The organism is Aporhodopirellula sallentina SM41 (genome assembly GCF_000346505.1).
GTDB classification, from domain to species: domain Bacteria; phylum Planctomycetota; class Planctomycetia; order Pirellulales; family Pirellulaceae; genus Rhodopirellula; species Rhodopirellula sallentina.
In genome coordinates this window covers 1-57,671 of sequence record NZ_ANOH01000263.1, presented here as the reverse complement: position 1 = coordinate 57,671, position 57,671 = coordinate 1, and the positions used below count along the sequence as shown (strand labels likewise).

The 57,671-nt window shown below is 55.5% G+C and carries 43 protein-coding genes, 1 tRNA gene and 1 pseudogene (1 of these 45 running past the window's edge); 15 read left to right on the top strand and 30 right to left on the bottom strand.

Features of this window, described 5'->3' with window-relative positions; genetic code table 11:
• The 6 genes from RSSM_RS17545 to RSSM_RS17515 all read right to left on the bottom strand — a co-directional run.
• Window positions 1–584, bottom strand: partial view of a type II secretion system F family protein gene (locus RSSM_RS17545; RefSeq protein ID WP_008681609.1) — the 5' end (the start) only. Its footprint begins 628 nt before the window's first position; the window shows 584 of its 1,212 coding nt (coding positions 1–584); its start codon is at window positions 582–584; the stop codon falls past the left edge of the window.
• A complete protein-coding gene (locus RSSM_RS17540) occupies window positions 581–1,561 on the bottom strand; it encodes a hypothetical protein (protein WP_008681607.1) in 981 nt (326 codons plus the stop codon). Before RSSM_RS17540 ends, RSSM_RS17545 begins: the two co-directional genes overlap by 4 nt.
• Complete coding sequence (locus RSSM_RS17535; protein ID WP_008681604.1) at window positions 1,558–2,130, bottom strand: hypothetical protein; 573 nt, start codon at window positions 2,128–2,130, stop codon at window positions 1,558–1,560. Before RSSM_RS17535 ends, RSSM_RS17540 begins: the two co-directional genes overlap by 4 nt.
• Window positions 2,123–2,722 carry an RNA polymerase sigma factor gene (locus RSSM_RS17530; protein WP_081613822.1) on the bottom strand — a complete coding sequence of 200 codons (600 nt, stop codon included), beginning with the start codon at window positions 2,720–2,722 and terminating at the stop codon, window positions 2,123–2,125. Before RSSM_RS17530 ends, RSSM_RS17535 begins: the two co-directional genes overlap by 8 nt.
• A 180-nt stretch (window positions 2,723–2,902) precedes the next feature.
• A complete protein-coding gene (locus tag RSSM_RS17525; protein WP_044302875.1) occupies window positions 2,903–3,271 on the bottom strand; it encodes a DUF3127 domain-containing protein in 369 nt (122 codons plus the stop codon).
• Window positions 3,272–3,718: 447 nt separating this feature from the next.
• On the bottom strand, window positions 3,719–4,792 hold the full coding sequence (locus tag RSSM_RS17515) for a D-2-hydroxyacid dehydrogenase (protein WP_008681596.1): 1,074 nt from the start codon (window positions 4,790–4,792) through the stop codon (window positions 3,719–3,721).
• A gap of 304 nt (window positions 4,793–5,096) precedes the next feature.
• Here RSSM_RS17515 and RSSM_RS17505 point away from each other — a divergent pair, with 304 nt between their 5' ends.
• Entirely contained in the window at window positions 5,097–6,485 is a 1,389-nt protein-coding gene (locus tag RSSM_RS17505) for a hypothetical protein (RefSeq protein WP_008681592.1), read from the top strand.
• On the opposite strand, the gene RSSM_RS17500 is transcribed toward RSSM_RS17505, so the two are convergent.
• The 3 genes from RSSM_RS17500 to RSSM_RS17490 form a co-directional block, all read right to left on the bottom strand.
• Complete coding sequence (locus RSSM_RS17500; protein ID WP_236621215.1) at window positions 6,457–7,521, bottom strand: sugar phosphate isomerase/epimerase family protein; 1,065 nt, start codon at window positions 7,519–7,521, stop codon at window positions 6,457–6,459. The genes RSSM_RS17505 and RSSM_RS17500 overlap by 29 nt on opposite strands.
• The gene (locus tag RSSM_RS17495) at window positions 7,508–9,037 is read right to left on the bottom strand and encodes a 3-keto-disaccharide hydrolase (protein ID WP_008681587.1); all 1,530 of its coding nucleotides are present in this window, start codon (window positions 9,035–9,037) and stop codon (window positions 7,508–7,510) included. The genes RSSM_RS17500 and RSSM_RS17495 overlap by 14 nt, the downstream gene beginning before the upstream one ends.
• Before the next feature lie 157 nt (window positions 9,038–9,194).
• Window positions 9,195–10,316 (bottom strand): sulfotransferase family protein, encoded by a 1,122-nt coding sequence (locus RSSM_RS17490; protein ID WP_044302868.1) that lies wholly within the window; start codon window positions 10,314–10,316, stop codon window positions 9,195–9,197.
• A gap of 266 nt (window positions 10,317–10,582) precedes the next feature.
• Here RSSM_RS17490 and RSSM_RS17485 point away from each other — a divergent pair, with 266 nt between their 5' ends.
• The 3 genes from RSSM_RS17485 (at window position 10,583) to RSSM_RS17475 (ending at window position 14,285) form a co-directional block, all read left to right on the top strand.
• A complete protein-coding gene (locus tag RSSM_RS17485) occupies window positions 10,583–10,903 on the top strand; it encodes a MazG nucleotide pyrophosphohydrolase domain-containing protein (protein ID WP_008681584.1) in 321 nt (106 codons plus the stop codon).
• Entirely contained in the window at window positions 10,900–13,233 is a 2,334-nt protein-coding gene (locus RSSM_RS17480; protein ID WP_236621214.1) for a hypothetical protein, read from the top strand. Before RSSM_RS17485 ends, RSSM_RS17480 begins: the two co-directional genes overlap by 4 nt.
• Window positions 13,234–13,346: 113 nt before the next feature.
• Window positions 13,347–14,285 carry an ABC transporter ATP-binding protein gene (locus RSSM_RS17475; RefSeq protein WP_008681581.1) on the top strand — a complete coding sequence of 313 codons (939 nt, stop codon included), beginning with the start codon at window positions 13,347–13,349 and terminating at the stop codon, window positions 14,283–14,285.
• Between the two features lie 99 nt (window positions 14,286–14,384).
• Here RSSM_RS17475 and RSSM_RS17470 read toward each other — a convergent pair whose 3' ends face one another.
• The 8 genes from RSSM_RS17470 to RSSM_RS17435 form a co-directional block, all read right to left on the bottom strand.
• Window positions 14,385–15,185 (bottom strand): putative capsular polysaccharide synthesis family protein, encoded by an 801-nt coding sequence (locus tag RSSM_RS17470; RefSeq protein ID WP_081613821.1) that lies wholly within the window; start codon window positions 15,183–15,185, stop codon window positions 14,385–14,387.
• Between the two features lie 208 nt (window positions 15,186–15,393).
• Window positions 15,394–16,197: a class I SAM-dependent DNA methyltransferase gene (locus RSSM_RS17465; RefSeq protein ID WP_008681577.1), complete on the bottom strand. Its 804-nt coding sequence runs from the start codon at window positions 16,195–16,197 to the stop codon at window positions 15,394–15,396.
• Window positions 16,190–16,624, bottom strand: coding sequence for a cupin domain-containing protein (locus tag RSSM_RS17460; RefSeq protein WP_008681575.1), 435 nt, complete (start codon window positions 16,622–16,624; stop codon window positions 16,190–16,192). Before RSSM_RS17460 ends, RSSM_RS17465 begins: the two co-directional genes overlap by 8 nt.
• Before the next feature lie 15 nt (window positions 16,625–16,639).
• Window positions 16,640–17,647: a glycosyltransferase family 2 protein gene (locus RSSM_RS17455; RefSeq protein WP_008681573.1), complete on the bottom strand. Its 1,008-nt coding sequence runs from the start codon at window positions 17,645–17,647 to the stop codon at window positions 16,640–16,642.
• Complete coding sequence (locus tag RSSM_RS17450; RefSeq protein WP_008681570.1) at window positions 17,648–18,244, bottom strand: class I SAM-dependent methyltransferase; 597 nt, start codon at window positions 18,242–18,244, stop codon at window positions 17,648–17,650. It lies immediately after the preceding gene.
• Window positions 18,238–19,467 (bottom strand): hypothetical protein, encoded by a 1,230-nt coding sequence (locus RSSM_RS33815; RefSeq protein ID WP_008681568.1) that lies wholly within the window; start codon window positions 19,465–19,467, stop codon window positions 18,238–18,240. The genes RSSM_RS17450 and RSSM_RS33815 overlap by 7 nt, the downstream gene beginning before the upstream one ends.
• Before the next feature lie 10 nt (window positions 19,468–19,477).
• Entirely contained in the window at window positions 19,478–20,767 is a 1,290-nt protein-coding gene (locus tag RSSM_RS33810) for an ABC transporter ATP-binding protein (protein ID WP_008681566.1), read from the bottom strand.
• Window positions 20,768–20,808: 41 nt separating this feature from the next.
• The gene (locus RSSM_RS17435; protein WP_044302866.1) at window positions 20,809–21,684 is read right to left on the bottom strand and encodes an ABC transporter permease; all 876 of its coding nucleotides are present in this window, start codon (window positions 21,682–21,684) and stop codon (window positions 20,809–20,811) included.
• A 449-nt stretch (window positions 21,685–22,133) separates the two neighbouring features.
• On the opposite strand from RSSM_RS17435, the gene RSSM_RS17425 reads away from it, so the two are divergent.
• A complete protein-coding gene (locus RSSM_RS17425) occupies window positions 22,134–23,831 on the top strand; it encodes a HEAT repeat domain-containing protein (RefSeq protein WP_008681561.1) in 1,698 nt (565 codons plus the stop codon).
• Between the two features lie 42 nt (window positions 23,832–23,873).
• The gene (locus tag RSSM_RS17420) at window positions 23,874–25,685 is read left to right on the top strand and encodes a hypothetical protein (protein WP_008681559.1); all 1,812 of its coding nucleotides are present in this window, start codon (window positions 23,874–23,876) and stop codon (window positions 25,683–25,685) included.
• Window positions 25,686–25,802: 117 nt separating this feature from the next.
• Here the strand turns inward: RSSM_RS17420 and RSSM_RS17415 are convergent, their stop codons facing one another.
• Window positions 25,803–27,374 carry an ammonia-forming cytochrome c nitrite reductase subunit c552 gene (locus RSSM_RS17415; protein WP_008681557.1) on the bottom strand — a complete coding sequence of 524 codons (1,572 nt, stop codon included), beginning with the start codon at window positions 27,372–27,374 and terminating at the stop codon, window positions 25,803–25,805.
• Window positions 27,375–27,445: 71 nt separating this feature from the next.
• Entirely contained in the window at window positions 27,446–27,973 is a 528-nt protein-coding gene (gene nrfH / locus RSSM_RS17410) for a cytochrome c nitrite reductase small subunit (protein WP_008681556.1), read from the bottom strand.
• Window positions 27,974–28,134: 161 nt separating this feature from the next.
• Here nrfH and RSSM_RS17405 point away from each other — a divergent pair, with 161 nt between their 5' ends.
• Complete coding sequence (locus RSSM_RS17405; RefSeq protein WP_044302864.1) at window positions 28,135–28,830, top strand: Crp/Fnr family transcriptional regulator; 696 nt, start codon at window positions 28,135–28,137, stop codon at window positions 28,828–28,830.
• 30 nt (window positions 28,831–28,860) lie between these two features.
• A complete protein-coding gene (locus RSSM_RS17400) occupies window positions 28,861–30,525 on the top strand; it encodes a hypothetical protein (RefSeq protein WP_008681552.1) in 1,665 nt (554 codons plus the stop codon).
• 86 nt (window positions 30,526–30,611) lie between these two features.
• On the opposite strand, the gene RSSM_RS17395 is transcribed toward RSSM_RS17400, so the two are convergent.
• From RSSM_RS17395 to RSSM_RS17375, 5 genes are all read right to left on the bottom strand, one after another.
• Window positions 30,612–32,396, bottom strand: coding sequence for a SulP family inorganic anion transporter (locus RSSM_RS17395; protein WP_008681549.1), 1,785 nt, complete (start codon window positions 32,394–32,396; stop codon window positions 30,612–30,614).
• Window positions 32,397–33,059: 663 nt separating this feature from the next.
• On the bottom strand, window positions 33,060–34,388 hold the full coding sequence (locus RSSM_RS17390; RefSeq protein WP_008681546.1) for a DUF1559 domain-containing protein: 1,329 nt from the start codon (window positions 34,386–34,388) through the stop codon (window positions 33,060–33,062).
• A gap of 246 nt (window positions 34,389–34,634) precedes the next feature.
• Window positions 34,635–35,951, bottom strand: a complete 1,317-nt coding sequence (locus RSSM_RS17385; RefSeq protein ID WP_044302863.1) for a hypothetical protein — start codon at window positions 35,949–35,951, stop codon at window positions 34,635–34,637.
• A 496-nt stretch (window positions 35,952–36,447) separates the two neighbouring features.
• Window positions 36,448–38,340 carry a serine/threonine-protein kinase gene (locus RSSM_RS17380; RefSeq protein WP_008681542.1) on the bottom strand — a complete coding sequence of 631 codons (1,893 nt, stop codon included), beginning with the start codon at window positions 38,338–38,340 and terminating at the stop codon, window positions 36,448–36,450.
• Window positions 38,341–38,426: 86 nt separating this feature from the next.
• Window positions 38,427–39,641: an aldose 1-epimerase family protein gene (locus tag RSSM_RS17375; protein WP_008681540.1), complete on the bottom strand. Its 1,215-nt coding sequence runs from the start codon at window positions 39,639–39,641 to the stop codon at window positions 38,427–38,429.
• Window positions 39,642–39,976: 335 nt separating this feature from the next.
• Here RSSM_RS17375 and RSSM_RS17370 point away from each other — a divergent pair, with 335 nt between their 5' ends.
• Entirely contained in the window at window positions 39,977–41,227 is a 1,251-nt protein-coding gene (locus RSSM_RS17370; protein WP_008681538.1) for a cupin domain-containing protein, read from the top strand.
• Window positions 41,228–41,375: 148 nt separating this feature from the next.
• On the opposite strand, the gene RSSM_RS17365 is transcribed toward RSSM_RS17370, so the two are convergent.
• Window positions 41,376–42,098 carry a hypothetical protein gene (locus RSSM_RS17365; RefSeq protein WP_236621213.1) on the bottom strand — a complete coding sequence of 241 codons (723 nt, stop codon included), beginning with the start codon at window positions 42,096–42,098 and terminating at the stop codon, window positions 41,376–41,378.
• Between the two features lie 135 nt (window positions 42,099–42,233).
• Between RSSM_RS17365 and RSSM_RS17360 the strand changes: the two genes are divergently transcribed.
• Window positions 42,234–44,627, top strand: coding sequence for a serine/threonine-protein kinase (locus RSSM_RS17360; protein ID WP_236621212.1), 2,394 nt, complete (start codon window positions 42,234–42,236; stop codon window positions 44,625–44,627).
• Between the two features lie 80 nt (window positions 44,628–44,707).
• On the opposite strand, the gene RSSM_RS17355 is transcribed toward RSSM_RS17360, so the two are convergent.
• Window positions 44,708–46,582: a hypothetical protein gene (locus RSSM_RS17355; RefSeq protein ID WP_008681531.1), complete on the bottom strand. Its 1,875-nt coding sequence runs from the start codon at window positions 46,580–46,582 to the stop codon at window positions 44,708–44,710.
• Window positions 46,583–47,041: 459 nt separating this feature from the next.
• Between RSSM_RS17355 and RSSM_RS17350 the strand changes: the two genes are divergently transcribed.
• A tRNA-Val gene (locus RSSM_RS17350) sits at window positions 47,042–47,115 on the top strand.
• 255 nt (window positions 47,116–47,370) lie between these two features.
• On the opposite strand, the pseudogene RSSM_RS34805 reads toward RSSM_RS17350, so the two are convergent.
• The 4 genes and pseudogenes from RSSM_RS34805 to RSSM_RS17325 all read right to left on the bottom strand — a co-directional run.
• Window positions 47,371–47,880 (bottom strand): annotated as a pseudogene (locus tag RSSM_RS34805) (tyrosine-type recombinase/integrase); the annotation flags it as partial.
• Window positions 47,881–50,518: 2,638 nt separating this feature from the next.
• Entirely contained in the window at window positions 50,519–51,358 is an 840-nt protein-coding gene (locus RSSM_RS31775; RefSeq protein ID WP_052336070.1) for a ParB/RepB/Spo0J family partition protein, read from the bottom strand.
• On the bottom strand, window positions 51,355–51,540 hold the full coding sequence (locus RSSM_RS35475; protein ID WP_008681523.1) for a helix-turn-helix transcriptional regulator: 186 nt from the start codon (window positions 51,538–51,540) through the stop codon (window positions 51,355–51,357). Before RSSM_RS35475 ends, RSSM_RS31775 begins: the two co-directional genes overlap by 4 nt.
• 250 nt (window positions 51,541–51,790) lie before the next feature.
• A complete protein-coding gene (locus RSSM_RS17325) occupies window positions 51,791–52,777 on the bottom strand; it encodes a hypothetical protein (RefSeq protein ID WP_008681522.1) in 987 nt (328 codons plus the stop codon).
• 447 nt (window positions 52,778–53,224) lie between these two features.
• Between RSSM_RS17325 and RSSM_RS17320 the strand changes: the two genes are divergently transcribed.
• From RSSM_RS17320 to RSSM_RS17310, 4 genes are all read left to right on the top strand, one after another.
• Window positions 53,225–55,057 (top strand): type I restriction-modification system subunit M, encoded by a 1,833-nt coding sequence (locus tag RSSM_RS17320; protein WP_008681520.1) that lies wholly within the window; start codon window positions 53,225–53,227, stop codon window positions 55,055–55,057.
• Entirely contained in the window at window positions 55,054–55,809 is a 756-nt protein-coding gene (locus tag RSSM_RS33800; RefSeq protein ID WP_008681518.1) for a hypothetical protein, read from the top strand. The genes RSSM_RS17320 and RSSM_RS33800 overlap by 4 nt, the downstream gene beginning before the upstream one ends.
• A gap of 82 nt (window positions 55,810–55,891) precedes the next feature.
• Entirely contained in the window at window positions 55,892–56,386 is a 495-nt protein-coding gene (locus tag RSSM_RS33795) for a restriction endonuclease subunit S (RefSeq protein ID WP_160168147.1), read from the top strand.
• A 6-nt stretch (window positions 56,387–56,392) separates the two neighbouring features.
• The coding region (locus RSSM_RS17310) for an anti-phage dCTP deaminase (protein WP_008681514.1) at window positions 56,393–57,671 on the top strand (1,279 nt) is incomplete at its 3' end.

The window sequence follows — 57,671 nt, the reverse complement described above, 5'->3', positions numbered from 1 at the left end:
AATGGCGACTGAACAATGTTTGAGAAACGGAACAACAGTTGTGTAAAGAATGGGAGTTTCAAACCGAATTCGTCAAACATTTGTTCGAACGTTGGAACGATCAAAAGCCCCGCAAAGATCAGAACGCCCATGCAAACCGTCATCACGACGAGCGGATAAGCGATCACGGTGAGGATTCGTTGGCCGCGCGATTGAATACGAATGTGAGCCAGGAGTGTGGAGTTGACCGCCGATTGAATCCGAGATTCGAGATCCAGCGGCGGTTCGACCGTGCCAGTTTGCTCAGGGTCAGTCTCCGCGGGGGTTGGCGAAGATTCTTTTGACACCGAGGGTGTGAAAGGCCCGTCGAGGACGGGGACGGCTTCCAGGTTGAGGAAGATTTCCAACGCGAACGGATTGAGAAGGACGTCGGCATCTTCGTTCAGGAAGGCTACTTCGTCGGCGAGTTGGTGAATCTGTTGTTGAGATGATCCGGAAACAGCATCGGCGGAAAGCGTTAACGCCGAAACGATTTTGTCGCGGTGAGGTAGCCACGCGCGGATCCATTGAGGTGGCTGCACATCGGTTCGAGCAATATCGGTCAAGGTAACATCCCTTGCTCGATTGGAATGGTTGCCATGTCGTGGATGAGCCAGATGAGTGGACCAAAAAGGATCAGGCAGTAGATAAGAACACCGCCACCACCGAGTATCGCGATCAGGATTGTGGGCAGTCCGATGCGCAGGCGGGTGAGGCGATGCTGAGCGAGCGTGGACGCGTGCGCGGCCACCAACGACAAGCGACTGTTGCGTCCGTCGGGCTCTGATTGCGAACGCGGACCTCGGGCCTTTTCAATGTTCGCAAGTACGAATCGAGAACGATCGATGCGATAGCGTTTTCCTCCCAGAAGCCCAACGATTGCCGCGGAACCTTTCGTGGTGGTTCCCAGCAAAATCATGCCCACGGTCAAGATCGGGAGGACAATCAAAAGCGGACTAATGTCCGGGGAAGCCAACCAAGACTCACTCACTTCGGCGATGGGTTGCAATGCCATGTCGTTGCGAATGGCGGTCATCCTGGGGCCTGAAATCGTGGCAAAGACCGTCAGGCCACCCGTCCCTGCCAACAGTAGCAACGCCATGTAAAAACAGACCGGGCGAATTGCGCTGGCGAGGTCTCGATTGACCGCGGAGGGCAACGACAGCGAATCCAAAACCAAATCGATCCGGCCGGTTTGTTCGAAAAAGTGAAACGCTGAGACATAGGCGGTGGGTAACCCGTTCGCCGGATCGTCGCTCTGCGAATTCGCGGCCTGTTGGGTGTCATCGCTCTTCCGAATCGCCTCGGCGAGCATCGGTTCGAGACGAGAGAGTTTGGCAAGGTTCGCGATCCCGCCGAGGTGTGCTGAATTTGGCACAGCGTCGTTTCGCTGCGGCGATGGTGTGCCGGGATGACGGAGCGTGCCGAGGTCGAGTTTAACGCCGGCAATCACAGCGGCTCGCAGGGACTGGTGATACGATCGCAAACGTTCCGCTCTTTTGTCCGGCTGTGTTTCGCGCTTCGCCGAGTTGGGATCGTTCATCGTAACGACCCGTCACGATGTGTACGTGATGTTGGAACGCTTGGGCGATCGCTTTCCGGTTGGTTCGTGGCTGACGTTTGCGGCGCGGGTGTTGCTCGCGAAAGGTTGGTTGCGGCGGAGCGTCGCCAATCGTAGACGACTTCGGTCAACGCCCATTCCCAAGCGACTCCGTCGGCGTTGGCTCGACGCGTGGCTTGGGAATGCAGGTCGCTCGACGAAGGCCCACGCGGCATGAAGGTCATTGCAGACCGGCCGATGATGATCAACGCCAGAGCGATGGTGCATGACAGGGTGAAACCACCCAAGACGCGTTGCCAAATCCGTCGTCGTTCTCGTCGATGCGAAACACGCTCGAGAATGCGGGCGCGGAGTTGGTCACCGGGGCGTACGTAGCGCCCCGCGCCACGAATTAACTCTTCGAGTTCGACGCCGTTGTGGATGGTTTCATCGGCGAAGTGCGGCCCATGCGAATCATCTCCATACAGTTCCTTCATCTCGTCGAAGAATGCATCGCCCTGGGATGATTCGTGAGATTCGGATTTGTCGGGCCATTGCGAAGGATCAAACATGCTGTTGCAGATCCTCGTGCGGTTGGGAAAGATTTTCGCGAAGTTGGCAGTTGAGTTTCGCGATCGCGTATCGATACCGGCTCGCTGCGGTCGAAGGGGAGATGTCCAGGACGCCGGCGATTTCAGCGAACGTCATCTCCTCCCAGATCTTCAGCACAACGACTTCGCTTTGCTGCGTCGGCAATTTCCGCATCGCCCGCCAAATTTCGCGGTAGCTTTCCTCGCGTTCGAGTTCATCGACGCGGCAGCGTGTTAGCAGGTCACATACATCACCGATCAGGTTCCAGCGGGGACGTCGCCTCATGATCAGCATTGATTCGTTGCGAACCATGCGGAGCAGATAGGCCCACGGATCCGTGCATTGATGCAGGCGTTTGGGTTGAGCCGCAATCTTGACCAACGTTGCCTGAACCGCATCCTCGGCGTCGTGTTGGTTCCGCGTTAGGGTGGTTGCGAAACGCACCAACCGCAACGAGGTCAGGTCGATCAATCCGCTGATGGAATCCTCGCCGAGCTCAGCGAGCTGGCGAGCGGACGTGCGCACCCGCTGGGAGAAGGTGGCGCCGGACGGCGGTGGGGTAAATTGGTTCATCACCCCACAAGATGCGCGTTGGGGCGAGGTTTGTCTAATTATTACGAAGTTATTTCGAGAAAACTTCGCGGCGGGGGCTCAGCCCGCTTTCGCCGGCTGGGTTTGCCAACCCCTGTGCCAGCACAGTTTGCTGGCTTTGTTTGCAGGCTTTATCGCTGTAACGACGGTGGTCGCCTCGCTTTAGAACGGTGCGTCGTCTTCTTCCCCACCTGCTTCGGCGAAGGCGTCGTTGGCCGATCCGGCGGATGCTCCGCCACCGCCAACCACCTGGAATGACATCGCCTCCACGTTGACGAAGAATTTCACCTCACTGTTGGCGTCTTTTTGCCAACGCCGGCCGTTCAGGCGGTAGGTCACTTCGACTTCGTCACCTTTTTTCATTTCGTCTACGCTGTCGCATGCGTCGCGAGTGAATTCCACGGGAACGTAGTTCGTGAAGCTGCCTTTGTCCTGTTCCAAAACGACTAGCCGTTTGCGAAAACCTTTCTGTCCGTAGGTTTTAGTTTCCTCAATCAAGTGGACAACGCCACGTACTTTTGCATCACTCATGGTATTCTCGATCAAAATCGCCCGGTCAAAGTCACAATCGCGTTGGCGCGGTGCCGACGCATGGGTGCATGATCACGCGGTTCCCGATGCGACGGCATCGACGTGTCCGGGAGAGCTGCACTCGATCGGAGAGTGTAAACCTTTCACCTGGGATACTAAAGGGCGTCCATGTTCGTTCAGCGTCACCGACAGCCCGATGGACCGGTAGGTGCGGTTAAATTCTTCCACGAATGATTCCCCGTTTTGTTCGGGCATCATCATTGGACCGACGGCACGTCCGCTGTGCGTGACGATGGCATGGGACGGATTCGGCGGGCGGTTGCTGCTCACGGTCAAACTCGTCGGTTGAAAGGAATTGCGAGGCGCCCGAAGGGCTCGGCGGCCTCTTTTGAGTCATTCGTCAGTTCGAATAATTAATCGGCTGGGAAAATGAATCGGTTCGGATGTTCAAATTGATGTGTTCGTCGCCTCGGCGGAGGCAACTCGGTATGAATCGCTCGGGTGCGGAAAACCAAGGGTTTTGTCGACGCGGTTGTAAATCGGCAGGCCCGAAAAATACCGCCGAAGGTTCAGGCAGACGAGATCCGTCGTGTCGTCAACGCGGCGATAGGACTGCGCGCCGACATGCGGAGTGATTAGTACGTTTGGGTCGGTCCACAACGGACTCTCCGGCGGCAGAGGTTCCGTTTCGGTCACGTCGACACCGGCAGCGGCGAGGTGTCCACGGGAGAGCGCCGCGACAAGTGCCGCCTCATCGACAACCGCTCCACGGGCAACGTTCACGAAGTAGCTGCCGGGTTTCATCGCCGCGAATTGCTTTTCACCGACGTAGTGCCGCGTCGATGCATTCAGCGGCAAGGTCAAAATCACAATGTCGGACGATGCGAATAGTTCATCGGTTCGGCTGGTCGGCCACAACTCATCAACATCGGCCGGTTGGTTTTCGGGGTAGTAGTCGGTCGCGAGAATCTTGACCTCCCAAGGTCGGAGCATCTTGGCAATCTCGCGTCCGTTACCACCGAGTCCCACGATTCCAACGGTCTTTCCCCGAAGGTCGTCGGTCGGGCGACGGATGAACTCGGGAATTTGACGAGCCCGCTCAAACAGCCCGATGCGTCGAAGCAGCCCGAACAGCAACGCAAAGGTTTGCTCGGCAACCTGTGGGGCAAACAGTCCCGACGCGCTGCTGACGATAATATCGGGATCGGCGATGACGCCGGGGACCAAGCAATGGTCGAGGCCTGCGGCGGAAGACTGAATCCATCGCAGTCGTTTTGTAGCGAGAGCACGGTCCCAATCCACCGGCACCTTGGCGTGACCGATAAAGATATCCGCGGTAGGCAACATCTCATCAACCCGTTCCTGGCCCGCGTCGATCACCTCAATGTCGTGATTCATCGGGATAGCGGGATCGTCTTTGCATGCGACGAGTGTTTCTTTGATTTGCGTCACGTGATGTGACTCGACGGGATAGCACAAAACGATGCGTCGAATCGTTTCGAATGTTTGGTCGTTCATCATGAAAGTCGGAACACGGGTGCAGAAATGGGGCTGACGGCGGACGCGTCGATCGTATCAAAGATCACAGGAATACAGGAGGCGGAGCGTTTGCGGCAGGATTCGCACGTTCCGGGGGGATGTGACAATCTTTTAGAGTGGGCGTGCTTTCGGGTGGGCGTGACGATCGAGAAAGGTCGAGCATTTCATGCGATGTGGGTGATCTTGCGAGAAACCATCGTTTCGGGGAAAGCGTATAATGTGTAATGCGACTCTGCAGGCTCTGTAGAGTGAAACAGTGTGGTGATTTCGTCCCCAAGGAATTTCCATGTCGGAACAACTTTCTTCCCGGCAAACTTTGCCACTGCGTATTGCGATGGTGGAGGTGCGTGAAGTGGACGTTTCCGGCACGCCACCGGAGACCGTTGAGTGCAGGCTGCGCGTTAAACGGCTCACGCGTTTTCCCGTGGAAGAAGTCGCCGAGCAGATTGTGGCGACCGGCGACAAAACGTCTCCCAAAGAAGCCGAACCGCGGACGCGGATCGCGCCGCCCAAACCAATCGCCGACGAAGAACAGGCCCCTGCAGACGGGAACGGTGATCGGTGGGCGGACGCCGGCGGTGAAGTGCTCGTTGCTCGCGGGGAGTCGGATATTCTGGCGATCGCGGGAGCGGTGTCGATGCTTTGTCGAAAGCCGTTGCATGTGATTTCGCATCAACGTGAAGACGTCGACGGAGCTTGCCGGTGTGTTGTTGCGGTGTCCGATCAATCCGACGCGGTCGATTGGGAGGCATCGGCCCGCGGGTCCGGGCGAGCCAACGCCGAATCGTCTGACATCGCGCTGACGTTGGCAACCATCCGTGCCGCGAACCATGCCGGATTGCTGAAACGCGAATACCGAGCGAACAATCAAAAGGTGCTTCGCCAGTGGTCTCGCGATGCGATGTTGGAAATCTCGGAGTGTCTGTCTCGGTCCGGCGGCCTGTCGGATACCAAGCCGTCGGTCATGCTCGAGATCGAGAGTATCGTCTTAGACTATTTGAATCTCGGTTCGTCAGCCGCGGTGATCACGGCGTCGAATCAACCGCGACCTGAAACAATTCTCAGCCTCTTTGATACCAGTGTTTGGTTGTACGATGAGGACGGTCGTCCTCGAAAACACTACACCGAGACGGATCTTTGGTTGGCATGGTATCCCGGTGTCGATGACGACGATCGTACGGTCGGTGAACTGATCGAGTCGATGCCCGCGGCGCCCGCCTCAGCGATTCCTTGGATCGTTCGGCTGTTTGAAAATCCGACCAGCCCGATCCGGTTTCGCGGAGCCATTGACTTGCACGATCATGACGTGCTGCATGTCCTTCTCGGACGCGGTTTGCAGGACCAAGACGAAGCGTTTGTGCTCGGATTCGCGATGGGGACGGCAAAGAAAGTGAGCCGTATTCAGTATCACGCGTTCAAGTTTTTGATGGCTCGCGTGTATCCCGAACCGTATCGAATCCCTGGATTTCTGCAGCCCGCGTTTGATTTGGGCGTCCAGTGTGGAAAGAAAACCGGTGCAGCGGATTTGTACAAACAACCGCTCAAGGAACTGCGTTCACTGACTATCGCGGAGGCTCGGCGGCGTGCGGGGATCGATATGGAGATCGTGCGCCAGCACTACCAAATCGAACAGCAGCGGATTCCGTTTACGATTGCGAGTCTGCGGTTGCCTTAGCGATGGCCGCTTCGATCACCAGTTTCGACTTGCGGTAACCCTCACGCGTTACTTCCGCGACCGGCTGTTTCCAGTATTCGGGGTTAAACAGTTCGAGCGAAAACGTGCCCGAGAAACCGTTCTGGAGCAGCATCGCAATCGTATCCACGAGAGGACATACGCCGTCGCCGGGGAAGACGCGGTCTTTATCCGCAATGGTTTCGATTGGTGGTTCGCTGGGGTAGTCGTTGATATGGAACAACGGCATCCGGGAGGCTTCGATCATGGCGAGTGACTGCAGATCGTTACCTCCTTTGTAAATGTGATAGAAGTCAGGCAGCACGGCAGCGTTTGGATGTTCGGCCGCGGTGGCCACGTAGGCCAACTCCCCCAAACGACTCAACGTCGGCGAGAACCCCCACAACTCGAGCAGCGGAGTCACGCCGACTTCTTCGCCGAGCTGGAGAAGCGTTCGATAGCGTTCCGCGATAACAGGCAACTCAATCGGACCGTTTTGACGCAACGCGTTCACGTTATGGGCACCAATCGGAGGAGCCGCCATCATGGTTCCGCCCAATTCGCGAACCAATTCCATGTCGCGTCGCGCTTCATCGAGCCCGGCTTGTCGCTCCGCCGGTTCGTTGACAATCCACCGTGCGAAACCGATCGCTCCTGCGACCCGAATGCCTGAGTCATCGAGTTGTTGACGAAGATCGCGAAGCCTGCCGCCACCGTCAACGTACGCCCGTAAATCGCGGATCCACGGTTCAATGGCATCAAAACCTGCGTCGGCGGTGACGCGAATCTGCTGATCAACGGGGAGCCCATGGCCACGGATCGTGCTCGTGTTGAGAGCGATTTCGGGCGTCTGGGTCTCTTTCGCCGAGTGAGTGTGATCGGCGGGCTCGTTGTGGTCCGTTGGCGAGTCGGCTCGGCACGCGCTAGCCATGGAGGCAAAGACGCCGGCGAACAAACCCGACTCAAGGAGGCCTCGGCTGGTGGACTGAAGGAATCGGCGTCGAGATTGACCGGGCACCACGTTTCTACTCGCTTTCATCTTTGTTTTCAGAAGACGCCGAGCTCTCAGAAGACACTGGGTTTTCAGAGGATTCAGGGCTGTTGGACGACACGGGGCTGTCGGAAGTTACAGGCTCAGGTGCCGGCAACGGCGTGATGGACAACTGACGATACGTCGCTTGGGTCGTTTCGTCGTGGCCTTGGATGATGATGGTTCCCGGTTGGAGACGCAGGCCTTTGCGAGGGTTCTCGTGCATTTTGCGATCATCGTAAACGTCGGTCACTTGCAGGCCGTTCACCCAAGCCGCGAAGTGCGATCCGTCGGCCGATAAAAGGATTGAATTCCAACGCTTCGGTTCCCCCGCGACAATCCTTGCGTTCTGTCTGCGAAAGATACCGCCGGCGCCACAGTCCGCCGGTTGCAGCGGATTGTCGTCAACGGTTTCGTTGTTGACTTGGCACTCGTATCCCATCATCTCGTCGCCAGGGATGGATCGAAAGAAGATTCCCGAGTTCGACTTTGGGTTGTCCATCTTGTAATCGGCGAGAAGTACGAAGTCGCCGTAAGTGTCGTTTGATTCGAGTTGTTGTTTCCCGCCATCGACGACCAAGTGTTCTTTGTCGTTGACGGTGAAATCGCCTGGCATCTCGGGATACTGTTTCCATCGGGTGAGTTCTTCGTCGATCAGGTTTTCCAGTCCGATCGGACGTAAACGGATGTTGCGGAATTGGATCTTGCCCGAACGAAACTGCAACCCGATGTAACCTCTGGCAGCGGACTCTGCGTCAACGAGTTCGCAGGTTGTTTTTTCGTCGATTTTGACGGTGACGTTTTTCCCATCACAAACCATGTTCATCGTGTGCCATTGGTCCGACGAAGTTGTAAAGGGTGTTCCCTTTTTGCGCTGTACAATGCCACCGGTCGGGAATGGGTTGTCTTGCGGTGCGATGTTCACTTCGAAACACCGCGACGCGACATCACGCGGCTCGATTTCTGTCCGAAGAAAGACGCCTGAGTTGGTTTCTGTGTCGCAACGAAACTCCAATTCGAGTTCGTAGTCCGACCACTGTGTCGTTGTTGTCAGCAAGCATGGCCGGCCTCGGTCGGCAACGAGAGCGTTGTTTTCGATTCTCCAGTTGGCTTCGCCGGCGATCACCCATCCGAACATGGTGTGTCCATCGAAGAGTCGAATCCAACCTTCGCTCGTTTGTTCGATTGGCAGCCGGGCATCGAGCAACTGTTCAGCACTCGCTTCATACGCCTGCGCCTCAAAAACAAACGGGGCGTCGTCTTTCTTCTGCGTCGTGTCTTCTTGCGCCGGCAACTCAGTGGAACTATCGACCGCGGCGGCGGTGTCGTCGGCAGGCGGCGTCTTCGTTTGGCTCGAGCAGCCGACGATGCTGATTGCAAACGCGAGTCCCGCAATCTGAATGAGCCCTGTGGTCTGCACGAATCCATTTGCCAGAACACGACCTGACGCACGACCTTTTAATGCATGAAAATCGCGTGCTCGAAACCAATGCAGTAGTGAGGTTTGATGTTCCGTAAAGGTCATCGCGGTGCACTCGTTTAGAAAGAAGGTGGTTCGGATTGGGCTGGCGATCGGACTCGGTTACCGAGCAGATGGACTGAATCCTGCTGCATCCATGCTGCTGCTCAGGCGAGCCCCTGCACGCTCATGCTGTCTCTTTAATCGTGAGCGATCGGCCCGATCAATAGCCGTACTCGTCGAAGTATTCGCCCCAACGCTCTCGAAGCAATTTTTCTTGTTCCGAGGATAGTTGGTGAGCGTTGGTTTGGTAGGACTTGTGTTCGGTTTCGGCCCAGGTTTGGATGTCTTCGCGGACCGTTTCAAAGTCCGCCAGGCGCAGCGAATCGTAGATGGTTTGTAGAGTGTCCACCGGATCGGCAATCAGGTCTTCGTACCGAATGTTGATCAGGTGATGCTGGTCGATTTGCTGTTTTTGTTGATGGAAGGCGCGGTACATTTTTTCCAGGCAATCGAGGACATATTCTTCGATCCCGTCGTCGCTGGTTGGCGCGGGGGCTTGGAGTCCTTGAACGTCGTCGAGGCTACGCCACAATCGGCACGTGCTGGGGAACAACGCCCTCGGGTCGCGTGTGATGTGAATGAACCTCGCCTGAGGGAACGCGGCAGCGAGATGTCCCACCCGGCCGGTGTGCGTTGGACTCTTGATGACGAGCGGCCGCGTCGTCGATGCGCTCACGCGGTGAAGAAACGACCGTAGCGTGTCGACCCATTGCTGGCGTGCGGCTTCATCGACCCCTTCGAAATCCAAGTACTCCATGTCGACGGCGCCCTCCCGTGGGAAAGCAATCCGGCGATAGGGCGATGGCAATCCGAGGTTGACCAGTGCGAATTCGTCCTCCTGTGGCCGGTCCCATCCGGTGTCCATGTTGTCCATCGGCCGCTTGCCCGGCAGCAGCCACTTGGCGAATCGCTGAAAGAACCACTCGGTCAGCAGGAAATGCGACGGTGCGAAACATTGAAACGTCGACGGGCTGCTGAATCGTTCGTCCCGGACCATCAACTCATGCAGCAGCGTCGTGCCGCTGCGCCAGTGCCCGATGATGAAAACCGGCGGCCCGTGCAGTTCGGCTTCGCGAATTCGGCGACGGTAGATGAGGTTCTGCATCCCCATTAGCAGGGTGTTGAACGGGGTGGCCGTTGAAACCGAGCATGCCAACGGCACTCGAGAGGGGCTAATGGCGAACCCTCCACGTCGCAGCAGCCGCCACCACGCAGATGGCCGCATCCCATGCCAGAACCGCGGACAATAGAACGGGTAGCGATTCAGGGAAGACTCGGGCATGAAAGAGGAAAGTCCTACGCAAAAAGGCGGATTCGAGCGAACAAAATGCCTCGTGTGAACGTCTGGCGACTGGCCGTTCCCAGGCCCGGTCTCCCTCCAACGAAATACCACGTTAGACTGTTTGGACACGCGTTCGCCCGTGAAGGATAAAGCGTCATCCCGTCCAGGCCCATGAGCTGGCCAGATTGTGACCCGGATTTTATGCGTTTTTCCGAAACGAGTGGGCCCGGTCGCTCCAAACACCTCGTCTATTGCGTCAATTTAACATGCCGAAATCCACCCGCGATCTTTCTATCGAAGATTTGCAGCAGCACATCCGCAAGATGTATTACGACAAAGACGTTGCGCGTGGCATCGACGGCACCTTCATGTGGTTGATGGAAGAGGTTGGCGAGTTGGCGTCGGCTCTGCGAGGCAACGATCGAGAAAACCTGCAGGAAGAATTTGCCGACGTGATCGCTTGGTTGTTCACCATCGCGAACGTCGCCGACGTGAACTTGGCCGAGGCTTTGTCGGCGAAATACGGGCAGGGGTGCCCCGGATGCCAACGTTTTGAATGTGAATGCAGCTTGGATGAGAAGCCGTGATAGTATTTGTGTTGATGATCGCGGCGGTCTTCCTGGCATCGGTTGGGCCGGCCTCGAACGAGGTGAACGCACAAGACCCGCCCGCCGAAGCTCCCGCGACTGACTTTGTCGGGATCGACGGCCACTATCGCGCCGGCCGTTGGACTGCGGTGCGATTCAAACCGGTCGACAACGCGGTCCTGGAAACGACCGACGGCGACGGAGGAGTTGTCGTCTATGAACAGAGCTTCCTTGCCGGGGCCGACGGCGAACAAGTTTTCGGCTACTGCGTTCCAGGCACTGAGGCTGCGCCACTAACGATCCGCACTTCCGCGGTTTCGAGCACGTCTGACGAGAAATCGGATGCCGGCGAAGTGGTGTTGAAAACTCGCTTCCCGGAAACCGGCACGCCCGCGGAAGGTCCGGCGATGATCCCCGATGAGATGCCGTGGGTGGTCGTTTTCGGTGATCCCATGGGCATCGAATCAATCGGAGCAAACGAGCTGCTCGATCGCGATGCGTCGATCGCCGTCACAACCGTCGTTCAGCCTGAAAGCGTTCCTGACCACGTTCTCGGTTTTTCCGGCGTCGACCTGATCGTCGTTACCGGTTCAGGTGCGAAGGTGCTCGAGGAATTGTCGACGTCCCAAGGTGCAGCGATCCACGATTGGGTCAGAGGCGGGGGCAAGCTCTTCTTAACGCTCGGCGGATCGGCCCCAAAAACATTCGAGGCGTCTTCTTGGTTGACTGAACTGTTGCCAAAGAGTGTCGTTTCGTCGTCGGTTGTTCGGATGGATCCGTCCGGATTGGAAACGTTTGCGAACAGCCAGACTCGACTGAAGGCATTCGACGGATGGCGACTGCCCAAGACCATCGGTGCCGGTGGCATTGCTTTGTCGAGCGTGGGGGAAACGTTGATCGCTGGCCGTACGTCTCGCCGAATCGGGTTGCCCTTGGCCGCACGTTACACGATCGGGATGGGGAGCGTGACGATCGTTTCGGCTGACTTGGATGCATCGCCGTTTGTCGATTGGCCCGAGCGTCTTGATTTGATCACCAAGTTGACAGGCGACCTGCTCGTGGAAGATCGCACCGAAACCGGTAGCAGTTTCCGTTTGGGCGGTTATTCGGATCTGTCCGGGCAGGTCCGTCGGACGCTGGACCGGTTTTCAACCAAGCGAAATGTTAGCTTCTCGATTATCGCTCTGATCATCGCCTCGTTGATCGCGTTGGTCGCTCCGCTGGACTATCTATTGGTTCGACGCGTGCTCGGTAATCCGTTGCTCGGCTGGGCGACGTTTCCGGTAGTCGCCGTCGTCATGTCGGTCGCGCTGGTGTTCGCCGCGAGCCCGCGCTCGGATGCCGTCGATGAATCGGGCGGGCAGGCGGCGTCAGAGGGTATTGAGGCGGATGCGTCGTCAGACAGTTTGTTGCGGGCCAATGCGTTTGAGTTTCTCGACATCGATGCGTCCAACCAGGGAGGTAGGTTGTTTCATTGGGCCTACGTTTATTCGCATCCCGCGCAGACCGTCAACGTTGCTGCTCAGCGAAGCCCCGCGTTGAACAAGCTCGCAAAAGACGTTCAGTACCAAGTGATCAGCCCATTTGGCGCACCGGGCCGGTCGATGGGGGGCATCCAGATCGACTCTTGGAGCAGTCCGCTCCGCGTGCCGGTCGTGGGAACGAATGCCAGCGATTCAGAGTCGTCCACGCAGACGGATTTCCAACTGACTAGCCGCGTCGAGTCTCTCGAGTTGGCTCCGCGGAGCAGCAAGTCGATTGCCGCTCGGATGCAGTTTGATACTTCGGTGGATGCGGTGCCGATTGAACGCCGTCGCACCTCGGACTCATTGCAGGGGCGGCTCGTCAATCCACTCGACGTCGACTTGCTCGATTCGATGTTGATCTATCGAAACATTGTCTATCTGCTGCCGACGCGTTTTCCTGCTGGGGCGACGGTCAAGGATGTTGACCAACTGCGGCAAAAGAACTTTCGTTGGCAACTGTCTCGCCAGCGGGCATTGGAGAGTTCCTCGCAGACCGAAGCGTGGGATGTAACGCGAAGCGACCAGCCCGAACGACTCGCCGAGATGTTGATGTTTCATGAAGTCGTCGGAGGCGTTGATTACACCGGGCTACAGAATCAGATCCTTGGGCATCTTGATATGACGGATTTGTTAACCGAGGAACAGTGTGTGTTGGTGGGGCGTTGTCGAGAGCCGTGGTTGACGTTCGATGTTGGTGTTTCCGGTGAAGGCGGCGATGCGTCTTCAAGCACCGAAGCAGTGCCGAAGGGTGATACCCAAACTTGGGTGCGGGTAATCCTGCCTGTGAAGCAGGTTCGGCGGTAATGTTTGTGTCGTGATAGCGAGTCGTTTGGTTCTGAGTAATGGGTTGTCGGTCAGCTCGTCTTCGTGCGGTGTCGTTTACTTTCTTCCTTATCTTCTACTAGTTTGCAATCGTCGTGATTAAAACCGTTGACTTGACCAAGAAGTATGGCGACGCCTTTGCCATTAAATCGATCGACTTGGATTTGGAAGCTGGCGATTTGTTCGGGTTCATCGGGCCGAACGGTGCCGGGAAAACGACGACGATGCGGATTATCGCGACGCTGCTCGAACCGAGTTGGGGCGAGGCTTACGTTTGCGATCACAGTGTCCACACCCAGCCGAAAGAGATTCGTCGGTTGGTCGGTTACATGCCCGACTTCTTTGGTGTCTATGACGACATGACCGTGGTGGAGTACCTCGAGTTCTTTGCCGCCGCATACCGGATCGGCGGCGAAGACCGGCGCAAACGCGTCAACGAAATGCTCGACATCGTTGACCTCGATTTCAAACGCGATGCATTCGCCAATACGCTCTCTCGCGGGCAAACGCAGCGACTCGGATTGGCGCGGACGTTGTTGCACGACCCACAGGTGCTGTTGCTCGACGAACCATTGTCGGGACTCGATCCGCGTGCCCGGATTGAGATGCGGAACCTATTGCGTCGACTCGGCGAGATGGGCAAGACCGTGATCGTTAGCAGCCATATTCTTCCGGAGCTTGCCGATGTCTGTAACAAGGTCGGCATTATCGATCGTGGTGAACTGAAGCAGAACGCAAAGGTTACCGAGGTGATCCGAATGGTCCGCGAGCACACCGTGTTGATTATCCAGCCGAGCCAACGCGATCAGATGCAGAAGATCGCGGATCTCTTTACCGGCCACCCGATCGTCCAATCCACCCAACCCGGCGACGACGCCGTCCGCGTGATCCTCAACAGCGACACCGACGACTACAGCGAACTCCCCAAACTACTCATCGAAAACGGCATCGGCCTCCGCCGCTTTGCCGAAGAAGAACTCGACCTCGAATCCGCCTTCATGGCCCTCACCAAAGGCACCAGCACCCGGATGTAGGTTGGGCGTGGTCGGATAAGTACGTTGGAATAGGACCACACCCTCTGCCTCGGTCTTCGAATCTGCCCGAGAGTGCTGAAATGAATTGATTTGACGCGATCAAGCTGACCAACGTTTTCTTGCCGCAGCAATCTCTTCCGCAGAATAAAAATGTCGGAAATACTTCGATTCGCAAATCATATCGATGTATTCCCGAGGGAAGCGTGCTCGCTCGAGGAAGAGTTTGTAAGTTTGTGAGTAATCTTTCTGCTGACCAATGTTCTTGTTTACGAGTTTGAACCGCTCCAGTGACAAGAAATTACATATTGCCGTGACTTTATCTTTGTCATCAAGTTCAGATCTCAAGACCAGCAATTCAATGTTCTGGTGGGAGTATTGGCAGGTCCCTGTTTCTGGGAACGCTTTGTCGTAAACATCAATGTTAAAGTTTGCGTTGATTTCGGTGTCGAACCAATTCAATGACCAATCGTGCCAATGTTTGGCAAGAAATGTTTTCTGAAGTTCTTCTGGTGATTGTTGTATGTTTGCAGGCGATTCGTCGAAAAACACCTCGAGGTTTTGGAAGAACTCGGAGATATTTCTGCTTATCGGTTCTCTGGTAAGGGAAATAACTCGAGCAGGCTGTTTCTCGACAACAGTCCACTGATATAGCCAACGATGAGTTTTTTCGACGACTCGTGGAGACAATGAGTGTGCGTGAAAAACCGGTCCGTCGTAGTGTCGTTTGAGTGATTCGTAAATTGACGAAGAACCTACCTTCCCCATTTGGTAGATAATCAGAGGCGATGCTCGATGCAATTGTCTCCAAAACGACCACCGTTGAGCTCCATCTAAAAGAGCTTTTGCTGAATCTTTGACAGGTCTTGGGGTGACTCGGAATGCAAGTTCTATAGGGTTCATTCGGCGACCTGTGGTTGCACCGGGCGAATTTTTTGGCGGTGTTGGTCTAGCAAGCTTCGTCGCTTTTTAGTTGGGTGGAGGCATGTCGGTATGTTTAACCGAGGTCATTGGACGGTTGTGCTGAAGGTTGAGCTTGCGGTGTATTGAATCGCAATTTGTATCAGAAACACGCCGAGTTCATGTTGCGGGATTCGCAAGAGGCGGACTGCTAGTCCCGTTTCCTCGCGGTGAACACGACTCCCCAGGTTGCCCTGGACGGTGTTTCTCCAGTCATCCATTCCTCTTGGGACGCGATTTCTAAGCCATGTTGTGAAGCGAGGTTGTCTAATTCAGGCTCAAAGAAGTATCGCATTGAGTGGGTCTCCTCCAGTCGCTGAGTGTGTTGCGATTTGCGGTCAGTAACATAAATCGTATATTTTACTTCGACCTTGTTTTCGCGTTCGATTAGCTTCGGTTCTGCAATTCTGACGACATCGATTTGATCGTCCGACACACGCTTGACACGTGTTGCCGGCAACTGGGTGAGGACTGCTGGCCCGTACCAAAGATCAAACACAAACAAGCCGCCGGGCTTCAAGTGAATGGAAGCTGTTTGGAAATAGTTCGCAACGTCGCTGTTGGATACTTGGTAGCTGGCTACATGAAACAAAGACGCTACTGCGTCAAATTTTTGGTTGACACGAAAAGAGCGGATGTCTCCCAGATGTGATTTAAAAAATCCTGCCACAGGATCCACCTTTTTGGTTGTCTTGCTTGCGAAGCGTTTTTCTGCACGTTCAAGCATCCGTGCGCTCATGTCGACACCCACGACATTGCAGCCACGCTGTGTCAGCCACAGCGCGTGGCCGCCGGTACCGCAACCTAGTTCGAGAAGCGAGGAAGGCGCAGGGGCATTCTTGATAGCGCAATCGCGCTTTATCAGGTTGCAAAGATACTCGGTTTCCTGAGCGTAGTCTTTGTCACGGTATAGCAAGTCATAGTAGCGTGAAGACAGGTCGAAGGCCTCAGTCATTAATCTTCACCATTTCGTCACTAACAGGATCGAAGCGGGTTTTGTCCTGATCACCTGAGTAAGGCCCCTGTTTAACTTCAATCATCTCGGTGGGTTCGAGCATTTCGAAGCCATGTCCTCCGGCCGCCAGCAAGACAACGTCTCCGGTGGAAGCGATGCGGCTTTCGAGGTAGTGGCGTCCATCGGTGTAAAAGTCGATTCGAACTTTGCCTGATTTGACAAGCAAGACTTCTTGTGTCCAAAGGACTTCACGTTGGACCGGATTGTGTACGTGCGGATCAATTTTGTACCCGGTGGGGCGATTCATATATCCGAGTTGTTGCGAAAACATGCTCGGCGTGAAGAACTCAATCCCATCGGAATGGAACTCTGACCGGATGATGATCCCAATAGTCTGGTCAAGATGCTTGACGTGTTCGATGCTCATGTTTTCGTAACGGAATTATTTCGGGTAAGAGTATGTCCAATAGTCAGGACGCAAAACCCAATCCTGTACCAGTTTGTTCGAGTGGAATTGTCGTTGGTGGAATTGATAGCCTTTTTGATAAGCAACGCGACTTTTGAAGAGGGCTGTGTCGGCTGGTGCCTCTGGAGACTTCAATAGCTTCTTGGCGAGTCGCACTGCTCTCTCTCTCTTTGTCACAATTGTTGCAGGCTTGGTGACGGATTGTTCTTTGTGTTTTTTGCGCAGAAACGAGTATGAGTCAGAGATCCCTTGAAGGTATGACCGCTTCTCAATGTACTCGATAGATAATCTGTCCTTGGGGACTATGTGAACTACCGAGACATTCGGGTCGTAGATGGCGGTTTTGTTGCTTGCTTTGGCCTTTGTTGTGACGGCGGCTTCACCGTTACCTCGGAACTGGCGTAGTCGCCATGGTACACCATCGGGGTGGAAGCCCCCTAGCGCGAGTAGGGTGTTTCTGCGGATTGAAAAGTTTAAGCCCCAAATCAGGCTCGGATCAATTTCTTTGCGTTCGTTTCCGTAATCAAGAAGGCTTAGGTATGAACACCGCCATGTGTTCTCGTGGCGGTAAACGAATTTTTCAAGCCAGTCGGGAGGGGGAGATTCGTACAGTGGACTGCTTGGGCCTCCGACTAGGTCAACAGTGGTGTCGCGAAAGTTGTTCGATATTGCTTGTAGCCAGTGCTCGTCAACTTCCACGTCATCATCGATGAAGGTAAGGATGTCAAATTGGCTCTCCTTTACGCCGCGATGGCGCCCGGCAAGAAGTCCAGGCACTTCTTCTTGGATTATACGAAACTCAAAACCTGCAAGTTTGGTTGTGTATGAATCCCTTTGGTTCGGATTTTCATTGAGTCCATTTTGCACTACGAGCACCTCGAGGCCCTCGGAGGCGTAGCGAGAGATGGATTCCAGCGTTCGGCTAATGCTCGTGAGAGGTTTCGATGTTGGTATAATGACGGAAATTTGTGGGGCCAAGGTCATCTAACGCTCCCCTTTGGTGCACGCGTTAACTGTGGCCCAGTGCATGTTTGGAAGGCAGGCATCAAATTCGGAGATCGGTTTAATGTCTTCTTGAATCACTCTTTTGACACCTTCAGCCCATCCGGAATCGTGGAAGACTACTGTTGCATTGTCGGCAAGATGGGGCGACCAGGCATCCCAATCACCCTTGACGCCTTCGTAACTGTGGTCAGCATCAAGGAAAAGAATGTCGATGGTACCAGAGTACGATCTTGCGACGTCTTGGCTCGTTCCGCGGAGCGCGCGTATTGTCTGTTGGTAACGTTTCGTGTTTGCTAAGAACGCGGCGTAGGTGTCACGAGCACCTTCTGTCATTGCGTCGTTCTGCCAAGTGTCGACGCAACTCAGCGTGGCGTTAGGCTTTCCGGAGAGTCCGGCGGCAAGGAAGCAGCTTGAAGCGCCCAGGTACGAACCAACTTCAACTGCCCGCCCATTGGATTGGCGGGCTAGTTGGAAGAGCATCTCTTTTTCATCTGCGGTGAGATGGGTTTCAATTTTAGATGCTTTCCAAAGGCCTCTGGATGCCAAACTAATGGGTCGAAGTAGCGTTCCTAGCATTCGTGTGCTCCGCCGGAGAATCCGCAGTAGTAACCAGGTGACTTGTGCAGGTGAAAAGGGTTTGTTTTGGGCGAAGTAGCCTCGAACGCTAGGGCGATTGAAAGGCAGCGGAACCATGTTGCAAACAAATGGGATTCGTTTGCTCGAGAGCTCATTTGGGGATGCCCATAGACGAACGCATCTTGCCTGCGGAATACGAATCCGCCGTCCGTGTTTTGGTTCGCGAAGACCCAGCACAGGAAGTGCCTTAGAGCGTCTTTGATTTCGTCGGAGCGGTAGTTCGTTTGACGCGTTGCAGCTGCAAGTAGATGGACGGAGTCGATGTCTTCGCAGGCACTTGAATTTCGTCTGGGGGCGAACCCCCCGAGTTCATTTTGGGTTGCGAGTACGCTGTCTATTAGCGGTTCTGGATAGGGGAGTTTCTGGTTGTCGTAGATGAGAAGACAGTATAGATGGTAGGCGAATTGCACGGCGCGGGATCGCTCGCTCGGTTCATCGAGATCTGCCTCACCCCAAAGTCCTGTGGATGGGTTGATGCGATCAATGAGCAATTGCAGTAGCAGTGAGACGGCGTTTTTTGCGTTGGTGTTTTGTAGTCGGTCGCGAGAGTATTGAAGTAGTCCGCCAACGTTCATTAGTTTGTTATCGTCGTCACCATTCATCGACCAGTCTGTGTCCTGGATCAGTTGCGAGACTGCACTTTCGGATGTGAATGCGTTTGCAAAACGAAATGGGTATTTGGGAGTAGAGCCAATCGCATCGTATGCGGCAGTCGCGATAAGCGCAAAGTGTCTGGCGCCCCACCAATCGTTCTGTTCAAATAAGGAGTTGTTGATGCATGGATCGCGAAAAAGTCCGTCTTCTTCACATTGGTATTTATCGAGAGACTCTTTCCATCTAGAGGAAGCTGGCTGCAGATCCACACCGAGGCCAGCTAGCGTAAGGATAGCAAACGCGTTTGAGTACATCGTTGGAGAGTTGCACGATGCAGAATAGAGAAAAGCCTGTTCAGTATGTTTCAGTGATTTTACGAATTTTGAAACACTGTCTTTGAATAGAGGGAAATCAAAAGTCGCGTACCTTTTTGTTCCCGCCGCGTAGGTAGACAGTGTCTCTTCGAGAATTCTCGTTTCTTCTTCGCTTTTTTTGCAAGTGCAGGGGCCTCCTGCTATTCTTCCAAGCTTGCCACGCCAATAGGTTAGGGTATCTCTTGAGACTCGCATGGTTGCTTATTCAGCTTTCGGTCGATGAAAAATCGCATTCGAAGGCGACCACGCCGTCTTCTGCAGTTAGCAGGTATCCTGTTGCGTAAATGTCATCAGGTTCAATCCGGAAATCGATCGCGGGTTCAATTTTGTCGATGAGTCGCGATTGATGCGATCCTATCGAAATAGTGAGGCGATAGACGCCGGGCGTCAGGGCTGGAGAATTGACGGTGAACGTTGTGATGCCAGATTGTGGTATTTGATGAGGCGGTTGAGTTGCCATATATGAATTGAAGCCGCCTACTCGCGCACCGGTGATGCTGTGAACGATGAATCCAATTCCGGATAGCTGTTCGGGGTGTTTGCTGGCGTCGTAGTTTATCTCGATCTTGATCGGAGTTCCCTGGATAAACGTGGATGTTTGCTCACCGCTGATGTCGTGTAGTTTCACGGCTTGCAACAGTGGTTTCATGCCAGCTAGTCGATTTGGGTGTGAGGCCAGCGATCGGAAGCCTGGGCTTTCACCGTGTTGGCTTCCCTGTAGGTATGTCGAGATGACATCTGCTGTGGCTCCAACGCATGTGGACTTGCCCTGTTGTAATAGCATGCATCTGTTTGCCAGTCGCCTCATGAGTGCCATGTTGTGACTGACCAGGACCGTCGTTCGTCCCCCTGAGGTAATCTCGTTGATTCTGCCGATGCACCGATCTTGAAAGGCGGCATCGCCAACAGCGAGGACTTCGTCGATAATTAGGATCTCGCAGCGAAGATGTGCCGCAACTGCAAAGCCCAGGCGTGTTGTCATGCCGCTGCTATATCGTTTGACAGGCGTGTCGAGGTATTTGCTGCAGCCACTGAACTCCACAATACGCTCCAGTTCTGCACTGATCTCTTTTCGGTTCATCCCGAGTACGGCACCGTTGACGTAGATGTTCTCCCGTCCGGTGAGTTCGGGGTGAAAGCCTGTTCCAACTTCGAGGAGGCTCGCTATTCGACCACGCGACCGAATAGCGCCAGAGGTTGGAGCGGTGATTTGGGAAAGCAACTTGAGAAAAGTGCTTTTTCCTGCGCCATTGTGCCCAATGATGCCAAAAACTTCACCCTGGTTTATGTTGATTGATATGTCATGCAGGGCGAGTACGTATTCATTATTCGGTGTGTTCGAGGTGGTGTTTTCTTGGCCAATTTTTGCGAAAGGGTCTGGCTTGCCCAGCATCTTTGCGAGTGTGCGATGCAAGTCGTGGGACAGCGTGCCTGTGCCGATTTGGCCAATTCGGTAGCGTTTTGATACGCCTTCAAATTGGATGGCGATTGTCATGGTTGCTGGCCTAAGATTGAGCAGTCTGATGCAGTGTGGGCTTAGATGGTGTCCATCGCCGTTCGTTGAACCTGATCGAAGACCAATGCTGATACCAGGGTAGCGACTGCGGCAAAGCAAACCGTGTAGGCGATAGAAGTCATTGACACCTCTCCTGCGCCCAGTAAACCGTATCGGGCCATTTCAAAGATCGGACCGAGAGGGTTCCACGAGAGGGCTTTGGCCGCAGCGTTGGGGATCTCAGAAGAAGGGTAGACGACAGGGGTTGCGTACATCAGGAGTTGTACTCCGAATTGCAGCAGGAAGATCATGTCTCGGTATTTCGTGGTCACGGACGAAAATAGCATTCCAAATGACAGACCAAGTGAAGCCATTACGGCAACCAGGAGAGGAATGCATAGGATGTATGCATTGGGCCGAATGTGCCCCAAGTGCCAGTACCATGCGACGCAACAGAGCAGCAGTAAGAACTGAACTAAAAACCGTACAAGGTTCGACAAGACGATCGAGAGCGGCATGATGATGCGTGGGAAATAAACCTTCCCAAAAACATGCGCGTTGTCTTTGAAAACAGTTGCAGTCTTGTTGAAACACTCTGCAAAGTAATTCCAGAACGTCACGCCACATAAGTAGAACGCGAGTTGTGGAACTCCGTCGGTAGACAAGCGGGCGATTCGTCCGAATACCAGCACGTAGATGAGGCTTGTCAGGATTGGTTGAACAAAGAACCACAATGGGCCCAGAAGAGTTTGTTTATAAAACGCGATGATGTCACGTTTGGTGAGCAGGAAAAGTAGGTCGCGGTATTTCCAGATCTCATGGAATGGCAGGGGTGAGACAGCAGAGGAGGGGCTGATTACCCTGTCCCAGGGTTCGGCTTCGTGCGCGCTTTCATCTGGTTCCGTTCTACCGGTCATTGGCTGTGTTCACGGGGAGGGCTTCGCTGCGTCGAGGCGTTCATTTCTGCAGTGATGGACGAACAATCATATCGGGTTGCTGATTCCCAGGGAACGGTGTGTCCATGGGGCCTTGTTCGTGCGGTGGATCGAATTATTTCGCATCAGCAGTGTATTGCCTCTCTCCGGTTAGGGGCTCGGGGAAAAGGCGACAGGCCGAAAGACCAGTCGCCATTTTACTTTGGGGCGGCCTTTCCAAGTGCCGGAGTTTGGACAGGACCGGGGGAGTTTGAGTTGCCGAAGGGCGGGCCCGCGTTTTTCCAATGCGGGATTGGTTCACCTTTGCCGTTCGGATCGGGGCCGAGAATTCCGTGGATTTTGCCTTGCAAATTTGGGAAGTCTCGCTCGCGATACGCTATGATTGCCTTTTGTAATTTGGATGTGAACGTGTTCGTTCTTGCTAGATACATATGAAATCGCCGATTGTTTCAAGTTCTGTTGTTGTCTGCCTGTCTGTCGCGATTGCTGCGGTCTTTCTTTTGACGCTTGCGAGTCCCACGCCTGCCTATGCTGCGGTTGGTGCAGAGGTCAAAGGCACCGTAGATGATGGGGTCGCATACATCGAGAAAAACTTCGGTGTGAAGACGCATTATTCGCTGGAGAATGTGTTTACAGGGGGCTACGGCGAACATGCGCTCATCGCTTACGCCCACATGAAGGTGAAGCATGACCCTGATAGCAGCGTCGTCGCACAGGGGGTGCGGTCAGCACTTACCATCGCGGCGCAACTCGGTGGGCGTGACAACGAGGGGCATGAGAGCAAATTGGTCTATGCCGCCAGTGTTTCTGTGTTGCTGCTGGCCGAGGTGGATCGTGTTAAGTACCGCAAGCAGTTGCAGGTATTTGAGCAATATTTTCGCCGTGTCCAGTACCGAAATGGTGCTTACGGGTATCCGGGGATGCAGCAAGGCGACATTTCTCAGACGCAATATGCCATGCTCGCGCTCTGGACGCTGGATAGGGCCGGCTTTCGAGTCGACTACCCGGGAGTCCAGCGTACTGTCAGTTGGCTGCTCAGGGTTCAAGACACGGGAGGGGGGTGGCCCTACACTGCCAAGGACCCAGGGGGACCTAAACGAATTTCACAAGGTGGTGTTACCCCTTCCATGGCAGTGGCCGGTGGGAGTGCGTTGTTGATCGCGGCAGATATCCTGCGTGCGTGGGGGGAGCAGGAGTCGCAGTTCAATCCTAACATCAAGGGGCTTCCAAAGGGCGTGAAGCTGTTCGTAGAGGGGATGGACAACATTGCTGTGAAGCGGCCCAAGGTGGATTCGGAAGCCATTTTGGCCGCGATCCGAGACTGTGATGCATATCTCAGTAAGAATTCACCGAATCCAGCGGAGAAAAATAGCTCTTGGCCGTACTATCAGCTCTACACCCTGGAGCGATATGAAAGTTTCAAAGAGATCGCACTCAAGAAGAAGCCTGCGCATTCACCTCCGTGGTTCAAGGCAGGGGTGGGCTATTTAAAGGAGCAGAAAAAAGGTTTGGGTTGGGGGGCGCGCTCGTATACAACCGCCCCTGTGACTTCGTCTTTTGCTTTGCTCTTTTTGATTCGTAGTACGCAGCAAGCGATTGAGCAAACTCAGCAAGGGATGCTTGCTGGTGGATTCGGCTTGCCGGATGATACGACGAGCATTCGGGTTGATGGGACTCAGATTAAGGGCGAGCCAGTGGCGGAGGCGGTTACGGACCTGCTCGATATGCTCGAAGGTGAAGACCCAAATGCTCTTGAAGGGAAGTCTCTGCCAGAGGACATGAAGCTGGCAACTGAGCCCAAAGCTCGCAAGGCGCAGATCGACAGGCTTATCCGACTGGTGCGAGGCTCGTCTTCCTGGCAAGCACGACGCGTGGCTGCTCGGTTGCTCGGCCAAAGTGACGAGATGCGTGTCGTTCCCGCATTGATCTTTGCCTTGGATGACCCGGATACCGTAGTTCGGACCTATGCCCGTGACGGTTTGCGATTCATTAGCCGCAAGTTCGAGGGGTTTGGAATGGAAATCCAGCCAGGCGAAAAGCAAGACTACGGTGAACTGCGTCGGGCGCAGCGGCTATGGAGGGAATGGTATTTGACCATGGATCCGGGTTACATATTCGTGAGCAATTAATTGCCGTCGGTGCTGCTTTTGGGCCGGCGAAAGGTTTGTGTTATGTGGTTGTTTCGGGCGATTCTCGGCGCTGTCTTTCTGCTTGTCGCGTTTTCTGGGGGGCTCAAGCAGGCCTTCGCAAATCCATCGGATCGGAATCCGAATGCATCCCTCGCAGTCCACGGGACAATCCCCGAGGCGAAGGCGTTGGCTGCACGACTTTATGCGATTTACGACCGCGTCAGAATCCTAGAACTTGACTCGATTGAGCTCAAAAGCACGCCTAACAAGCTTTCGGGGAAAAAGCTGATGCAGGCTGCGGGTGAAATCTGGAAAGCGTTGCGGGATGCAAAGCACTTGCAGGAAATGGGGGAACCAGCCGGGTTCGATATTCAATCGAAACTCGGTGGTGCTAGGGGGAATATCGTTCATTACGCGGTGCAATGGGGCGCATCAGCGTCTGGGATGAAGACAAAGGCAAAAACGAAGCAACAGCTAGAAAAGTCTGTTCCAAAGCTGCAAAAGCTCGCTGCTAGGGCGCAGAAACTATTGGAAGGCGGGCAGCCGGAGGCCTTCGGTAGCCTAGTCGAGCGGGAGGGGCAACAGCTCGCCGCAGCGCTTTCGTTGTTCCCTCCAAAACAGAAGCCCGCGGCGGAGAAGTATTTGAATTTCTTCAGTAGTGCAGACGATCAGATCGCAGCAGTAAGGCGACAGAGGTATGTGCCCATTGCGGATGCCGCCGTTGCCAAGAATCTTGCGGTGTCGGAACAGTTTGTGGATGGTTTGACGAACGTTTCGAGCGAAATTTCGCAATCAGGAGCGTTTTTAACCGCCGGCGGAGAAACGAAGCCAGCGTCGGAGGCGTTGAGATACATCGTTGATGAGTGGGAGAAAGCTTCGGCGGCAACCATTCGCGCTCACGCAATTAGAGTCGCCTTTATGTCATCAGGGGCAGAACCCATCGGCACCGGCGGTGAATCGGCTGGTTTGGACTCGCAAGCTGGTGATCTGGCATCCAATGCGGTCAACGCAATTGCATCGGTCATTAACGCGATTGCGGGGTGGGCCCCACGGGATCAGGTACCTCTTTTGTATAACCAAATTCTTTTGGATTTGAGTTTGGCTCAGCGTCGGATGGGGAGCCGCGCAGCGGGATTGATTCAAGCGTGCCGTCAGCCGTTAGAGACTCTTGCCAAGAAGGATCCTCAATTCGGGGCCAGCGTTGCAGCTTATGTTCATGCGGTGAGTCCAATGTTGCAGTGGCGGGAGCGATTCGCGGCAAAGAGTGCTGAGGCTCTCCGCAAGCAGTATGTCTCTTCCGCGGCTTTGTTGGTGATGGAGACAGAAACTCCATCGTCGCCAGGGCGTAAGAGCAGGATCGCGCCTGATAGCATCAATCGTCGGGTTAGCTTCTTAATGGATGATACGACGCCTCGATTGGTGGGTGAGCGTGTGTCCGGCCCGGGGGTACTTCGTTTAAGTTCGAACGGTAGGTTGGGGGTCGTGCCTTACGCTAGTGGGCACTACTGCCTGATTGCGTTGCCGATCAATTTGGACGAGGAGCTTGCTGAATTGAAGAAAGCGGTTTTGGTTGACGATGAGCATCCGGCTCTTTCCCTCGACGCAGCCGGCGCGATTTCTGCGGCTGAGATGCAAGAGTTCGAGGCCGTGGGCGGTGTGATTCGTAATGTCACACTGGAGGCTCGGATCGTCCGTTTTGCTGCACTCCCTGACGTGGCGAGTGTGATTCAGCCTCTCGGTACATTGCCCGAGCTTGGTGATTACCGCAACCCGCCATTGAAAGCGGCCTGTTGGCGTTTAGATGTCCAGCCCACGTGGGCTCAGAACCGCTACTTCGTCGCGATGGCCAACTAGCCAATCTCACGTGAAACGCACGTCCTGCGGCGGGGGAACCTAGGCAAACGCGATGTGGGGAAGCCGCATCGCGATTTGTTTTGGGTTTCCGGCTCGCGGTCGCGTTTCTGCGGTTGGCTATTCCGCGGTTGCGACTTCTTGGGGTTTGGGGTCTGCGTTGGGGGTGAGGCGGTAGGCGGCGGCTTGGGCTTGGCGGCTGTAGTCGATGGACTCGCCTAGGATTCGGGCGGCCTCCTGGTCGGCGTGGAAGCCTTTGGAGTTTTCGCTGCTGATGTAATCCAGTCGCCACATCGCTTTGCGTTGCAGGTCTCGGATTGGTTTGAGGTCCTCTTCGGACGCACCGGCTTCTTGGGCGGCGATGATTGCGTCGAGCATGTCGGTCATGGCGACGGCGGCGCGGTCCATCAGGGCTCGGGTGCGGTCTTGGATCGTGTCAACGCGAGCCTGCAGTTCCGATTCCGACACGTGGTGGCAGGTTTGGCAAGCTTTGTTGATGTTCAGCATCGGGCTGCGGACCCAGTGGCTGCTGACTTTGGTGGCCCCTTCTTTTTCGTAGGGCATGTGGCAGTCGCTGCAGCTGACGCCGGCGCGGGCGTGGATGCCTTGGCTCCACAGTTCGAACTCGGGGTGTTGGGCCTTGAAGACTTTTGTGCCGGTTTCTTTGTGGACGTAGTCGTAGAACTCACCACCGGCTCCCGGTGTGCCGTCTTCTCCGGGGAATTCGGTTTCTTCCCATTCTTGCTCGAGGTCTTCGACTTTCAGTCCGTTGCTCCACGGGAACGTCAGAGTCATTTTGTTGGCGCAGTAGTACTCGACGTGGCATTGGCCGCAGACGAACGATCGCATTTCTTGGCGAGTCGCGTGAACGTTCGGGTCATACGGCTCTTTGCTGCCGGATTTACGCCAGCGTGCAATGCTGGGCAGGTGAGGTACGGGATCGTCGCTGTTGGCGAGTTTGGCGATTCCCTCAATGAATCCGGGGCGTGTGACGCGGATCGACATGGTTTCCGGGTCGTGGCAGTCAATGCAGGAGACCGGGTGAGCGGCGCCGAGGTGTGGATCGCCTTCGGCCGCTTGGGTCGTGCCGTCCGGGGTTTTCGTGATTTCGGCAGCGACTTCTTCGTATTTCATTTGGCTGACCGCTCGGAAGCCTTCGACCACGGCTTCTTGAGCGAACGCTTCGCCGAGTTTTTCTTCGGTGGGTTCGATTCCCATCTTTTCCATGCCGATCCGGCGATAAGTCGGGATGATCGAGGCGTGGCAGTGCAGGCAAGCCCCGGCCTGTTGGACGTCGGTGACACGCTTGGTGACCTGTTGATCGCCGAGCATGTAGGCGTGGCCGCGGGCTTCGCGGTAGTCGATGCTGAACGCGTATCCCGCGAAGAGGCGTTTGAGCCAAGGGTCTTTTTCGAGTTTGCTCGGCGGTAGTGCGTGGTTACCGCCGTATTCCGTCCGCTCTGTGTCTGCGGTTCTCAGGTAGGCCTCGTACTGCAGCGGAAAGTTGACGCCCCATGGTTTCGGGTCGGTGCTGACTTCGTTCACTTCGACGAGCCGGACGAACGGTTTGCGGGCTTCTTGCTTGCGTTCGAAAATATTCACGAGCACTGCAACAACCCCAACCGTCGCCAGTGCGACCAAGCCAGTGAGGAGAGCCAGCCAACCGAAGCTGCGTTGATTTTCAGATGCCATCGTCGTGAGACCGTTCTAGGAGCTGTGAAGAAGAGGGGCGAAATCGAGAGAAGGAATGGTGAATTCGAGGGTCATCGACCGGCGTGGCCGACCGACGCGTGGCAGGAGACGCATGATTGCATGTCTCCGCCGCGTTGTTCGGGGAGCATGTTGTGCACAAAATTCTCATGGCACGAAATGCAGGTGCTTTGGGTGACCCGTTTGTTGCGGGGTTTGATTTGGATCGGATTCTTGTAGCCACCGAGCGTGAAGGCGAGCGAATGGAAGAATCCGTTGTCGGCTTTGGTGATCCATTTGCCGATCGGGTGATGCGGCAAATGGCAGTCGTTGCAGACCGCCACGTGGTGGTGGCTGCTTTTTTGCCAAGAGTCCATGTGGTCCTGCATGACGTGGCAATTGACGCACGTTTGCGGGTCATTGCTGAGGTAGCTGGCGCCTTTGCCGTATCCAAAGGTGAACGTGCCCACTCCGGCCAGGATGCCGAGCAGCGTTGCGAAGATGATCGAACCGGTGCCGAAGCGAGGTGACCGGCGTGGCGTGGGAGCCGACGTCGATTCAGCTTCGGGAACGGGATCCTGATTAGGAGTTGGCGACGTCATTCATGCGTCCTGCAAAACGAACGATGTTGAGAAGAGAACTGTATTAGAGCACATCGGGAGAGGGGTTGGGAAGGAAGCGAGCAACTCTTGACGTGTTTCTGTCGGATCGTAACGTTTCCGGTCCGCTATCGCCTTGATCTAAATCAATTAAGCTTCAGAGCATGTCGGACTTAACATCTAGTCGAGGCTGCGAAGCGGTGATCCGGGCAAGCGATTTGTTCGGAGGGCTGGATGATCAGCAGTACGCCACGCTCGAATCCATTTCGGTGCCGGTCGAATTTGCTCAGGGGCAGCAGGTGATGACGCAAGGGCACATGTGCCCCGGGATTTACTTGGTCGACAAGGGATTGGTGCGGGTATTTAGAGTGGGGCTACGGGGCCAGCAGCACGTGCTGCATTTGTGTGGCCCGGGGCAATCCTTTGCAGAGGTAGCCGCGTTTGGTAACTTTGCGTTGCCAGCCAGTGCGACAGCGGTGCAGCGGACCCACTGTGTGCTGATTCCCAACGATGCACTGCAGCGAGAGCTAGCGAGCAACCATGAGTTGTGTCGCAAAATGTTGTCGAGCATGTCTCTATGGGTCCGGCATTTTGTTCAGATGCTCGATGACATCGTGTTGCGTGACGCGATGGAGCGAGTAGCGAGATTGTTGTGCGACGTTCCCTGCGATTCAGAGGGCCGGTTGAAGTTGCCGGGCCCCAAGAAGGATCTCGCCAATCATCTGAACCTCACGAGTGAGACGTTCTCGCGAGTGCTGCGACGACTCAATGAGCAAGGCGTTGTTGACGTCGACTCGGACCGTACGATTCGGGTGCTCGATTCGGAGCGGTTAGCAACCATCGGTGACCTGGCGCGTTGATCAGATAACAACGCCCTTGGGAAATGAATCATGACACAGAGTGATCAAACGGCTGGGCGTTTTTGGTGGGCGACATCGGGAGACATCAACGCGTTTTTTGGCTTGATGTTGGATAACCTTGCGGGGTTGTTGTTGATGGTGGCGTTGTTAGCGGGGTTCGGTTTACCGCCGGAGTTTGCTGTTGCTCACATGGTGCCGGGGACCGCGTTAGGTGTGTTTCTCGGTGACCTCGCGTTCTTCTTCATTGCGTTGTCTTTGGCACGACGTGAAAACCGGACGGACGTCACGGCGATGCCACTGGGTTTGGACACGCCGTCGACGTTTGGGATGATTCTTTTGGTGCTCGGGCCTTCGTTCACCGCGGCGCGGGCGGAGGGGATGGAGGTGGCCGAGGCATCATTGCACACCTGGCACATTGGCATTTGGTGCATTGTGTTTTGCGGGCTCGTCAAACTCGCGTGCGCGCCGTTTTCGCAGTGGGTACGATCGATCGTGCCGCGTGCCGGTTTGTTGGGTTCGCTCGCGGCGATCGCGTTGATCCTGATCAGCTTCTTTCCGCTGACGCACATTCTGGGCTCACCGATTCCAGGGATTTTGGCGTTGGTCATCGTGATGGCGACGTTGATTGGTCACGTGCCGTTGCCTGGCCGGACGCCGGGAACACTCGGTGCGTTGATCGTTGCCGGTGGCGTTTACTATTTGATGTGTTTGTTGGGCGTATTCGGGTACGAGTTTCCTGAACCGGTCACGATTCAGTGGTTTCCAACGGAGTGGTTGTCGAGTTGGCAGGGAGGGTGGATTGATGCGTTGCCCGATGCGATTCCCTACTTACCCTTCGTGTTGCCGTTTGCACTGGTCACCGTCGTAGGCGGAATCGACTGCACCGAGAGTGCGGCTTCCGCAGGAGACGAGTACGACGCGCGGACGGTGATTGGTGTCGAAGCTCTAGCGACGTTGATTGCCGGGTTGTCTGGAGGCGTGATCCAAACGACTCCTTACATCGGGCACCCCGCCTACAAAGCGATGGGTGGCCGGGCGGCCTACACGCTGGCAACGGCATTGTTGATCGGAACGGCGGGAACGGTCGGCTATTTCGCGTGGTTGAACGCGTGGATCCCAGCACCGGCGGTCTATCCGATTTTGGTTTTTGTCGGATTGGAAATCACGTCGCAGACCTTCGTGGCCACGCCCAAGCGACACTACGCGGCGGTGGCGATCGCTTGTTTGCCGGCGCTCGCCTACCTAGCGATTAGTTTGCCGGATCGAATCTTCGGCGACGCGGCGATGTTTTCGGCGGGGTTATCGATGGGCGATTTGGACGGCGGTCCGCTCAAACATGACCTGCAAACACTCCGCATGCTCAGCAATGGATTCATCGTCACCGGTTTGCTGTGGGCGTGGCTGCTCGCGTCGATGATCGATCACAAGATGAAGCTCGCCGCCGGGGTGTTGTTTCTCTGTGCAGGCTTGACGTTCTTTGGCGTGATGCACTCACCACTGCAGGGCAACCGGTTGTTTGTCCCGTTCGGCGTGGCGACCGATAGTCCGCTTGCGTTGCCTGCGGAATCGTTGCCTGCGGTCTTGCAATTCGTTGGCGGATATTTGCTGACCGGGCTGTTCCTGTTGGCATGGGATTGGGTAATGCCGAGCAAGCCCGAGCCAACCGAGTCGGTTGAGAGTGAACACGAAGCGTAGGTAGAGCTCGTGTTCGCAAACAGAGATTTGCGATTCGCCAGGCTTCGGGATCGTTCAGCCTGGGAATCGTTTTCGCAGAGAGATCGCTAGCCGAGTCGATCGGTCGCGATGTGGTAGTGCGGGTCTTCGCTGACGTTGACTTCGACGAGATCGCCGGCCTTGTCGAGAAGATTGCGGCACTCTTGGCTGAGGTGGGTCAGGTGCAGACGTTTGCCCGCCGCCATGTACTTCTCAGATACCGAGTTGATCGCTTCGATCGCCGACTGGTCATAGACACGGGTGTAATAAAAATCGATCACCACGTCTTCTGGGTCGTTCGCAACATCGAACATGTCTTTGAACGATGCGACCGATGCGAAGAACAGCGGTCCGTGTAGTTGGTAGATTTTGCTGCCGAATTCGTTGTATTTGACGTCTGCCGCAATGTGGGTCGCGTGTTGCCAAGCGAACACGAGGGCCGACACGATCACGCCCAAGATCACAGCCGAAGCCAAGTCGTGCATGAAAACGGTGTAGCCTGCGACCAGCACCATGACGAACATATCGCTCGCGGGCATGCGTTTGAACATCTTCAGCGATGCCCATTCGAAGGTGCCGATCACGACCATGAACATCACGCCAACCAACGCAGCCATCGGGATTTGTTCGATCCATCGGGCGAAGAAAAGCACGAAGGCTAGCAAGCAAACCGCAGCGGTAATTCCCGACAATCGACCACGACCGCCCGAGTTAACGTTAATGAGAGATTGTCCGATCATCGCACAACCGCCCATTCCACCGAAGAATCCGCAAACGAGGTTTGCGATTCCCTGTCCGACACATTCGCGGTTGCCTTGACCGCGTGTTTCGGTGATCTCGTCGATCAGCGTGAGCGTCATCAATGACTCGATCAGGCCAACGCCGCAGAGAACGATTGCGAACGGAAAGATGATCCGCAGCGTGTCGAAATTCATCGGTGCGAGCGACTCGTACTCCATGAAGAACGGCATCGGCAGCCCACCGCTGATCCCCGATTCGACTTCGGGAATGATGACTTCCGGTGTGGCGGAATCTGGCGGTGTGAGGCGATCGACTTTGCTTCGGACGACGTCGTCCACGGAGGCCGCTTGAGAGCTGATGAGTGTGAGCGAGGCGTCCGCTGTCACCGTCTCGTTGATGGCGTTGGGTTGCGAGCCGGATTCTTTACGTGCGTCAGCGATCAATGCGGCCTGCGTGTTGGTTTTCAACATGTCACCGACGGTGGCCAACATGTTTTTACCGTCATCGGTCGGCATCGATTGGTTAATGAATACCGACAGAATTGTGACCGTCAGGATTGCCGCGAGCGAAGGCGGGATAGCCGTTGTCAGTTTCGGCAAGAGGTAAATGATCGCCATCGTCAATCCGACCAGCACTAGCATGATCGCGAGCTGGAATCCGCTGAGGAAAACAAGGTCGCCGGCTTCTGATAACGTCTTGAAACTGCCCAACTGGGCGAGCCCAATCACGATCGCCAGTCCGTTGACGAATCCGAGCATCACGCTGTGTGGGACCATCCGGATCAGTTTTCCGAGCTTGCCGATTCCGACCGCAATTTGCAGCACGCCGCAAAGGATCACGGTGGGGAACAGGTACTCGACGCCGTGCTCGGCCACGAGAGCAACGACAACCACCGCCATGGCACCGGTTGCTCCCGAAATCATCCCCGGACGACCACCCGCGATCGCCGTAATCAGGCCGATGAAGAATGCGGAATACAGTCCAATCAGCGGCGACACACCTGCGACGAAGGCGAATGCGATTGCTTCCGGAACGAGCGCCAACGCGACCGTCAGGCCAGAGAGAACGTCGTTTTTAACGGAGTTGGATTGGTGACGAAAGAAATTGAGCATGTCGTTTGAGAAACTTACCTTGAATACACTTCGGGCCTAGGCGAGCGGATGTTAGTCGTCTCGCGGCAAGGGTCAATGTCGATTGACAAAGTGAACTATCGGTTGCAAATCGCAACAGGGGAAGGCAAACCGCGTCAGTGCGGGATGATGCACCGCTAGCGTCTTTCAGTGCGGCGGTGGGCCCCGAACGATGGGGTGTTCGATGCCGAGAGGCTCCGGCCGGAGGCACCAAGAAGTTTTCGCCTTCGGATCAGCCGGCGAATCTGGCGCTCATCGGGTCAGCAAATATGTAGAACAGGTAAATGTGTAGAGCAATCGCTCGAGAGCGTGATGAAGACGATGTAGCCGATGTCGCCAGACTTCGGTGGCTTGAATTTCGGCGAATCCAGCTACCGGGATCGGGCACATCAAATCTCAAAATGCTCAAGCCTTCCGACGCGGCTTGCTGTTCGGGCACCCGGTAGTGGATCTCGTGAAAGATCCTTCCGAATAAGGATCAGCAACAAAATTCACGCTCCGAATAGAGAGCTGACACAAACTCTCGACCCGCCGGATTTCTAGACCCGCCGGTGAATCGATCCGCCGTTCTCTCCGGGCGGTGAAAAGGGATGACAGTGAAAAGGGATGACAGCGAACGGGTGACGGTCATCGGACCAATCTCGATCACGGATAACTCAACGCCGAATGGATCGCGTCGAGAGCAGGATCGCCCGGTGGAGTATCTTCGATGAGCCCAAACGCGATGACTTGGAATAGGAACCGGTTTTTCTCAAAGATCGAACAATCGTATCGCAGTCGTCCGACACCCTCGGCATCACCGGTGACCGAGTATCGAACCAAAGGGACGCCGTGCTCGGTCTTCTCCTCCAGCGATTCGAGGTTTTTGTTGGTCAGTACCATTTGTTGGGCGAGAGTGCCGGCGAGTTCCTTCAGATCGATCACCCCCAATCCCGCATCCTCAACGGATTCGATGATGAGGATTCCCATTCGTTCGCCGTGCTCTTGGTTTCCGTTGTGAATGAGGGCGGCGTTGGCTACTTCGTTGTAGTTGGCTGCCGCGGCTCCGGTCGCAAGCAGCCATTCGCTCGACGGAGCCTTGAGCACCGCGCCGCTGGGACGGTGAAAGTAGCTGTTTTGCCCGTCGGGGCTTCCCATCGATGATTGCAATGCCTGCGATGTCCCACCGGATTGATCGGACCGCCCGATCATTTGTCGACGTGCCACGGGATCGGTATCTTCGCTTAGGAAGCTCACTGCTCCATCGCCCATGAGCACATTAGCCCCACCGACGTGAGTTTGTGATTCGGGTGAAGTATTGATGAATTGGTCGACGTTGATGTCCTGGGGGCTCATCCAAACGACAGCGGCATCGGTCGTCGTTTCGACCACCATGATCGTATTGCTCAGTCCATCGGTGACATCGCGAAAGGCAACCGGGCTCGCTCCAGACAGCATGCCATCCGGATTCACTACCGCAACGTACGTGGTCACGTTGGATTCTTCATCCGCAGAAGGACAATTGAATACGGGAATGGTTTGTTCGCTGAGTGCTAGGTTGGCAGGATCATTCCAGGGGCGGGTTAAGTCGATTTGCTCGTACAACGACTGGTATTCGAGAAATGGCAGCAGCAACGTCCGCCAACTGTGCAAGCGTTGTCCGTTGGCGTCGACGGTGAAGGCGGGCGGTAAGGAATTATAGGCGGCGTGATAGTTGTGCATCGCCAACCCGATCTGTTTGAGGTTGTTGCTGCACGACATGCGTCGGGCTGCTTCGCGTGCCGCCGAGACCGCCGGTAGCAGTAACCCGGCGCACACGCACATCACCGGGAGTGTTGCGACCGCAATGAGCGCGACGATCAGCAGGGTTTGGTTTTTCTTTGGCGGCGGAGGCGTGGTTTGAACCGGCGCGCCGTATGGAGAGGATGGGGAAGGGGCCGGGTTGCCGGGCGAGTTGGGGTGGCTTGAACCGTGCGGAGGAGGCTGTTGCGACATGGCTTCGTTTGTTTACCCGGGATCCTGGAGGCGGAGCGAAGCGTGGGCGCCAACTCAATCGCCAAAGGACCTCAACGCGCCACGTAAGAATTCCCGCGATTGTATCACGGTGCCCCCTGTGGAGGGGGTGGCTAAACGCAAAAAGCTGGGCGTTCACCTGGAACGCCCAGCTCTAAGCAATCAGCCTAATGCCATCAGTAACGACCCGAAGCATGCGGTCACGGACAACCGCAGATTTCCAAAGTTCTAGAAGCGGCGGTTAATCTGAACTTGGAATTCGCTGTCGTAGAAACGGTCGTCCCAATCCAACGGCACACTGCCGGCGACGCGGATGTTGGTCAGACCTTTGTTGATCACGAAACCAGCGGTGGTGTTCAACAGGTCGATGCTACCTGGACCGGAAATGATGTTGGCGGTAGCAGTCGTTGTATCGCCGTCGTTTAGAGCAGTCGTGTAGTGAAGCTCGGTCATTGCTGCCACACCGTTTACGAGTGTGCTGCAATCATCGCGGTACAACCAAGCACCTGCTGATAGGCTTGTGTAGAACAGATGCTGCTCTTGAAACACATCTTCTGCCCCGCCCTGTGTAATGGTGTCTCCTCCAAGTGCAAAGTCGATCTGGGTCACACCTTGAAGGAAAGTGTTTTCCGTTGGGGTACTTACGAAGCCCAAATACGGTGCGAGAAAAACCGTTTCGTTCTCCATTTCCATGCCGCCGGCGAATTGAAGGTCGTCAGCAGTAGGAAGAGTCAACGTCATACCACCACCGACTAAACAGGAGTCGCCAGAGTACAAAAGGCTTTTGAACGCCAGTTGAATGTTGCCAAATTCGCCGCCCCTATCCAACGCGGTTGATAAGTCAGAAGCGAAACCGTCGGAAACCGCTAGCCGCAACTCGATAGAAAATAGTCCGTCGATAAAGGTCTTTTCGCCGCCGAACAGGTGGCGATCGAGATAGGTCGATGTGCCGGCAGCTTGGTCTACGGTCAACGCACCGTCAAAGTGACTGTAGCTGTAGAAGACACGATCTTGGGGGATCGGGCTGATGTTTTCTGTAAACTTAAATCGCCGGGTCGCTGTGTTTGGAATCGTGTAGATCGTACCAGGGCCAGAAATGGTGATCGTCGTTCCATACCCAGGCGAGTCACCGAGCATGTTCGGTGCATCGAGTCCACCGCCGCTCGCTGTGGTGCTCGCGAGCGAAGTTGCGCCCGCCGCCGCGAAGTTGTTCGCTGCCGTGTTGGCTGTCAGCGGGGCATCGAAGGTTGGAGCCTCCGATTGAAAGGAAGGGTCAGGCGTGGGGGCGGTGACCGCGCCGGATTCCGTGGCAGGTGCAGCCGGTTCGGCTGTGCCTTCGATAATCATCGGTGAAGCGTATTCACTGGGATAGCATGGCGACGTGACAGCGGGCGGGCAGCAGTCTTGGACTGTTGCCGCGACGAGCCGAGCGTCGGTACCGTCGGCAGCCATCACGCTACCGCCGGAAAGAGATGCCACCGCCATCAACTGCAGCAAGAGCCGGCGTCGACGTGATGGTGAGTGAGTATTCCGTCGTCTAGACATTCGAACATCCTTGATAGGAAGGGCAAGGTGAGGTCGCATCCGTGTGCGTCACCTGTTGAACAAGTATTCAATTTGATGAATCGACAAAGTCCTTCGGGCATCCTGACATGAATGCCATGTTTCGGGGGGGCATTGCCTAGCCGCCTTTCGGGTCGAACTATTGGGGGGGATCGCGCCTTCGACAAAGATCGTGATGCCTGGGTTGAGTTTGCTGGCTGCGCAAACAAGGTGAAGCCACTGCACCTATCGCACTGCTATATGACGAGGACACGCTGTGAGATTGCGTCATCAGTTCTGGTCGAAGACGCGGGCCTGCATCACCCGACCTCAGCCGAGATGCGGGTAATGAGTTGGCGGGTAACGCAGGTAAGTCTGCCGGCTACGCAAAATCAGGGATGGGCGTACCACTGCCGGGCTATTCCACTTGTTGGATGACGCCACTGCCGGGCGCTGGGATTGCCGTGTGCTGCGATCGCCGGGCAAGGCCACTGCCAGACTACTGTTCTTGTGCGAGTCGTTCGGTTGCCTCGTCGACGATGGGGCGGGCCCATGCGGTGTCTTGGTATAAGCGGATGATGCCACGAAGCAAATTGACTCGTTCCGCTGCAGGCATCTCTTCACTCGCATCGAGCCGCTGCGTCAAAACGGAGAGGCGGGAGTCGCTCTCGATACCCAGCGGTTGTTCAGTTTCCAAACGATCGAGTTCGTCGCGCACGAGGCGCGTCAGTTGAGTTAACTCGAGTGACGTTGGCTCGGTTTCGTCGCCGCCAAAAACATCGAGCCAGGCATGGAGATGCGTTTGGGCTTCCTCTGTAGACGACTCTCGGATTTGCATTGCATTGAGGAAGGCTTGGGCTGCCGGATTGAGACGGGAAACTCCGCCGATCCGACGAGCCCGACCGGTCAATCGTTTAATCGTCTGTTCGAGTTCGGCTTGCCGTTGCCACTGTCGAACTTGGTCCGCGTTCTCGTCGTCTGGATACGCATCGAGGTAGCGATCGATCAGCGTTCGATTGAGCGTTAAGTCACCATCTTGTTCCGCGGATTGCAGCGTCGCGAACATCACGTCGGCGGGCGGGGTTTGCATCGCTCTGACAAACAGGTAAACACCTCCCGCCAAGATCGCAATCATGCCCACGATCGACGCGAAGTGCAGCCAGTTGTGGGCCGATGATTCTTTCGTGTGCGGCCCAAAATATCCCGACTCGGCTTCGTCGCTTCCGATGGTTTGAAACCGGGTAGGTGATGTGACCGGGGATTCCGTTTCGAACTCGGTGGATCGACCATCGTCGTCGCTATCGGTGGCGGATCCGTCCGGAGTGAAGGTTGCGGCAGTCGCGGCGTTTCCGTTTGAGGGAGACTTCTTGTCGTGTCGACCGGTGAGTTGTGATCCCGGTTTGGATGTCGTCAATGCGTCGCTGTCGGCGGCGTTTTGCGAAGCCGGAGGCTGTGATTGAGAGGCGTCGGTCAGATGCGAATGTTGGGTGTCCGAATCGCTTTGAATGGGTTGGTGGACGCTCGTGCCGCTTTGAGTGGCATCGTTCTCCAGTGCAACGGTGCGGTTGCGCTGCAAGCCAGCTCGCGTTGCCATGAGGCGTTTCGAAACGGCCAGTGCCGTGGGCGGACGATCGGCCGGATTTTTCTCGAGTAAGTGATGAACGATCTCGACCACCTCGAGCGGGACCTCCGGATTGATGAGTTCGAGTGGAACGGCTCGGTCGCGTTTGAGCGATTCGATCACCTGGGTCAGTTTTTTGCCGGCGAAAGGAGAGCGGCCCGCGAGCATCGCATACATGACGCTGCCCAGCGCGTACAAATCCGTCCGCGGTGTGATCGGTCCATCGCCGGCTTGCTCCGGAGCCATGTAGTCGGCAGTGCCGAGAACCGAACCGGCGAGCGTTTGGTCGCCGTAGCCGAATAGTTTGGCGATTCCGAAGTCGACCAATTTGACTTGGTTATCTTCGGTGAGCAGCAAATTGGCAGGCTTCAAATCTCGGTGAATCACGCCAATGTCATGCGCGTGCTTCAACGCGGTCGCAATTTGAATGGCGATATCAACCGCTGGCAGCCACCCCATGCGTTTGACGTCGCGGATCCGTTGCTGCAGCGATTCGCCTTGAACGAGTTCCATCGCGTAGAACAAACGGCCTTGTTCTTCGCCATATCCGATCAGTCGCACGATGCCCGGGTGTCGCAAACGACGAAGAGTTTCGATCTCGGCATCAAAACGTCTACGAAACCGGGTGTCATCGGCGACGTGTTGGGCGATCAACTTCACCGCAACCCGTTCACCTGACTTGGCATGTGTCGCTTCGTAAACCGAACCCATACCACCGCGACCGATGATCTTGCCGATTTCGTAGGGGCCAAGATATTCGAATTCACTCATAGGGTTATTCGCCGGTTAGATCATTGGGGTCGATTGTCCCGCGAGAATCCGTCGATCTCCAAGGGAACATGTCCATGGAGACTAGATTAGTTGCCTTCGGATTCGGGAGCGTTGTTTTCGACTTCGATACTCCAGTCGGCCCGAGGGGTATTGAACGTGTTGACTTCGATTGATTGGTCTTCGTAGATCTTTCGAATCGCCTCGTCGGCCTGTTGGACCTCTTCGGGGGTAGTCAAAGGGGACAGTGTCACTCGGAAGGATTCCGTTTCACCCGGGCCGAGATCCACGGTGCGTCCTCGCTCGTGTTCGAAGCCGCGAGGGTTGGGGAAGTTGGTTGACGGCTCAATGCCGGCGACGTACCCGTCACCTGTTTCGGCGCAGTTTTTCCAGAGGACAAACCACGGCAAGGTGGACGTTCGGAATCGAACCGACAAGCCGCGTGCTCCTTTCGCGTCGGCGAGCATCGCGTGCCCCATTCCCGATTCATCGCTGCAAGGCTTCGCAAAGTAAACGCGTTCAACGTACCCCGACGTCGGACCATCAAAACGTTCCCAGCGGTCAATCTCTTCGGCGGCGTGGTCGTTTCGCGGCGCGACTTCTTCGACGGCAACATTCAGGCGAGCGTCTTTGCCGAGGACCGGGGCACCGACGTTGATGTGGTATAGCAACTGCATCGATGCAGGAGTGGAGAGTTCGTTGGTCACGTCATCGAGCAGTTCAACATCGTCGCGGTCGGCATGGATGCGAACTCGAGTGCGCATCCGGAAACGTTTGACAAACAATCTCGCTTCGATCGTCTCGGCGACCAACTCGGCGCGTCCGGAGGCTTCGTCAAACTCGACCGACAACGCATCGGCTGGCGTGTTGGCGATGTGCCCGTGCAGCGGATGCAGCAGTTGACCATTGGCATCGTGTTCGGGGGCACCGTTGCTTTCTAATCCGCATCGGGTGACCAGTTCGTCAAACCCAGACAAGAATCCCACACCGCTCGGTTCGCCGACGTCGACATAGTTCGGATGCACCGGACCCACGACAGGCGATTGCCATTGGTACCGCACCCCATTGGCTTGCATCCGCCAGATCGCCATCCCACGCGTCGGCAGGATGTCAACGTGCATTCGCGAATTCGCCATTCGGACGATCTCGACGCCTTCGCTGACGCCGCCACGAAACACGCCTTTGCGAATGGTGAGTTCGCCCGCGCGGGTTTCGATGGTCAGGTGCAGCGGGCTCGATTCATCCCACTCGATTCGTTGTTCACGGTCATCGATTGTTCGCAGGACAATGGATTCGGTCGGCATGACACAAATGGGGGTAAAAGGGCGAGAGAATAGGAATGGAAACGAGGGAATAAAAAGGTCGAGAGATTGAATGTCGTTCCGCGACCCTTGCCAGAGCGTGTCGAATTTACCGGCGGCTGACTACCGCCCCAAAGTGCGGGGCAAACCGCGCCGAAGCCGCGGGCGAGGTAACGCAGTGTAAATAGGTGCGGTTGTTTCTAACGGGCATTCGCTGCGCTTAAACTGTTGGGTTCTGGTGCGATCGGTCGCAATCGGGGTATCCTATAGACTGCGGCCTTTAAAGCCGTCCCTCAAAATTTCCCACCTTTTATAAATCCCTAAGCGGTACCGACCTGATGAGCAACGTGAAATTAGATGAAGGCCTCGTAAAAGGCGACAGTGTCACCAAGTTACTCGATTCGGCAATGGATGCGGGTGACGGACTTTTGCGTTTGACGCCCACCTGGGTGCCTCGCTCGTTCCTGCACCCCGGACGCCGGATCAAATTGCATCCCGGTGATTATTACCGCTTTGGAGCCGATCGGGGCGGAATCGACGAACGATGGTTCGGCAGCACCACCGAAGCCGCCAACGAAGGACGCGTGTGGCACGAAGGTCTCAGTTTCTGCCTCTTTGAGGGAAAAAAATTCTTGCTCAAGGACGCCGTCGCTGAACGCGGAGCCGATCTCGTGGGCGAATCGGTGTACAGCAAGTACGAGCGGTGGCCGGTGTATTCCAAGTTTTTTGACAATATGGGCCCCATCCCCCATCACATGCACCAGTCGTTCGAGGATGCAAAACTCGTCGGGCAGGAGGGCAAGCCAGAGAGCTATTACTTCCCTCCGCAACTCAACAACGTCGACAACAACTTTGCCTACACGTTCATGGGGCTCGAGCCCGGCACGGAACCGGCCGATGTTCGCCGCTGTTTGGAAAACTGGAATGCGGGCGACAACGGAATTCTTGACCTCAGCCGCGCGTACCGCCTCAAACGCGGAACCGGTTGGTTGATCCCACCGGGAGTCTTGCACGCACCCGGATCGCTGTGCACGTACGAACCGCAATGGGGCAGCGACGTCTTCGGGATGTACCAATCCATCGTCGAAGGCCGCTACGTTCCCTGGTCGCTACTGGTCAAGGACATGCCCGAGGACAAACATCAAGATTTGGACTTTATCGTCGGGCAGTTGGACTGGGACAAGAACGTAGACACCCATTTCAAGAACAGCAACTATCTCGAACCGGTCCGCGACGAGAAACGCAGCGGTGACGGCTACGAAGACCTGTGGATCGTCTACGGCACCGTCGACGGGCAACAACTTTTCAGCGCGAAAGAACTCACGATTCAGCCTGGTGCCAAGTGCACACTGCAGGACGGTGCGACGAGCAGTTGGATCACCGTGCAAGGTCGCGGCCGCATGGGCTCACTCGACCTCCAAACGCCCGCCATGATTCGCTTTGGCGAGAACACCACCGACGAAGTGTTCATCTCGCACGTCGCAGCGACACGCGGTGTTGAGATCGAAAACCTCGGCAGTGAACCACTCGTGGGACTTCGATACTTTGGGCCCAATGCCCACTCGGACCTGCCCAAAGCAGGTTCGTAACGCGTTTCAGATACTCGCGTTCTGCGAGAGAGTTGCTATGCGGAACCTACCGATCGCTCCGTCGACCGGTACTTCTTAATCTCGGCAGACATCGGTCCTCTATGTGACCGGTCTGCCTTTGAATTTCCGCAGCCGAGATCGCTTCGGTTTAATACAAACGGAACTCGATCGAACCGTTCAGGACGACAGCGTCTTCGGTGTCGACTTGGCCGGCACGCCAGACGGCGAAGTCTTCGAAGTAGTCCAACCCGAAGATCGCACGCGCCGGGATTCCGAAGCAGTCGAATTCGGTCTTCATCTCGAACCCGTATGTCGTGGTAAATCCACCGGTTTCGCCGGTGTTAAAACCACCGCCTCCGTCGTCTCCGACATAGGCTCCATCAAGGTCATAGAGACCGAGGGTTAGGTCGAGCCAAACCGGAGTGCGGCCGAAGCAGGTTTCCCATCCGGTGACGACCTTCGCACCTTGATAGTCCGACTCGATGTCATGGCCGGCAGCGTCTTGGTCCCAGTTCATCATGCTGTATCCGAAACCGGCCGACAGGTGGTGATCGCCGAAGTCCCACGTGTCACGCAGCAACGCTTCGAACCCGATCATTTCGGCTGAGTCGGAGACGCCATAGCTGAATCCCGATTCCACGCTCGTGCGATATCCGTCGAAGCGATGGTGACCCGAAAGCCCCATCAACACGCCGACGGAATCCCCCGAATCGTTGGCCAGTTCGGGCAGCAGCGGAGCCCAAATGCCGACGGACGAGTTCAATTCGGTGCCTTCAATGGCGGATGCCGATGAGGCACCAAGTGTGAGCCAACCGGCGAGCGTCATGGCAACGACACCGCAAAGGCTCCCAGGAGTTTTACTACAACGCATGGCCGGAGAGTTCCACAGGTTATTGGGGGACGGGTGCAAAGCCAGCCTCGGCACCATCTATCGCTCCGTTGGTATCGGAACCGGGGGCAGAGCACCCTCGACCGGACTACGAAAAAGGAGGACGCCGGCGACGAAATGCGTAACGTCAACCGGCGTGGCGAAACCTTGCGATCGGTTGTGTTTTTGCTAAAGCCACCAGGCAATATTGCCGGGGATTGGGTTATAACGACGTTCATGGTTGCAACGCCTCCTCCCGCCGAACCCGATTCCAACGCACTCGTCTCTGGTGACACAGACGCATCGAGCATGGACAGCGAAACGCAAGATTCGCTCGATGAGATCATGCTCGCTTGTCTCGAACGCTTTTCCGAATCCGAGTCCGCCGACGCTCCGCAGGATCTGATCCGCTATCTGCCGGACTCCGATCGAGAAACACGGCATTTTGTCTTGGTCGAACTGATCAAGTTGCAAATGGCCATGGCGGCCGAGAACGGCACGCCAAGACCGCTCGAACGCTACTTCGACGCGTTGCCTGACCTAATCTCTCCTTCAACCACACCGCTCGATCTCATTCTCGAAGACATTCAGTTGCAGCGTGAATGTGGTTTGAATCCTGAATACAAAACGTTTGCTGAACGCTTTCCGCAGTACTCCGATTCGCTCGCGCCGCTGCTCGGAGTTTGCGAAACCGCTCTCCCACGCGAACACACGCAGCCTCCTGATCCGGTCGCTCCGGGCGAGACGCTCGACGATTTCGAGATCATCCAACTGCTCGGAAAAGGAGCGTTCGCCCACGTCTATCTCGCTCGACAGATTTCCATGTCGCGGCTCGTCGCGGTGAAGGTTTCTCGTTGGAAAAGCAACGAGGCTCTCGACGCGAGCGAATCCCGCGCGTTGGCACAGTTTGACCATCCCAATATCATTCGCGTGTTTGATCAGCGATTCCTTCGCGAACCTCCGCTGCATCTTTTGTACATGCAGTTTCATCCCGGCGGCACGTTGGCGGACGTCATCGCGAAAGCCAAACTGACGCACCACAATCGTCGTCGAGGTGCGCTCCTGTTGCAGTCGGTCGACGAGAATCTACTGGCATCGGCTCAGGTCGTGCCGGAACGATCGACCACTCGCGAATGGATCAACGAGATCGAATGGCCCAAGTTGGTCGCGTGGATCGGTATCCAGCTAGCCGGTGCTCTCCAAGCTGCTCACGACACCGGCGTTCTACACCGCGACGTCAAGCCTGCGAACGTACTGCTCACCGCGGAAGGAATCCCGCAACTCGCCGATTTCAATGTCAGTCTTGCGGGGGCGTCGGGGAGAGCCGGGGCGGCCTGTTCGCTCGGCGGATCGGTTGGCTACATGGCACCCGAACACCTGCGTGCGATTACAGCGAACCTGTTGGCACCTCAGGAAGAAGTTCGCGAACGGGCTGATCTGTATTCCCTTGCCGTATTGCTCTGGGAGCTTTGGCAAGGGCAACGACCATTTGACTGTGCGTCGTCGGCCGCCTCGTGGACGCAAGCCGTATCCAATCAGCTCGACGGTCGCTTAAAAGAACTCAAGCCACCGCGTTACAACAATACCGCGTGGCAGCGTGTCCTCGAGTCCGTCCTGCGCCGGGCTCTTTCAGCTGACCCCGAATCTCGTCCGGCCACCGGGGCGGAGTTCGCGGGCGATCTGCGGTTGGCTCTGTATCCCGCGGCGGCGGAGTTGTTTGACCCCAATCCGAATTCGTGGACGGCGTGGTTGATGCGCCGGTCGCCATGGTGGGTCACGATCGTGGTCATCCTACTGCCGAATATGGCGGCCGGAAGACTGCACTACCTCTACAACCTCAATGAGATCATGACCGAGTCCACACGTAACGGTTTGGACACGCTGTCGTATCAAATCAACTTTACATTCTTTCCAATCTGTGCGTTGTTGGTGATTGCCTTCACGCGAGCACCGATGCGTGCGTTGCGAGCAGCATCTTCCGGCAAAGCACCCGCCTATTCCGACATTCGCTGGACATTGCAACTCGGCCACCTATCCGCTTTGGTCGGAGGCGGTTGCTGGATTTTCGCTGGCGTTTTGATGCCGTATCTGTTGAGCGTACGGTTCCCCGAATTCACAACGAGCCAGTCGATTCATCTCTTTGTGTCGTCGCTCATCTGTGGCGGCGTCGCGATGATCTACCCATTCTTTTCTCTCGGTTTGATTTGCGCCGGAGCCTACTATCCCAAGATGATTCGACCGACGATGCAAGATCCGGATTTCGACCGTAATGCGGCACGCGTGATCTCGCAAAGCGAATCGTATTTGCTGATAGCGGCTTTGATCCCACTGGTAGGTGCGGCCCTAATGATCTTCAGTCAGAGCCAGTCACGCTACTTCATGTTGCTCGCGATCACGGCAGGGATGATCGGATTGTTAGGGTCCTTCATCGCCTACCGAACGCTCGTTCGCATGTGGACAAAGTTAGGCGAGGTTTTGTCGGTGGCTGACCCCGTGGTCCCAGGTGACTCGCGATCAAGTCGAGCCGGGTGATCAAGTCGAGCCGGGTGATTCTGTCGAGTTGCTTGATTCAGGGGCGGTTGTCAATTCACTCCAGCCGCAGTGACGGTTTCCTACCGCACATATGGCATCAACTCATCAACCAAGGTTTCGTCAATGTTCGTAAGCACAGCTTGTAGCTTTTTGTGCTCGTTGCTTGAAAACAAATCAACCGCCTTGGTGATCCAGTGCACGCTCGGAAAGTAGTGATAGCCTTTGCGTTTGCGTATCCGGTCACGTTCCTCGCTGAGTCCACCGAGCAGCATCGTGACCACATCACATCGTTTGCGATAGTTGCAACTCGACAGTTTGAAGGCGATCCATTGGTCTTCAAACTCGATACGATTGTCGCGGACGTTTTGCGCGACGCGTTCCGCGAGAAAGTCCAACGCCGCTCGGTCTTTTGCCGACACGCTGTGGATCAGCATTTCGACATCTTCATACTCAACAAAATCGTCGAGCCAACGTGAGTCGAGCCGAACGCCGCCTTTCTTTTGAGCAGGTTCGGTCTCGGTCATCGGGTGCCACTCGTCGAACAGACTGCCGCGTCCGAGATGCTGAATCGCCGTTCGCAGTTCCGTGTACCGATGGTGTTCGAGCTTCTCCCGGGCTGTTTTCCTGCCTTGCTTTTTGGAGGCCTTCTCGCCAGCGTTTGCGCGGTAAAGCGGCGAGAACTCTTCGTAGACCGTCGCCGGTGGATAACTCTGCGTGGCAGACTGAAGACATAGCCCGAGCAACTCTTCCGGTGCGTCCATGTGATGGCTCGCGATCAAGCTGACTTGTGCGGGTTTGCCATTGTCCAGACTCCAGGTCGCGATCGCATGGATCAGGTCGGAACCCCCGGAATACTTCCCTCGCAGTGCCAGCAACTCGTCCCAGCGATCGAGGATCTCTTTCGCGAATTTCTGCAGCACCGCATCCTTTCGAAACGTGAAGCACGACCATCCTGCAAGGAAGCGGTTGATTCGTTCGTCAACCAATTTTTTGTCGGCGGCACTGAGTTTGCTTTTGCTGAGCAACGGCTGTAAATCTGAAAGCGACTCGTTCAATAACTCAATAACCTTTTTCATCCGCGACTTGCTATGCCTTTCCCGCATCGCAGTCGCGACCTGCCATGCCTCGTCCTCTTTCAAACGTGACACCAGCAGTTCATTGACCTCCGGTTGGTCGAACAGGGCGAGGCGGTTGTACGTTAACTCGCGGACTTCACGCTGCCGCGATTCCACCTGTTGCATCAACAGATTCAAATCGCCCGGTTCCTCACCGAGGCACGAGACGGCGGCGAGTTTGGTCTCCTTGCTTCCGTTTTCGAAAGCGTCGAGCACGATCGGTCTGGCTTTCTCCGGGGCCAAACGATGCAAAATCCGTAGCCGCCGCGCATCACCGCTCTTGCCTTTGATCGCGATCGTTTCTTCGATCAAGGGGACAATTGACGGACCGTAGTCTCCAACGATCTTTTCCATGAGGTCCGCCAGTTCGCCATATCGATCATTCAAAGCCGTGATCGCATAGTTTACCAATCGCGGGTCTTGAAAAACGCCTTGCCGATGGGCCTCGCGGATCGTTTCCAAGCGTCCGGTCCCACCGGTTGTTAAGGCCTCGATTACAGGTTTGAGCAAGCGTGCCGGGGTTTGTGTTTGAGTCAGTGGAATGCCGATCGTCTTGATCGGTTTGATCGGACCTTTGCCGCCGAGTTCCCCCTGCGTATACAAGATTGCCATCACGAGTGAACTGAGGTCGAGCAGCGCCGATGCGGAGTCCTTGGGCGAGGCATCGATCAAACGTTCGACTCCCTCGGCCACTTTGGCAAACACGGGAGCCTTCTCCCCGCTCTTCTGAAGTGTCGGGATCAGCTTCTTGAGCCGGAAATCACCCGCGGCCAAATTGCTGCCCGCGATCGCCAGCCGACGTGTCTCGTCAAAAACCTGATGCAGTGCAGCAATCGACATCTGAGTCGTCCTCCCAAAAGTGCGGCGGAATCGTGAAACCTGTCGTATTTCAACTCGTTGTGTAGCGGCCACTGTGAACATGAGGCACTGTGAACATGAGGCACCGTGAACATGAGGCACCGTGAACATGAAACACTGTTGAACATGCCACGAAATGAGGCCTGGCCAGCAAACCCTCGAGCCCGATTCGGTCCTTCATTTGGGACGTACCCAACCGATCAAGGAACACGGTGCGTGCGTCGCACAAAAAGGTGAACCCGTTCCCCGAAAGTCCCGCTCCCCCATGGGTAACAGTCTAAAGGATTCGAGGCGGCGGCGCGTTCGCCAGTGCACGCAGCGGCAAAACGGCAGAACAGCGAAACAGGCGAACAGTACCGCCGGCAGATCGGTTTTCACACGCTTGTCAGCAAACATGCGAACAGGTATTTTGTCGTGCCGCCTGCAAAAGGCCACAATCCCGGGCGATTAGCTCAGTTGGTTAGAGCGCTGCTTTCACACGGCAGAGGCCAGAGATTCGAGTTCTCTATCGCCCACTTCCGAAAACTCAGCATTCCCTGTGAATCGCTGGGTTTTTTCGTGCTTTCACGATCGCGGGTTGCCTTGTCAGATTCGGTCAGGGATGGACTATTTTGGCCTGCTTGGACTGGATTTGGTGCATCCATAGGTGCATCGGAGCTAACGCTCAGTGTTGGCAGGTGCTCCACTGCCGCCGACGTTTCCAGCAACCGCTCATCGGTGTATGTGTTCATCGTCAACGCGATGTCGCTGTGACGCATCACCGCTTGGGCAGTTCGGGGCGATACTCCCGCAGCCGATAGGTGCGTACCCGTGCTGTGCCTCAAGGCGTGCAGGTGAATCCGCCCCTCATTCTCATCGACCTTGTCGATCCCGGCCGCAATCAAGTCTCGATTCAGAATCCGAAGCAACCCGGTCGGGACATTAAAGATCAGGTCGCCCGGTGCCTTGTCGGCAACCCACGCACGCAGATCGGCGGCAAGGTCGCTCTTGAGCGGGACGGTTGAACCTTTGCGGTTCTTCTCGTTGCTCGATTTCAAAATTAGAAACGGAACGTCACCGAACGACAAATCGGACTTCCGAAGCGTCCGCAGCTCGTTGGACCGCAACCCCGTCAGAATCAACGTTTTGTAGATCAGCGCTCGCTCGGTGCCCAGACGCTCCAGCTTTGCCCGTCTGGCGTCGGGAACCTTGGCAACCTGTTTTCCCGCGTTCTTGCCTCTCCGGACTGTAAGAGCATCTTGGAGCGGGCGACGCTGCGCGATGTCGAGAAGCCTCTGCATTTCATCACGCGTCAGCGACCTTGCAACTCGTTTGCGGTCAGACTTCTCATCGCGTTTGCCGAATCCGTCAAACGGATTGGACGTTAGGCGACGTTCGCCGGTTTGAGAGGGACGTTTTCCTTGCAAACGAATTCCGGTCAACCAGTTACCGAACGCCGTCCATAACGTGACGTGCCAGTTGTACGTTGCTGCCGACATTTCAGGCTGACCACGCAACCACTTTCGCAATGCATCCGCGTTCAAGTCCCGCAACCAACGGAATCCACAACCGTCGCAAGCCGCCTTCAACCGGGTTTCGCTCGTCTTGATCCGATCAGCGTTGACACCTCGCGTTTTTAGATCAGTGATGTATTGGGCAATGTGATCGGCAAGCGGTATCTTGTTGTGGTCGCCGATTTTCAAGTCAGTGGTTGTTATCGAACCAACTCGCACCTTATCCGCGATGGACAGCAGCTCGGCGAGTTTCGTTTTGGCCGCCTGTTTGTCTCGGCATCCGGTAGCGACTTCCCGAACGATTCCTTCGCCGTCGCGATACTTGGCCGTGTACGTTGACGCTTCGGTTTTGATTCTGGGCGAGCCATCTTTTCCGGTCGTCACTTCGGCCGATCGTTTCCTGCCTTTGCCATCGGTCCATCGAGCGATTTGTTTGCCCTGGCGAGAAACGATCTCTGCATTCGCAGGCATTGGGCGGACGTAGGTTTTCTTAAATACGCTAGCCATTTCGTGTCATCTCCACGATTCATCAAAGAACAAAAGTACCACGGCGGGCCGGTGATGATGCCGGTGTTCGGGAGCTACCCTAGCCGTGGCGATTGAAATCTATCGGTCAACGACTGTCTGTCAACTCGCAAATCGCTCACATATAAAACGCCCGTGTCGCCCGTTGCAGCGTGCAGGCACCAAGCAAATTCTTATCGCAATTGCGCAACTACAGCTCCAGAACGGTCCCTAACCGTGAAGGATTGCTTTTTTGACGCAGTCATACACACGCAGCTTACTATCACCCCCCTGGTTGCTCCGGTTCACCACTTGGTTGCACCGTGCAACTTGTCGAACCATTTTGGTCGTACAGGTTTGCCCTGTTTCTGCCTTGGAAGATCGTTTTCTAATTCCAAATATGTCTTTGCCATTTGAGCGGCGCTGCCTTGCGGTGTCTCCCGTCGCCATCATTTGACCGCAGCGGCGAGGCGAGTGAACCCTAGGTTCTCATTGCTGGCGCCTGAGTGGAAAGATTTACCACTGGAGAACACGACTCGATTCTCACGTGGGGCATTAAGCCCAACGCTTGAAACTGTTCGTTGATCAATTCAACGGCGGTTTCGGCAAATGAATGTGGGACGACCAGGGCATCGTGAATCGGTGCAACGGCCACGTTTGGGTAGCGTTTTGATAATGTGTCACCGAGTCGATCGATCATCAACGTCGATTCGGCGCATTGGAGCAGACACGCAAGTCGCTGATGCCCGGCTTGCTTCGCGGAAACGATGAACGCGGCGATCGTCGGGAAATCTCGCCGGATGACGGTGAACACTGGTGACCGAATCATGGACTCGAGGGTATCGAACACCGGGATCAAGGAAGCTCGCTTGAATGACCGTTCCGATATTGTTCGCAGATCAATCTCTCGCTGGCGCCCATTCGCTAAGGTAATCGTCGTCGTGGTTGGTCCGTCATGCGTCTGGATGGCATCGTAGAGGAATCGGTAGATAGACCGTGTCTCGCATAGTTCGATCCATGCTGCTATATCACGCGCTACCTTACCGCGATGCCAATCAAAAATTTGCGCGTCATATGATGGTAGGTTGGTTGTTGATGAGGGGCAGCGTTGGTGGCAAACTGACAGATATCCAAGCAATAATGGCTGGCACGCTGACACGTCCACCAAACTCACAGATTCTCCGTCGAGTGTACGGACGTGCTTCCTTGCTCGTCGTGGCAACTGTGTCATCAGACTGTGATATCGCCGATATTCGCATCGATGGGCAAACTCCTGTCCGTTCATCCATCTGGCAATGATCCATTGATACCAGCGGACAGAAAGCCGTGGATCTTCGGCCGCTTCGGGGGCCAAAGCAAACCGATCGAAGCACTTTCGGTAATGCACCCCAGCCGGACCAAGGTTGTCGGGATCAATCTCGAACGTCTTGATCGCTTTTCGTATCGTCGGTCGTGTCGTTAGGGTGTGTAGACATGATTTCCCGGTTCGATGTTCTCTCGCCAAGCGATACGATTTGGTGAAGGCAGGGACGCCTTCCTTGCCCGTGCTATAACGTTCGTTTGATTCCACAATCCCAGCGTCGATCATTGCATTGATGCGTTCGCGGTATCGCCGCCCGATCAGTGCTGAAAGCAGCTTGTTGTGAAAGTTGATCCAGTGCCCGCCACGCCACCTCTCCTCGGTCAATGACGTGTGCAGAGCAAGTATCGAAAGAAACAACGCCCAATTGTCGCCTTCGCTCCCTGGTGGCAACGTAACGCTATGAGGTATCGCAACGTGCGCGACTGTCGGTAGATCGCTCATCGTCATCGACTTCTCGACTCGCTTGCGCCTGCTTGAACTGACCGGGCGAGATGTTCCACTATCGCTGTGACCTCAGCATTTGCCCGGTTGCGAAAACTCACAAATTGGCAAGCCACGTCACGCCCAATCATCGACGATCCCCCACATGATTCGGAGCATCCGATCCCACCGCTCGTATTCGGCTTGTGGCTTGATCGCGTGAATCGAATCGAACTCTCGCATCGCCGACTCTAAAGCAGCCTTCGCTTTCTTGACATGCTTTTCAATCTGCTCCTTGTCACTGACCGGAACACCTGAGGCGATCGCATCAGAATCGGGGATATCAAAGTCATCGATCGATTGCGGCATCGTCTTCTCATCAGTACTCGTTGTTACGGCGGTCTCTGATTGCGAGCTACTAATGGTTGACTTCGCACTGGAGAGCAACTTGGGATCCGCCTCCAGTTCGGTGCAAGAGTGACTGGATTGCGTACTAGTACTCAATCGCGCCGACGCTGCGCGAGCACTCGCGATCTGCACCTTCGCATCTCGCAAACTCATTTCCCCTTTAAACACCAACTCGGTCAAATGCCTATTAGTACGCACTGACTTTGCCAGAGTAATGTAGGTGCGACTGATACCAAAACGTTCGGCGCGTTCAGCATCAGTCCCCGTGATTTCGGAGCCTGTCGCGATGATTGCAAGCTGGCTCTTAGTCAGCATCCGCCGCTTCACATTCAGCCCGAGCACATATTCCACCGTGTCGGTGACCTCGCTATCGGCTACATCTACATAGACCGGCCGGACGCCCACCATCTCACAGGCTTCACGCCTGTGCCTACCGTCGATGATTTGACCATCGAGCAGTCGGATCGGCTCCCGTAACCCGTGTTCTTTGATGTCGGACGCCAAAGCCCGAAGCTCGTCATTGGACATCCTCGGCATAATGTCTGCGGCAGAATGAATTGGGTAGCTCATCTCTGGCCACCTCGCGAATTCGGACAGCCTTCTTGAATCCACTGCTCAATCTGGCCGCGTGGCCAGCGAAGTAGAGAGCCCAATCGTATTGGTTTGGGCATCGCTCCCGAATCAACTAGACGTCTGACGTGTCGTGGCGAGCATCCCAGGAAGCCTTTGGCAATGTCATCGACGCTGAGCATGGCACGCCCGTTCCCGTCGGTAAGGCTTTTAGAAAAAGAGTTCTTTGCATTCATTTTTGGGCCAGGTTGCGGTTGTTAGACAGGTAAGCACTGTCGCGGAATACGACACACTATGCTCGTCCTGCATAACCCACAGACCGGACCGAAAAATCGCTATTCTGTGTCCCCTTAAATATCGGAAGTAGAAGAAAACGGAGGTGTTGAGCGTATTGGAAAATATGGCTGTGGTCCGTTTGGGTCCGTTTGGATCCTATCTTCTTGTACGCCGAGTATACTTTTGCTCACCAGTCGCTTTTCGAGCCGCTCGCAATTGTCTCGACCACGTTGCGTAATTCGAGGGGACTTGATAGTCGACAAGTTCGTTGGTGAAATATTCCGACCAATCATTCTCGCGAAGTTTTTCCCAAGCCTCTCGGTCTTCGAGCCTACTGCTGCTCATTGCCTCGGCTAGTAAGAATGAGTAGTACGCCTTACGTTCACAGGGCTTGCACTCGTCCAAAGCTATTAGCTTTCGTTTTCGAGCGGTTTCCTGATCATCCTCAACGATAGGCAATCCTGCTGCGATTGAACTTGATATAGCTGGACGTGCGACGGATCTGCCCTCCTCACGTGCATTGCCCTGGACAGTGGTACTTGGGTCGTGGCAGGTGCGCGGCAAAGTTTCGTCGTGGCTTTGCTCCGCAGTCTTGAATTCTTCTAGGTACTCAATCGCTTTCTCTTGTTGAGATGTAGGGATACTGGTGAAAAAATCCAATGCTTGTTCCCAAACAGTTTTGGCGTTCGAGGTCAATTCTGGAGCAATCACAAACTCTGAGTCCGGGGCTGTCATTTCCTCAGAACGCTGTTCGGCCATATGCCATGCTTCCTCAGAAGACAATCCGTTCGATTCATCGCAATTTCGGCTGAGGATTTGCTTCAAGATGACGTTGCACTCATCGCTCATCACCGGCTTGGTCATGTCTAAATGAATGAAGCTTATTGGGTCACGAGTATCTTCCTGACGATCGTGTTCGGTCGTCTTTTCGTATCGCTGGTCTTCTCTGTGCTGGGCCAGCGCGCGCAGCAAGACGCACTCTTCAGGCGTCCACTCGCAAATTTCCCTGTCAAACAGTGATATGTACGTCGCTGTTCTCGACTCACGCGCGCTGTATTCACGTTCACAGATACGGCTCACAATCTGCCGGATTAAGCGTCGTTCTCGCTGAATGGTATCTGGTTCAAACTCTGGCTTGGACACGCAAACGCCTCTTGTTGCTCGACGATGGAAGGTCAAAAAATTTGAGTCTTACGCTGAGGCCAATGCCGTTCGGCGTTCGATAGCCCCAGTTCAAACGTATTTGGGAATTCTCACTTGCCATGCTGAGGCTGCCAAGCACCGTTCGCTGCTGCACCCCAGAGGATGCGGGTTGAGCCGCCAAAAGGCAATGAAAACGATGAGTTGTCTGGTTCGGTGGTAACTGACCAGTATCTAAACCGCCCTGATGCCCTGAAATTTCTACGTCCGGTTGGTGACGTATCTTCATCGGAGGTCCGTGATTTGTTGGCAGCGGCTTGGCGACTATCAAGACGCAAGGGGTAGTTGCTGGCGCGGCCTGATTTTGCCTCCGAGCTTGATGCTCTACACTACCCCCCGATCGACTTCTAATCGGTCGCGCGTATTTACGGAAAACAGGTCAGCGGGCACATGAGTCAGCAAAATCTTTCTTCTTTCATTTGGTCCGTGGCGGATCTTCTTCGGGGCGACTACAAGCAATCTGAATACGGCAAAGTAATTCTGCCGTTTACCGTACTTCGGCGCCTTGATTGCGTTCTGGAGCCGACGAAAGAGGCAGTGTTGAAAGAAAAGGAAAAACGGGAGGCGGCAAAACTGAATCCCGAGCAATTCCTGCTGAAAAAATCCAAGTGTCTTTTCTATAACACGTCCCCGCTCGACATCAAAAAGCTGATGGGGGACCAGGACAACATTGCTGAAAACATGTTCTCCTATGTTCAGGCGTTCTCTCCTGCCGTCCGCGACATTTTCGAATGCTTCGACTTCCACGTCCAGGTCGAACGGCTTCACAAGGCTGGCCTGCTTTATTTGGTCACTGAAAAATTCGCTAACATCGATTTACACCCGGAAGTCGTCACCAACGAGCAAATGGGGCACGTCTTTGAGGAACTGATCCGCAAGTTTGCCGAACTCTCCAACGAAACCGCCGGGGAACACTTCACGCCGCGAGAAGTCATCCGGCTGATGGTAAACCTGCTATTCATCGAAGACGACGACGCACTGACCAAGCCCGGCATTGTCCGTTCGCTGTACGATCCGACTGCCGGGACCGGCGGTATGCTATCGGTCGCGGAGGATCATCTGAGTGGTCAGAACCCGGATGCCCGATTGGTGATGTACGGTCAGGAACTCAATGGCGAGTCCTACGCCATCTGCAAAGCCGATATGCTGATCAAGGGTCAGGACATCAGCAACATCATCCACGGCAACACGTTGTCCGACGATGGACTGCCGGGCAAGCAGTTTGACTACATGCTCTCCAATCCACCGTTTGGCGTCGAATGGAAAAAGATCAAGAAGGAAATCGTCAAGGAGCACGAGCAGGACGGCTTCAACGGACGCTTCGGCCCCGGACTGCCGCGAGTCAGCGATGGTTCGCTGCTGTTCCTGATGCACCTGATTTCCAAGATGCGACCGACCAAAGACGGAGGGAGCCGCTTTGGCATTGTCTTGAACGGTTCGCCCCTGTTCACCGGCAGTGCGGGCAGCGGTGAAAGCGAGATTCGCCGTTACGTGCTGGAGAACGATTTACTGGAAGCCATCATCGGCCTGCCGACCGACATGTTCTACAACACCGGCATCAGCACCTACATCTGGATCGTGACCAACCGCAAGCCCGCCCACCGCAAGGGCAAAGTGCAGTTGATCGACGCCAGCGAGATGTGGCAGAAGATGCGAAAGAGTCTCGGCAGCAAACGCAAGGAACTGAGCGACGACCACATTGGCGAGATCACACGCTTGTTCGGCGACGCCAAAGAAGTCTACGTCGATCCCGAAACACGCCAGCCGGTGAAACTAAACAAAGATGGCTCCCCTCGCCCCGTTTCGGGGAGAGGGGCTGGGGGTGAGGGGCAAAGGATTCCCGTCCCCATCAGCCGCATCTTCAAAACCACCGACTTTGGCTACCAGACGATCACGGTCGAGCGACCGCTGCTCAGTGAAGACGGCCAGCCGCAGCTCGAAACGCGAGGCAAAAAGAAAGGCCAGCCCAAGCCCGACTCGAAACTGCGAGACACCGAAGAAGTCCCGCTGGGCGAAGACATCCACGAGTATTTCCAGCGAGAAGTCGAGCCGCACGTCCCCGACGCATGGATCGACGAGGACAAGACGAAGATCGGCTACGAGATTCCGTTCAACCGTCATTTCTACGTGTTCAAACCGCCCCGCGAGTTGGATGAGATCGACACGGAATTGAAAGGGGTCACCGATCGGATCGTCGAAATGATCGGAGAGCTATCGCAATGACGTTGGCAAGCTACGACGATCTCCAAGACACGGGCGTAAAGTGGTTGGGCGAAGTACCAGCACACTGGAATGTCGGTCGTTTTCGTCATCATTTTCGGGAGAGTCCTGAAAAGATCGACAAGGAAGTTGTTGGCGTAATGCTTTCGGTCTCGGGCTATCGCGGAATCGAGATCAAGGAGTATGACGACGAGAATCGCCGCCGCCTCGATGAAGAGTTGGTCGGCTACAGAATTGTGCGTGTTGGACAACTCGTCGTTAATTCGATGTGGCTCAACGCAGCCGGACTGGGAGTTTCAGCTTTCGAGGGGCACGTCAGCCCCGCTTACCGATGCTACTGGATCGGCGATGGCATTAATCTGAGATATGTCCATCACCTGATGCGTTCCGCCGTTTACGTGGATGCCTACACATGCATGGCACAAGGCATTCGGCCTAATTCATTGCAATTGAGTCGCACCGACTTGATGAATCTTCCGGTACTCATCCCGCCCCCCGACCGAGCAAAAGGCGATCTCGTCGTTCCTCGATGTGGAAACGTCGAAGATCGACGGTTTGGTGTCGGAGCAGCGTCGTTTGATCGAGTTGCTGAAGGAAAAGCGTCAGGCGGTCATCAGTCGCGCGGTCACCAAAGGCCTGAACCCGAACGCCCCCATGAAACCCTCCGGCATCCAATGGCTCGGCGATGTCCCGCAGCATTGGAGGACAACCCGCTTAAAACACGCAACTTCCCGCATTGTCGACTGCCCTCATGAAACCCCGACGGTGACGGACGACGGCGAGTTTCTTTCGATCAGGACTTCCGACATAGATGATGGAAAGATCTTCCCCGCCCAAATGCGAAGGGTAGATGAAACCGAGTATCTCAATCGAATTCGGCGAGAACCAGTGCTTTGTGGCGACATCGTTTACAGTCGTGAGGGCGGACGATGGGGGCACGCTGCATTAGTACCGGAAAGCGACCTGTTCTGTCTCGGTCAGAGAATGATGCAGTTTCGGGCGAGTCAGGACTTTGATCCTCGATACCTTATGTGGCACCTGAACACAAAAAACGTTTACCGACAAGGAGATGTCGATACTGTCGGAGCTGCGTCACCGCATGTGAATGTCGAGACGATTCGCAATTATCGAATTGCAGAACCGCCAAAAGGTGAGCAACAACAGATTGCGGACTTCTTGGAAACGCGGACGGGCAGTTTTGACATCCTCATCGCGGAAGCCGAACGAGCCATCGAACTTCTCCAAGAACGCCGCACCGCCCTCATCTCCGCAGCCGTCACCGGCAAGATCGACGTCCGCGGTTTCAACTCCAATGCTCTGTCACCGGGATAAGACGCCATGAGCGACAACAACTTTGAATCGGAATTGGTAATTGGCTTGGTCGGTGCAGTTGGCACCGAAATGAGTCAGGTTATTGAGTTGCTTGAGGAACCGTTTCGCTTAGCGGGATACGAGTCGAAAATAATCAAGGTTTCCAAGGAAGTTATTCCGCTGTTGGTTGACACTGACCCCTCTCCGCAAGATCAGTTCAAACGTATCACCGACCTGATGGACGCCGGGAATCGAGCACGCGGAGCGACCGTAGACAATGGCGTGCTGAGCAGCGGTGTCGCGACATTGATTTACAACGACAGGCCCAAACGCGATCGCAAGCCTGAACCAAAGTACCGGCGAGTTGTAATCGTTGATTCGTTGAAAAGGCCTGAGGAGGTGGAGCGACTTCGCACAATTTACTCCGGTGGATTTGTGCTGGTCGGTATCCATTCCGAAGAAGACCAACGCATCGACAATCTTGTTCGAAACCGAGGCATTAATCAGGAGGATGCGATCGAATTGGTGCGACGCGATCGAGACGAGACAAGCGTTCCAAGCGGGCAACGGCTCAATCGCACGTTTCATCTGGCAGACTTTTTTGTTCGCATCAATGAAAACCGTGAACGACTTCGTCAGGATTTGAGGAGGATGGTCGAATTGTGGTTTGGAAATCCCTACCACACGCCAACGTTCGATGAGTTCGCGATGTACATGGCGTTTTCGGCCGCCCTGAGATCGGCGGACTTATCGCGCCAAGTTGGAGCGGTGATCGCCCGAGAACAGACTATCCTGGCGACCGGAGCGAATGACTGCCCCCGACCTGGTGGTGGTCTTTATTGGCCTGAACGAGATGAAACCCACCGGATATCGGATCAGCCCCTGGGCCGCGACCACACCCGAGAACGGGATTCGAACCGTACTGAACAACTGGCTATTATGGGCGAGTTGGCTGATCGGCTTCGTGAGAGAGGAATGGATCGGGACTCCGCGATAAAAATCCTGTCCTCTAGCCGTCTTGCTGATCTGACTGAGTTTGGACGGATGGTTCACGCTGAAATGGAGGCAATTTTGTCCTGTGGCCGCCTGGGAATTGCGACGACCGGAACGACGCTCTATTCAACGACTTTCCCGTGTCACAACTGCGCCAAGCACATCGTGGCTGCCGGTATCGGTCGTGTCGTCTACGTAGAACCTTATCCCAAAAGCCGGGCACTAGATTTGCACGATGATTCGATTTCGGTGAATTCTGCCGGTGAGGCAAACAAGGTGGGGTTCGAGCCTTTTGTCGGGATTGGCCCCCGTC

Coding starts and splice junctions, on each gene's coding strand:
- RSSM_RS17360 (WP_236621212.1), top strand. CDS start 42,234: ATGCGTAACGTCAACCGGCGTGGCGAAACCTTGCGATCGGTTGTGTTT.
- RSSM_RS17470 (WP_081613821.1), bottom strand. CDS start 15,185: ATGAACCCTATAGAACTTGCATTCCGAGTCACCCCAAGACCTGTCAAA.
- RSSM_RS17500 (WP_236621215.1), bottom strand. CDS start 7,521: ATGAAAGCGAGTAGAAACGTGGTGCCCGGTCAATCTCGACGCCGATTC.
- RSSM_RS33800 (WP_008681518.1), top strand. CDS start 55,054: ATGACGTTGGCAAGCTACGACGATCTCCAAGACACGGGCGTAAAGTGG.
- RSSM_RS17375 (WP_008681540.1), bottom strand. CDS start 39,641: ATGCCGACCGAATCCATTGTCCTGCGAACAATCGATGACCGTGAACAA.
- RSSM_RS17320 (WP_008681520.1), top strand. CDS start 53,225: ATGAGTCAGCAAAATCTTTCTTCTTTCATTTGGTCCGTGGCGGATCTT.
- RSSM_RS35475 (WP_008681523.1), bottom strand. CDS start 51,540: ATGCTCAGCGTCGATGACATTGCCAAAGGCTTCCTGGGATGCTCGCCA.
- RSSM_RS17385 (WP_044302863.1), bottom strand. CDS start 35,951: ATGTCTAGACGACGGAATACTCACTCACCATCACGTCGACGCCGGCTC.
- RSSM_RS33810 (WP_008681566.1), bottom strand. CDS start 20,767: ATGACAATCGCCATCCAATTTGAAGGCGTATCAAAACGCTACCGAATT.
- RSSM_RS17465 (WP_008681577.1), bottom strand. CDS start 16,197: ATGACTGAGGCCTTCGACCTGTCTTCACGCTACTATGACTTGCTATAC.
- RSSM_RS17405 (WP_044302864.1), top strand. CDS start 28,135: ATGTCGGACTTAACATCTAGTCGAGGCTGCGAAGCGGTGATCCGGGCA.
- RSSM_RS31775 (WP_052336070.1), bottom strand. CDS start 51,358: ATGAGCTACCCAATTCATTCTGCCGCAGACATTATGCCGAGGATGTCC.
- RSSM_RS17505 (WP_008681592.1), top strand. CDS start 5,097: ATGTCGGAACAACTTTCTTCCCGGCAAACTTTGCCACTGCGTATTGCG.
- RSSM_RS17495 (WP_008681587.1), bottom strand. CDS start 9,037: ATGACCTTTACGGAACATCAAACCTCACTACTGCATTGGTTTCGAGCA.
- RSSM_RS17540 (WP_008681607.1), bottom strand. CDS start 1,561: ATGAACGATCCCAACTCGGCGAAGCGCGAAACACAGCCGGACAAAAGA.
- RSSM_RS17390 (WP_008681546.1), bottom strand. CDS start 34,388: ATGTCGCAACAGCCTCCTCCGCACGGTTCAAGCCACCCCAACTCGCCC.
- RSSM_RS33795 (WP_160168147.1), top strand. CDS start 55,892: ATGCGAAGGGTAGATGAAACCGAGTATCTCAATCGAATTCGGCGAGAA.
- RSSM_RS17380 (WP_008681542.1), bottom strand. CDS start 38,340: ATGAGTGAATTCGAATATCTTGGCCCCTACGAAATCGGCAAGATCATC.
- RSSM_RS17425 (WP_008681561.1), top strand. CDS start 22,134: ATGAAATCGCCGATTGTTTCAAGTTCTGTTGTTGTCTGCCTGTCTGTC.
- RSSM_RS17435 (WP_044302866.1), bottom strand. CDS start 21,684: ATGACCGGTAGAACGGAACCAGATGAAAGCGCGCACGAAGCCGAACCC.
- RSSM_RS17420 (WP_008681559.1), top strand. CDS start 23,874: ATGTGGTTGTTTCGGGCGATTCTCGGCGCTGTCTTTCTGCTTGTCGCG.
- RSSM_RS17400 (WP_008681552.1), top strand. CDS start 28,861: ATGACACAGAGTGATCAAACGGCTGGGCGTTTTTGGTGGGCGACATCG.
- RSSM_RS17485 (WP_008681584.1), top strand. CDS start 10,583: ATGCCGAAATCCACCCGCGATCTTTCTATCGAAGATTTGCAGCAGCAC.
- RSSM_RS17355 (WP_008681531.1), bottom strand. CDS start 46,582: ATGTCGATTGCTGCACTGCATCAGGTTTTTGACGAGACACGTCGGCTG.
- RSSM_RS17530 (WP_081613822.1), bottom strand. CDS start 2,722: ATGAACCAATTTACCCCACCGCCGTCCGGCGCCACCTTCTCCCAGCGG.
- RSSM_RS17490 (WP_044302868.1), bottom strand. CDS start 10,316: ATGCCCGAGTCTTCCCTGAATCGCTACCCGTTCTATTGTCCGCGGTTC.
- RSSM_RS17455 (WP_008681573.1), bottom strand. CDS start 17,647: ATGACCTTGGCCCCACAAATTTCCGTCATTATACCAACATCGAAACCT.
- nrfH (WP_008681556.1), bottom strand. CDS start 27,973: ATGACGTCGCCAACTCCTAATCAGGATCCCGTTCCCGAAGCTGAATCG.
- RSSM_RS17460 (WP_008681575.1), bottom strand. CDS start 16,624: ATGAGCATCGAACACGTCAAGCATCTTGACCAGACTATTGGGATCATC.
- RSSM_RS17525 (WP_044302875.1), bottom strand. CDS start 3,271: ATGAGTGATGCAAAAGTACGTGGCGTTGTCCACTTGATTGAGGAAACT.
- RSSM_RS33815 (WP_008681568.1), bottom strand. CDS start 19,467: ATGCGAGTCTCAAGAGATACCCTAACCTATTGGCGTGGCAAGCTTGGA.
- RSSM_RS17450 (WP_008681570.1), bottom strand. CDS start 18,244: ATGCTAGGAACGCTACTTCGACCCATTAGTTTGGCATCCAGAGGCCTT.
- RSSM_RS17395 (WP_008681549.1), bottom strand. CDS start 32,396: ATGCTCAATTTCTTTCGTCACCAATCCAACTCCGTTAAAAACGACGTT.
- RSSM_RS17415 (WP_008681557.1), bottom strand. CDS start 27,374: ATGGCATCTGAAAATCAACGCAGCTTCGGTTGGCTGGCTCTCCTCACT.
- RSSM_RS17515 (WP_008681596.1), bottom strand. CDS start 4,792: ATGATGAACGACCAAACATTCGAAACGATTCGACGCATCGTTTTGTGC.
- RSSM_RS17365 (WP_236621213.1), bottom strand. CDS start 42,098: ATGCGTTGTAGTAAAACTCCTGGGAGCCTTTGCGGTGTCGTTGCCATG.
- RSSM_RS17370 (WP_008681538.1), top strand. CDS start 39,977: ATGAGCAACGTGAAATTAGATGAAGGCCTCGTAAAAGGCGACAGTGTC.
- RSSM_RS17535 (WP_008681604.1), bottom strand. CDS start 2,130: ATGTTTGATCCTTCGCAATGGCCCGACAAATCCGAATCTCACGAATCA.